The organism is Aureivirga sp. CE67 (assembly GCF_015767245.1).
Taxonomy (GTDB): domain Bacteria; phylum Bacteroidota; class Bacteroidia; order Flavobacteriales; family Flavobacteriaceae; genus Aureivirga.
This window is the reverse complement of sequence record NZ_JADOTV010000016.1, coordinates 31,219-88,889: the sequence shown is the minus strand read 5'-3', so window position 1 is coordinate 88,889 and position 57,671 is coordinate 31,219. Positions and strand designations below refer to the sequence as shown.

The window sequence follows — 57,671 nt, the reverse complement described above, 5'->3', positions numbered from 1 at the left end:
GAAAATATATCCTCCTTTTAAATTTAAATCTAAATAAGAATCTAACTCCACTGTTTCTAACTCATTTTTCGTGAAATTGAATTCTTGATCTTTTCTTGTTCCTACAAAGAATAATTTAGCTCCTGCAAACCAATGTTCACTTCTATACTCTGCTCCTAAAGAACCTTCTAAATTTGGTAAATTCCAAGCTTCTTTTTGATCTGTAGTATCGTAATTATAATACTTCACATCTGCTTTTACTTTCAAGAAATCTTTATAAGGAACTTCAATTCCTGCATGGAAGCTTAGTGTTTTTATTTCATCATAAATCACACTAAATGAATTTCCATATTTATAATTTTCAGTTTCTGTTGTTACATTATCCTGTAATAAAGAATTATAAATGAACAAAGGACTGTGCTTTGCATTTTTATATTCTCCTTTTAAGAAGTAACTAATATTAGAAGGTAATTTTCCTTTTGTTCCTAAATAAAATCTATACTTCGTATCTTCTGGAATTGTAAGTAAACTTGGTGCTAAAAATTTGTTGTCTTCTACAAAATCTTGATACGTTTGTTGCTCTAAATCTCCAGTAGCTCCGGCAAAAAGAACCATCACATCACTGATTAATTTATAAGAAGCCGTCACGTTTGGATAAGCATAAAACTTACTTACACTATTTTTTAAATCAAAAGTATAATAAACTTTAGCTCCTAAATTTACCGTTAATTCATCACGGAAAATTTCTAAACTTGGAGAAAATCCAAAATTAGCCCATTGATTTTTAAACTCTTCATCAGTCACATATCCTTTTTCAAAAGAATTATTTAAATATTCTAAATGAAACTTTGAAGTAATCAATTCTTCTGCAACTGGAAACTCGAAAGTAGGTTTTCCTACTACATGAATTTCACTAGTATTGTACGAATCTCCAAAATAATCAATTTTCAAACTCGCTTTCTTGAAGAAAGAGTCTTCCATATCTATATTCCCCCCAATACTTCCATTTGTATAGGTATGTGTTGGATCTATAGCACTTATTATTTCAGGAGCAAAAGTTACATTCTCTGGAAGTCCGTACCAATTATAAGTTTGTAATTGAAAACCACCATTTATTTCCCAATTCATATCTCTTGAAAACTCTTTATAATAGACTTTCATTTTTGTATCATAAAACTGATCATCTACTTTTACATCTTTAATTCCTCCTTGCGAAGAATGATGATTTAAAAATATTCCAAAATCGTTATATCTAGAAGAACTTGAATTCAAATAAACTTCAGCCAAAGGAGTAATATAATTTCCAAATCCTGCTGAAACATAACTCTTATAAAATCTTTCGATTTTTTCTTTCTTTAATTCTTTTGCTTTACCTGTAGCAGGCGTAAAAGTAGACGCCACAGGAAACGATTTAATAGAATAGTCTATTTCTTCCTTTTTAATATCATCACCTTCAATTTCAGGGCTCTTAATCAACTTAAAAGCATCTGATACTCTAGGTTTATAATTAACTTCAATAATTACAGTCTGAGTATCCAATGTATCTAAAACTTCTTCTGCCTCCTCTGCTTCTTTATTTGTATCCGTTGTCTTTTTTGTCTTTTGTCCAAAACTAACTTGAACCACAAACAACATCATTAAAATACCAACTAATTTCTTCATAATTTCTTTTAACTATTTTTATTGGTTTTCAAGTTTTACAGAATCATTTGTCTTTTTAGCCTCTGCTTTGATTTCGTTTAACATAACTCTAGCTTCTTCTAATACATCATTGTAGTCTTTAAAGTTTTGAATAACTTTTTCAAGAACGAAAGTAGCTTGGTATGTATCTTTTTTCTCATTAAAAATCTTAGCCATGATTAACAATGATTTTGCTCCCCAATATTTATGCGCTGAAAAATCAGATGCGATTTTCTGAATTGTTTTCATAGCACTATCATAATCTTTTGCTTTGTATTGGAAATACGCTTTATAATAAAGTGCTTCTGCTTTTAATTTACCTTTTGCAATTTTCTCTACTTCTTTATAAGACTCTTTTGCCTTGATATAATCTCCACTTTCAAAAGCTGCACGAGCAATAATGATTTTCGCATCAGAAATAATACGTTTTTCTACATTTTTCTGTTTTAAAATTTTATCTGCATAAGAAACTGCCTTTTTAAAATCAGAAGTTTCATAATAACCTTTCATTAAGTTTGTACTTGCAAAAATCTTATTTTGAGGAAGAGTTGCTAAATTCTCCAATCTACTTAAAACAGGAATTGCATTTGCCCAATCTTCTTTATTTACATAAATCTGAGATAATCTTGTTAGAGAAGGTTCTGTGAATTCGTTATTCTTTTCATTTAAAATTCTTTCAAAATATTGAATAGATTTATTCGTTTTCCCAACAGAATTTAAAGATTCTCCTAAATAGAAATTCGATTCTAACACATGCATCCCCTGTGGATATTTAGTTAAATATTTCTCAAATTCTGGTATTGCTTTTCCATATTCACTATTTAAATATTGATATTCAGCAGACTCATACTGTGCATGATCTAGCTCTGTCTTACTGATATTAATATGTCCAATCGTTTGTACCCATTCTCCATATTCATCTACTTTACTCAATGTAATATAAATCTGACGAGCATTTCTTACAGCCTCATTCGCTTCCGATGCTTTAGGGTAATCTGCTACAATTCTTTTATAAATATCAATTGCTTCTTCTTTTTTATTCTGATTATTATAAACAAGTGCTTTTCTAATCAAAATCTTAGGAACTAATGGACTATTAATATGTTTTTGTAAAAACTTATCATAAGTCTCAAGAGCTTTATTATCTTTTCTCTCGATCAAATAAGTATTTGCTAAATGGTAATAAGCATCATCATTATAAGTTGATTCAGGATATTTATTCACAAACTTCTCCAGCTCTTCAATTTTCACATCATTTTTATCCACATAACCATAACTTATAGATTTTTGGAAAAATGCATAATCCTCATCAATACTGTTCAAACGGATTGCTTGATTATAAGCAGTCATTGCTTCCCAATATTTTTTAGACATCGAATAACAATCTCCTAATCTCAAAAATGCATCATTTCTTTTTACAAGATCTGCTTTACTATTATTTTCAATATATTTTACGAAATGATCTGAAGCTTTCGGGTAATCTTTCAACTTCATATAAACATAAGCCAAATCATAATCTACTTCTTGTGCTTCAGGAATTCCTTCTCCTAAATAAAATTGAATAAAATCTTTAAAATCAATCAATGCTGCATTAAAAAGATTCACTTTATAATTTGCTTCTCCTCTCCAAAAAGTAGCTTTTGCGCTAATTTTCTGATTAATAGGATTGCTTAAAGAAGTAGTAAACATTTCAATTGATTTGTTATAATCTCCTTCATTGAAATATTGAACTCCTAAGAAGTAAGAAACTTTTTGGTATAAAGTTTTACTCTTTTTACTCTTTTGAGAATCTAAATAAACTAAAGCTCCCTCATAATCTTTTGAAGTTACATAAGCACTTACAATTAAATTCTCTAATTCTTTTTTGTATATAGATTTTGGATAATCATTTAAGAATTCTTGTAAAATTTGTGGTGTACTTTTATATGGGTTACCAATTTCATAACTCAATTTTGCGTAATTATACATCGCATCTTCTTTTAGTTTTGGTAAAAAACTCATCGAAGCTGCATGACCAAAAGCATTTAAAGCCTCTTGTTTTTTATCTAACTGTAAATAACATTCTGCAAGATGATAATAAGCATTTTGAGCAATTTCATTTTTACCATCAATAATTTTATTGAAATTATTAATCGCATTTTCATAATCTCCTTGCTTATAATAACAATAACCTAAAATATAGAAATCTGTATTATTCCATTTTCTTCTTTTTCCTTTATATTGCTTTAAATATGGAATAGCTTCTTCATATTGTCCTAAATTAAAATAACTTTCTCCAATAATTTTTGCAATTTCTGAAACCTCTGTCGGTCTAGCAGTTTCCATTAGCGGAAGCGCAATATCAATTGCCTTTTGAAAATTCCCTAATTTAAAATTCATATCTGCACGATAATAAGGAACATAATCATCAAAATTCGCATTCTTGTCTACTTCTTCAAAATACTTTTGAGCACTATCATAATCTTCTAATTTATAAGCAATATATGCGTAATAATATTTTGCATTTGCACCATATTTCGGAGAATCTAAAAGTTCTACAAATTGATCGTTTGCTTTTTCTAACTGATTTACTTTAAAATAAGAATATCCTAATTTAAAGGTAAAGTCCTCAGAACCTGAATGTATATTTTTCTTCGATGCTTTTTCATACCAAGATAATGCTTTCGCATATTTTCTTGTTTTAAAATAATAATCACCTGCATTCAGAAAAGCTTCATTTCTTTTAGCACTTGTTGGATATTTCTTCACAAAATCATCCATCAACTCATCCGCGTTACTTTCATTTAAGCGAATAGCACAACTTGAAATATAATAAGCACAATTCGCCTTATAATCTGTCGAATTATCAAACTTATCTTCAAGTTCTTCAAATAAATGTTTCGCTGCCGTGTACGCTTTATCGTTGTACAGTTCTAGAGCATGATCATATTTCTTTAAATCATTTTCATAAATAACCGATTTTTGTGAGAAAATCGGTTTACTAAATAGTAAAACTATTAAAATTATAAGGTTCCTTCTAAAGCTCATTTGATATCTTAATTTCTATTAGTATATAACGAATCAACTTTTCTAAATTGTATAAAATTTGATTTATCTTCTTTCTTTTCAATCATTATTTAATATCCAACAACTTCATTTTATTATTAATATTATCAATAATTATCTTTATTTATTTTTATAATTAAAATAAATATTAGAAATCTGCTTTCAATTTTTATACCAATAAACTAAAGTCTTGAATATTTTTAAAAATCATCCTATATAAAATCCTATAAATGTTAAAATTCTATATAAATTTTAGATTTTACAAAAATACCATTTCTTATTCTAAAAAAAACAAGAAATGGTATTAAAAAAAGGTAGAAAATATATTTTCTAAATTTTAAAAAAAGTGTAGGATTCTCACTTTTATTTTTCTGAAGTTAAATCATTTATTGTCAGATTAAATTCTTCGATAAATTTTGCGTAGTGTTCTCCAGTTGCAGGCCCAGAGAAACCTGTATGTATTTTGGCCACTTTTCCATTTTTATCGATAAAAATTGTAGTTGGAAAAGAAATAATTTTATTTAACATTGGTAATGTTTTCGAAGCTTCCTCTTTGTTTGCAGTTCCGGCAATCAGAAAATCATAAGGTACATTAAATGTTTCTTTCATTTTCTCCACTCTAGATTTTGCGTAATTAAAATCATCTTTAATCTCATATGCTAAACCTATAATTTCAACATCTTTATCCTTGTTTTCTTGATACCATTTTGTTAAAAACTGTGTTTCATCCATACAATTTGGACACCAAGTTCCAAAAATCTGTAAAATCACAACTTTGTCTTTATATTTTGGATCATCTAAACTTACTTTTTCTCCATTCAAATTTGGGAAAGAAAACGAAACAGTATCGTATCCTTCTTTTAAATAAGTCAATTTGTTAGCATCTGGCAATTTTGCATCTGGATTTTTCTTTCCAGTAAAAGTTTCAATCCAATTTAAACCAGATTTGAAAACTCCTTTTATTTCTCCGTTTTCTTTTAATTTCATGTTGAAAATAAAAGCATGATTTCCGTCAAAAGTTACCAGCTTCAAAAATCCATTTTCTTCAGTTCCTTCTAAATATCTATAATCTCCAGTTGGAGTCAAAAATGTTCCTTTTACCAAATTTCCTTTTTGTTCAAAAACTCCAATAGCAGGATTTTCATTTCCTTCATCATCTTTGAAAATAATATCCCATTTTCCATCAAATTTGTTTGTACTTACAGGATTTTCAAATCTTTTCGTTTCACCAAATTTCGCAGTAAAAGGTAACTCGTAGTTTGGAATATAGTTTTTTACATAAACTCCATTTAATGTATTTCCATTAATTTTTGCTTTTAATGAAATATCAAAAATATGCATCGAAATAAAAACTGAATCATTTTTAATTTCAATCTCATTTAAAGGAATTTTCTCTTCAGAATTAATTAAATACCCTGAGTATTTTCCGTCTTTTTCATCTATATCAAAAAGAAAAGGTAAAGTTTCATTTTGCATTAAAATTTCTCCTTTCCAGCTTCCTTTTTTAAGCTCAATTTTAGTTTTTTCTTCTGTTTTACATGCTACTAATAATGTAAACACGAACAGAAAATAGATCATTTTTCTCATTTCCTCGACTAATATTTATACATCTTCATTCAATCTTCGAAATAACAAATCTTATGTTAAAATAGTATCATTTTTAATGATAAAAATTCGTTAAACAAAAACAAAAAACTTTCAACCATCTAACTATAAAACTTATACGAAGTTTTTCAAGAAGCAAACTTAAACTATTTTAACATAAAACCCATTTTTTAAACAAAAATAACAATTGCTTAATTATTGAATTCTAAATCAAAATTTTAGTCGAAAAAAAATAAAATAATTACAAATTCTCTTCCAGCTGTTTTTCTACAATTTTTTGCTTTTTCTGAAATCTCAATTCACTTAAAACTCCACTTGCCATAAAAGACAAAGCAAAAACTTCTATTATATGGAACACACCATTATTATCAAAATCCCAAATCAACGTAATTTTTAAATCTTCAATAGTTTGTGCAATTGCAGCTAAAAATGAAAGTAGAATTCCGATTATCATTTTTGAAGTCCATTTCATTTTCGTTTTTTGATAAATTCTGTTGTAGTAAAAAAGTGCTAAAAGAAGAATAATGACTTCATAGCCTATAAAAAATAAAAAAGTATCGGGTCCGTATAAATTAAATAAGAAAAATAAAATACTCATCCCAGCTGCCAACCAATAAATTGCATCTGAAAGTCTTTTTTTGTAAAAGTCATACAAAGCTCCAACACCAACAAAGGAGATAAGAAATCCGGAACAAAGAAAAATAATATTCCAAAGAATTTTATAAGTCAGCTCTGAAATTTCCAATCCATGAGTTACTGCACCTAGCAGCGAGGAAATAGAAATACAAACAAATATTAATCCCCAAATTCCTGTTTTTCTTCTATCAATTTTCCAACCTGCTCTACGGATTGCTAAAAAAAAGATAAACGAAAGAAGGGCAATTATTAAATCTGTAAATGCTGCCGATTGATCATATGAATTTGCAACAATATCCATTTTTATTCTTTTTAATTATTGTCTTATTGCAGTCAAAATATTATGTGGTCTAAATTCTCTTTTTTCTCCATCAAACAAAGGTTCTTGGATATAATAAAAATCAAATTCTTGACCTTTTAAACTGTTATAATTAGAAATATCAACATTGGTATCGATGAAAGTGATCAAATGAAATTGCAATTTTGTTTTGGTCGGATCTTCTACTTCAATTATCAAAAATGGCTTTTCAATAATATTAACAACAGTTCCTTTAAACTGCATTCCTTCATCATCAACATCTTCTGAGTTTCCCTCATCTTTAAACAAAAGCATCAAATAACTTGGACAAACTTCTAACATTTTGACACCAACTACTCTTCCAAGTTTTTCTCCTTCTGCTTCGCTTGCATACCTTAAATCTATTTCAAACTCTTCTTTCAATTCTTTCATATATGGCGTAGAAGCTTTCATCATACACATTCCAAATTCTAGTGTAATTTGCTCCTCCGAAAGATCTTCTGAAAGATTACTTAAACACTCACAAGTACTATCTGTAATTTTGTCAATTACATCTTGCGAAAAAAGTGTAAAAGAGCTTAAAAAAAATAAAATCAATAAAGTATTTTTCATAAAAAAAGGAAACTTGATTTGACAAGCTTCCTTTAAATTACAAAATATTAAATCTTAACTTTTTAATAATCAATATTTTAACACCTTAAATCAATTATTTTAACAAAATTCCATCTATGTATGTTTTCTCTACTTTTGTTTCTGGAATTTTAGTTTCTTCTACAGTCATAATATCTTGATTTAAGATTATAAAATCTGCACTTTTTCCGATTTCAATACTTCCTTTTTCATTCTCTTCAAAATTGCTATAAGCTGCCCAAATTGTCATTCCTTTTAAAGTTTCTTCTCTTGTTAAAGCATTTTCTGTCTGAAAACCATTTTCTGGAAAATTCTCTAAATCTTTACGAGCGGTAGCAGCGTAAAAAGTCAAAAACGGACTCACTCTTTCAATCGGAAAATCTGTTCCAAGCGCAATTTTCCCATAAGCATCTAAAAGTTCTTTATAAGCATATGCTTCTTTCACTCTTTCTTCTCCCAAACGCTTTTCAGCCCAATACATATCCGAAGTTGCATGTGTTGGCTGCACAGAAGGAAAAATGTTTTTATAAAATTCTAAATCTACTTTTGAAACAACTTGAGCATGCTCCACTCGCCACCTTCTTTCTTTTGCTTTGTTTCCTAAAATATCTGTATATGTTTTTAAAACTACATAATTTGCAGAATCACCAATTGCGTGTGTATTCATTTGAAAATCTGAATTTGCAATACGTTTTGCAGTAGATTCAAAATCTTCCACAGAAGAAAGTAAAGTTCCAAAATGATTGTGTTTATCGGAATATGATTCTTTTAAAGCTGCACCTCTAGAACCTAAAGCTCCATCCGCATAATATTTAAAAGAACGAACATTTAGTTTAGGCGTTTTTACTTTTCCATTTTTTAAATAAAAATTTAAATTTTCTTTTGTCGCACTTGCCATTGCATAAACTTTCATATGTAAAGTTCCTGCTTTTTGCAAACTATCGATTAATTCAATTACTTCTTTATCCAAACCTGCATCATCTACAGTTGTTAAACCTAGATCTGTACAGATTTTTTCAGCATCTATCAAAGCTTGAATTTTCTCTCTTTTTGTTGGCTCTGGAACTTTAGCTAAAACCAAATCCATCGCATTATCAATCAAAACTCCAGTTGGTTTGCCATCTTTTAAGATCACTTCTCCTCCATCAACTTTTGTTTTTACTGTGATGTCTGCCAAATCCAAAGCTTTTTGGTTTGCTAAAACTGCATGACCATCAATTCTTCGAACAGCAACTGGTGTATTTGGAAACAAACTATCTAATTTTTCTTTTGTAGGAAATTCTTTCACTTCCCATTTTGTTTGATCCCAACCTCTTCCTGTGATAAAAGGAACATTTTTCTTCTTTTGAAAAGCAACAATTCTATCTAAAACTTCTTGAAAACTTTTTGTTCCAACTAAGTCAACTTTCTGCAATTGCAATCCTAAACCATAAAAATGACAATGTGCATCAATAAATCCAGGATAAACTGATTTTCCTTTCAAATCAACAACTTTTGTAGCTTTATAATTTGCAGAAATATCTCCTCCAACTGCAATAAATTTTCCATCTTTTACAGCAAAATCCTGAACCTTATCAAAATTATCATTTACTGTATAAACATTTCCATTTTTATAGATTACATCCACCTCTTCTTTCACGGTACAAGAAGCAAAAGCAGCTAAAATTCCAACTAAAAAACTTATTTTTCTCATTTTATTCTTGTCAAATTATGGTTTAATTTCTTCTTGTTTTGGTAAATATTTATCTACTAAATAAACCAAAGAAGTCATAGCAGCAGCACCAAGTTCTAATTCTCTTTTATTCACTTTATCAAAAGTATCTGTTTCTGCATGATGATAATCAAAATAACGTTGCGAATCTGGACGATAACCAGAAAGCACAATAGTTTCCGATTTTAATGGACTTACATCTGCTCCACTTCCTTCTGTTAAAAACTCATGAATCCCATATGGCTCTAAAAGATTTCTCCATTCTTTAATCCTATCTAAATTTGCTAAATTTCCATCAAAAGAAAAACCTCTTGGTGTATGCCCACCAGCATCTGACTCTAAAGCAAAAACATGTTTCTCCCCTTTTAATTTAGCTTCTTCAGCATACTTTTTTGCTCCACGTAATCCATTTTCTTCATTCATAAAAAACACGCAACGTAAAGTATGTCTTGGTTTCATTTTATTTTTTTGAAATAATTGTAAAACCTCCAAACTTTGAACCACTCCAGTTCCATCATCATGTGCTCCATCTCCTAAATCCCAAGAATCTAAATGCCCTCCAATTGTCATATATTCCTCAGGAAATTCAGAACCTTTTAATTCTCCTATTACATTATAAGAAAGTACATCTGGAAGGTTTTTACAATGTTGTTCAAAATAGAAAGTCAAATCTGATTTCTTTTTTAAATTTTCACTTAAAATATCCGCTGCTTTTGTGCTAATTGCAGCAGTAGGAACCCATTTATCTTCTGGTAATTCTCCATAGCTCATACTTCCTGTATGAGGATAATTATCATTTTTCAAACTCATCGAACGAACAATTACTCCAGCAGCTCCAAACTTCCCAGCAATTCTAGCTCCAGAATAACGTTGATTTACACAACCTCCATAAGCATGTCCTGTTTTGATTAAAGTTGGGTCCATCGGACGATTGTAAAACACTATTTTACCAGCTAATTTATCTCCAAGTTTTTCTGCTTCTTCCAAACTATTTACTTCGATAACTTCTGCTAAAATTCCATTTTTCGGTGTTGAAATAGAACCTCCTAAAGCAGTAATTGGAACTTCTATTTTTTCTCCATTAATTGTATAGTATGCTTTTTCTTTTGTTCCACGAACCCAATGTGGAACCATTACAGGTTGTAGCCAAACAGAATCTAATTGTAATTCTTTCATCAATTTTTCACTCCATTTCACAGCTTTTGCTGCTTCTTCAGAACCAGAAAGTCTTCCTCCATTTGAAGTTAATTCTCTTAGCCACTCATAGCAATCTGAATCTGTAAGTGCTGTATCAAAGATTTCTCGAATTGCTAAACTATCTTTTTGTATTTGTTCGGTGTTTATTTTTGGTTTTGTTTCTTTTTTCTCTTCTTTTTTCTCTGTTGTACAAGAGGCAAAAATCAGTGAAAAAAGGCTTACTGAGACTAGTAATTGTTTCATTAGTTATTGTAGATTTTATTTCATTTTAAATTTGAAAACGTAATTTAGAAATAAATGTTTAGACAGAAACTGTTTCTTTCATTAAAATGATTTTGTTTCGTAATTTTCTTTTTTGCGAAAGGGATTGTAGTGGAAAGCTTTTCTATTTTCAAAATTAGATTTTCTTAAGAACCGGAGGCGACCCTAGAAGCCCACGGATTCTTTAGAAAATCTTTTTTTGAAATGAAAAACTTGGAAAGAAAAGCCCGACTCTTTTTCTGAGTTTTGAAAACGAAGAGAAAGAGATTCGCCCAAATAAAAAAAGAACAAATCTGATAATTCAAATTTGTTCTTTTTTCGGTTTTGACTTCGACTACGCTAAGCCATCATCGACTTAACTCAGCCTATATTTATTCAATACTTAAGAATAAAGTATTCTAAATTTATCTTTTAAATATTTTCTGAAAAATATTCTTTTTCTTTTCAAGATGTGCTCCGTAACCATATCCGTAACCATATCCATAACCTTTTTCATGATCAACACCGTTTACGATTACAGCCATGTTAGGTAATTTTTTCTCCGTATATAGTTTTTGAGGAATTTCTAGAAGTTTTCTATCTAAAACTTCGGCACGTATCACATATAAGAACATGTCAGCGTATTTACTAATCGCAAGCGTATCTGTAACCAGACTTACCGGGGCTGTGTCTACAATTACATAATCGTATTCATTTTTCACAGACTCAAACATTTCTTTGATACGTGGACTCAGCAACATCTCTGCTGGATTTGGTGGAATAAATCCAGATGGTAATAAATAAAGATTCTCTTTCGTTGGTGCTTTAATGATATACTCGTCTAGACTTGAATTTTTATCTTTCACAAAACTAGTAACTCCCTTTTTATCATCAGATATCTCTAAATATTGCATGATTTTTGGAGCTCTTAAATCCATACCAATTAAAAGAACTTTTTTACCAGCATCTGATAATGTAGAAGCTAAATGAATTGCAGTAAATGATTTTCCTTCTTTACTAACTGTAGAAGTTGTAAAAATAATTTTTGCAGTTCCATCTTCTTTTTCTGGCAACATAAAATCTAAATTAGTTCTCAATATTCTATATGCCTCAGCAATACTTGAACGATCTCTTTTATCTAATAAATATTTATTTACTTTTTCAGATTTTGGAACATCTCCTAAAATTGGAGCTTTTACTTTTGCCTTTACATCACTAGTATCATGCACTTTAGTATCTAAAAGATCTAAAACATAAATAACTCCTATAGGAATAATTAAACCTAATAAAATTCCTGCAAGAAGAATAATTTTTTTCTTAGGCGCTATAGGTAATCCTCCTGAATATGCCCAATCAATTACTTTAGAATTTGGCTCTACAATTGCTAATTGTATAGCATTTTCTTCTCTTTTTTCTAAAAGATATAAATACAAACGTTCTTTGATTTCCTGTGTTCTTTTTATATCTCTAAACTGTCGTTCTTTAGAAGGGACAGTGGCTATTTTAGCATCAATTTTTCTACGTTCTGATTCGATAGCTTTTAACTGTAGCTCGAAAGTAACATATAAATTTTGCAAACTACTTTTTAAATTAATCTTCAGTTCATCCAATTGTCTTGTTAATTGAATTACTGTTGGATTTAATTCTGTTGCATTGTCTAGTTTTCTTGTTCTATGATTTACTAAAGTATTATAAGTAGCAATATTTTCGTTGATAGAAATATCTTCTAAACCAAGATTCGTAGGTATTAAAGAATATTTTTGACTAGCATTTTCTAATGCTTCTTGCATAAATTTTATAACCTGTAACTGTGTACTGATTTCAATATACTTTTGTTCATTTAATGCAACTTTATCTAGAAATAGTGTAGCTTCTGAAGCTAAATCTGTCAATTTATTATTCTTTTTAAAAGATTCCTCATCAGAATCTACAGTAAAAAGTTCTTTAGAAATTAATTTCAATCGAGAATCAATAAATTGAGCAGTATTTTTAATTACTTTAGATTTATCTTCAATTGCTCTTTTATTATAATTATCAATCAATGAATTTAAAATAGCATTATTTTTGGATTGGTTTTCACCTTTAATACTTAAAGATAATACACTAGAACGTTTACCTACTTTTGAAATAACTATTTTAGATTTTAATGAATTAACTGCATTTTTTATAGGAATAACTACTATTTTATAATTATTACCTACCTTCTTATGAATCTCTTCATTTGAAACTAATATAAAATCATTTTCACTTCCTATTCTCTGTCCAAAATTAAATTCACCAATTTTATTTTCTTCAACATCATATAAATCATAAGTGGATTCTGAAGTGATTTTTATATTAAAAATTTCCTTTTTATTATTTAAAAGTTTTGAATTCCCTAAATAAGTTAATTCTATAGGTTTAGCTTCAAAAATCTCTGATGATTTTAAACTCCCTTTACTTTTATAAATAAAGTTTAATTTTAATTCTTCAACCACAGAATTAATTAATGATCTAGATTTTAATATTTCAATCTCATTCTCCAAATTACTACTATTAGAAGAAGCTATTCCTAAATCTTCAAAAGCTTCTAATTGAGATGCTAATCCTCCTCCTTTACTATCTTTTAACAAAATTTTTGCAGAAGACTGATAAATTGCTGTTGCATATCTTAAATAGAAGGAAGTTATGGCAACAGTAACTATAACACATAGAAAAATCCATTTCCAATGTCTCAAAAATTTAAATATCTCTTTTTTAAAATCAAACCCATTACCTTCATTAAAAAGGTCATTATCAAAATCTTGCATAAAAATTATCTTGTTAAAATAGCAATTAATGAAACTAGTGTAGAAAGCAATGAAATAGTTACTGCTGTTGAAGGACCAAATGCAGAAGAATCTTTCTTTGTTTGATTTGGTTCTATATAAATAACATCATTTTGATTCAAATAGTATGCTTTTGAATTCACCAAATTCTCATTTGTTAAATCTACTCTAATAAACTCCTTTTTATTTTCCAATTCTCTTACAACAAGAACATTTTTTCTTTTACCAGAAATTAATAAATCTCCTGCTAAACCTAATGCTTCTAAAATCGTAACTCTTTCTCCTTCTAAAGCAAAAGTTCCTGGCCTTTTAACCTCTCCTAATACTGTAACTTTAAAATTTTTCAATCTAATATTAACTACAGGGTTTTTAACATAATCACTGATTTTTTCTTCTAATAGAATTGTAGCTTCATCATTTGTTAGACCTTCAATTTTAACTTCACCTATAATAGGAAAATTAATATTTCCATTAGAATTTATAAGATAAGTTGGAGTTTCTTTAATTTTTAATTCTTGGCCAGCTGAAACTCCACCACCATTAAATGCATTTACAGATTCTTGATCTAATGATGTGACTTCAATAGAAACAATGTCATCTTTTGTAAATTTGATTTTATAATTCACCAATGTATTTTCTACATTACTCCCACCTTGCAAATAAGTCATCTTCTTTTTGGAAACACAAGAAGTAAATAAAATAGAGACAATAAGTACTAAACTTAACTTCCCTGTCAGGGATTCTAATTTCATAATTTTAAAATTTTTGCGAATTTAGGAAAAATTAAATTTCTTTTAAACGTTAATTCCAAAATTCACTTCTGTTAGGGTTAATTTATTTGGTAAAGGGAAAGTTTCTTACTTATTTCTAAGCTTCTTGTAAATCTAGTTTTTCATATTTAGAATTATTTGATATATATTCTGGTACAATTTCTTTTACTTGTCTTACAATATTTTCCGTATTATTTGGTTGCAAATTTTCAGCTAAAAAGTTAACTCTTTCTATTTGTGAATAAATATTCATCTCTTGAACTTTTGCAATCATGATTTTTTCATGATAAGTAGGCTGTGTATTTTCTTCATTACTTAAAAGCTCTTCATATAATTTTTCTCCAGGACGAAGTCCTACAATTTCAATATCTATATCTTCTGGGTATCGAAGTCCTGATAAATGAATCATTTTTACTGCCATATCAAAAATCTTTACAGATTCTCCCATATCAAACACAAATATTTCTCCACCATTTCCCATAGCACCAGCTTCTAGAACCAATTGACAAGCTTCAGGAATTGTCATAAAATATCTTGTAATATCTTTATGTGTCAAAGTTAATGGACCTCCTTTTTCAATCTGTTTTTTGAATAATGGAATCACAGAACCATTTGACCCTAAAACATTACCAAATCTGGTTGTGATAAATTTAGTTTTTGAAGTATTACTTAAACATGTTGCATAAATTTCAGCGACTCGTTTAGTTGCTCCCATCACATTTGTAGGGTTTACAGCTTTGTCTGTAGAAACCATTACAAATTTTTCTACATCATAGTCAACTGATAAATCCATTACAACTTTAGACCCATAAACATTAACTAAAACACCTTCATAAGGATTTTCTTCTACAAAAGGTACATGTTTATAAGCTGCTGCATGAAATACAATATCTGGTCTGTGCTTTTCAAAAGTCTCTTTTAACCTTGTTTTGTTTCGAATATCTCCAACAATTGCTTCAAAATTCACAGCTCCTTCTTGTTTGAATTCTTGCTGTAAATCATAAAGAGCAGATTCTGCCTGATCTAAAATAATTAGATATTTATAATTATATTTTGTTAATTGTCTAGAAATCTCACTTCCAATAGAACCTGCAGCTCCAGTAATTAATAACACCTTCCCTTCAACTTCTTTGGAAATGTTAGGGTTATTAATTTCAATCGGATTTCTATTTAAAATATCCTCAATCTTAACTGTTTTAATTTGTTTTGCATTCAAATCACCATTGGTCCAACGATCTACTGGCGGAACAATCTTTACATTTACTCCTAATTGTGAAAATTCATCTACAAATTTTAAAAGTTTTGTCGATGGTATGGTTTGAATAGAAATAATGATTTCTGAAATTTTATTTTTAGAGATAAATTCTTTGGAAATCTTTTCTTTAGAATAAATTGGTACAGATTCAATTTGTCTACCAACTTTCTTTTTATTATCATCAATAAAAGCTACAACTTTTACAGAATGCTTTGTATCCTTCACCAATGCATGAAGCGTCAATAATCCAGAATTTCCTGCTCCATAAATCACTACATTTTTATATGATTTTGTATCTGAAATTACTTTCGCATATAACGTTTTAAAAACAAATCTACTTGTTATCAAAATCACAATATTAAGTAAATAATGGATAATGATTATCGAAATAGAAGAACTTACAAAATGTCCTGGCACAACTTCTTGTAGACCATTAGCAATCAAACATAAAGTTGCATACAAACTACCAGCCATAAAAACATTATTTGCGTCTTTTAGCCCAGTATGTCTTATTACTCCTTTATAAGAACCTACAATAATAAAACTAAGAACTCCTAGGCCAATAACGAAAGGAATTTCAGCTATAAAATCTAACTTATCAAAATGAAAAGTAAAATTGTATCGAATAACATATGCTAGAAAATAAGTCTGGAAAATTAATAAGGTGTCAATTCCGAGAACCATCCATCTAGAAGCGTACTTATGCGCATTTTTGGAAAGTATTCTTGTAATCATAAGGTGTAAGTAATAAGGTTTAGTAAAGGATTTTGTTTTTGTTTTTTCTTATAAGTTAGTATTTAAGGGTATTTTTAATTGTTTTTGTTATTAGTTCTAAATCAGCGATTTCTAAATTTGATCCGCTAGGCAAACATAAACCTTTTTCGAATAAGTTTTCAGAAACTCCGTTTAAATATTTGTCATAATTTATAAAAATTGGTTGCAAATGCATTGGTTTCCATAAAGGTCGAGATTCAATGTTATTCTCTTGTAATGCTAATCTAATCTTTTCTCTAGTATCAAAAGAGTCTGTCAATATACAAGACAACCAACGATTCGAAAACCCTCCTTCTAATTCCTCTAAAAATTGAATATTTTTATAATTGGAAAGTTCTTTTTTATAAAAATCATGATTTCTTCTTCTTAAAGAAATATGTTTATCCAATATTTCCATCTGACCTCTTCCAATTCCAGCAGTAATATTACTCATTCTGTAATTATATCCAATTCTAGAATGCTGGTAATGCGGAGCAGCATCTCTTGCTTGAGTCGCTAAAAAAAGAGAATCTTGACAATATTCTTCGTTATTTGAAACAATAGCTCCTCCTCCAGAAGTTGTAATTATTTTATTTCCATTAAATGAAAAAATCCCAATATCACCAATAGTTCCCATGGCTTTTCTATTCAATGTAGAACCTAATGCTTCTGCAGCATCTTCCAATACAGGAATATCATATTTTCTGGAAATTTCCATGATTTCATCCATCTTAGATGGCATTCCATATAAGTGTACAACGATAATTGCCTTAGGTTTCTTGCCCTTCTTCTCAATTCTATCTTTAATTGCAATTTCTAATTGCTCTGGACACATATTCCAAGTCTCTTCTTCACTATCTACAAAAACAGGGATTGCTCCTTGATAGATAATAGGATTTACAGTAGCAACAAATGTAAAAGTACTACAAAGAACTTCATCTTCTTTTCCTACTCCAAGCTGAATTAAACCTAAATGAATTGCGGCAGTACCAGAAGTTAATGCTGTACATGCTGTTGCTCCTGTATACTCTTTTAAATCATTTTCAAAACCATTTACATTTGGTCCTAATGGTGCAATCCAGTTTTCTTCAAAAGCTTTATTTATATAATTTTGTTCTGTTCCTCCCATATGTGGAGATGACAACCATATTTTCTTATTCATTTTCTTCTCCTTTTATTTATCTGCTTAATAAAGGTCAAAAGTGTGTACTATTTATTATATTTTATTATTTTCCCAGGGTTACCTACTATAACAGCATTATCTGGTACATTTTTTATCACAACAGCTCCAGCACCAATAGTTACATTTTTTCCTATAGTAGTTATTCCTGTCATTAATGTGGCTCCTATTCCTACAAAAGACATTTCTTTTAAAACAATATTGGCTCCAAAATTAACTCCTGTTGAAATGAAAGATCCTTTTTTTAGAATACAATGATGAGCTATTTTACTTCCCATACTTATCATTACAAAATCTTCTAAAACAGTATGTGGCATGATAATACTATTGGGTAAAATATATACTCCTTTACCTATTTGAATATCATTTGTCAATTGAACTGATGAATGAATAAAATTAGGTGTAGAATAACCTAATTCTATAGCTTTCTCTAACATTTTCACTCTAATTCGATTATTACCTATCGAACAGAAAATATTTGTTATTTTAGATTTAATTTCTTCATTATTTAATGTATCAGAATCTCCTAAAACTAAAATTCCGTTTATTTCTTTATTATGAGTAGTTGGATTATCATCAACAAATCCAATAATATCAAAACCTTCTTCTTTTAAATAAGTGGCATAAACTTCTCCATAAGTTCCAGCACCTATAATTATTGCTTTTTTATTAATTCTTTCCATTAAAAGCTTCCATTGTTACTTTTTCAGACACATTGATATCACTTCTTTTTATTACTTTCAAAAAAGTTTTAAAAATTATTTTCAAATCTAAAATTAAACTAGCATTATCAACATAATAAACATCAAACTCAAATTTTTGAGTCCATGTTATTGTATTTCTTCCATTAACTTGAGCTAGACCTGTAATACCAGGCTTTACATTATGTCTTCTTTTCTGATTTTCATTGTATAAGCTTAAATACTTTGGTAATAATGGTCTAGGGCCTATTAAACTCATATCACCTTTTAAAATATTTATTAGCTGTGGTATTTCATCTAATGAACTTTTTCTAATAAAGCTTCCAACTTTAGTAATTCTTTCATGATTAGGAAGAAGGTTACCAAATTGATCTTTTTTATCGTTCATTGTTTTAAACTTAATTATTCTAAAAATTCTCTCTCCCTTACCTGGTCTACTTTGATAAAAAAATGGTTTACCATTATTTACTATTGCCAATAAAATAGTTATTGTAATAAAAATAGGAAAAAGTATAATCAAACTTATTAAAGCAACACTGTAATCAATTAAGTTTTTAAATAATTTCGTATACATTACTTTTTTAAATTTAAAATATAGTTTAAATATTTTTCAGCTAACATTGTTCTATCAAAATTTAGTTTTGCATAATCATATCCATTCTTCCCTTCCATAGCTAACCTTTCTTCTTGAGCTAAATACATTCTAATTTTTTTAGCGAAATCTTCTGGATTTTCAGGTTCTACAAAAACCCCTGCTTTTGCTTCTTCAACTAAATCTTTAGAAACTCCATCAATTGCCATTAAAATTGGTTTTTTACAAGACATATAATCAAATGTTTTATTTGAATAAATAGTCTTAAATGTATCTACTTTCTTTAAAACAGAGGCACCCATTTCTGATGCTAATACATATTTAAACACATCTTTTTTAGGAACTGGATCAATAAATCGAACGTTTTTAACATTTTTCTCCTTTGCTTTTTCAATTAATCGATTCTTTTCCATTCCACCACCTATTAAAAGAAATTCTACGTTAGTATCTTCTAGTAATTTTCCAGTATCTATTACTTGATCTAAATGATTTGCAACCCCATGTGCTCCAACGTAAGTGATGATAAACTTCCCATCTAAATCGTTCTCTTTTCTAAATTTCTCTCGATCAAAATTATCTAATAATTCTTCAGATAAAGAAAAATCAGCTGCATTAGGTATAAAAATAACTTTGTCTTCAGGAACATTCTTCTTTTCTATCAAAGTTTTTCTAAATGCTGGAGTTAAAACATTAATCATTTTAGATTTTTTATATAAAAATTTCTCTAATGCATAAGCCATTTTAATGATTAATTTATTTTTTACTACTCCTGTATCTATTGCTGATTCAGGCCACAAATCACGTATTTCAAATACTAAAGGTATTCTCTTAAACAAAGAAATAAAATACCCACTCAACCCAATAAAAAGAGGTGGTGATGTTACTATTACAACATCGTATTTTCCTTTTGTTTTAAACAATCCAGCCCAAAGACTTGAAAAAACAAATGAAAAATATCCCCATAATCTTCCTCTAAAATTCTTGTTGTAATTTAAAGAAACAAAACATCTAATAACTTCAACTTTTCCTTGAAATTTTCTTACAAATTTTTCATTCTTGTAATCATTTTTATTTGATACACTTCTTTCTGGCATCATACCTCCTAGAACGGTAACTTCATAACCTTTTTCAGTCCAAACTTTTGCTATTTCATTCCATCTAGATCCTCCAAAGCCATCATCTTCTAAAAAATATTGATGTAATAATAATATTTTCATAAATTATATGTAAAATGTTGTTTTTATTTTTTTAGAGAATGAAATTTGTTTGCATTTCCCTACATTTTTGATACCATAATACTCTGAATTAAAAGATTTTTTATCCTCTACTTCTAATTCATTTTCTAATTTCCAGTTCCAATTAAAATCATCATAATGCCAAAGCTGTTTTTTAGAATAATTATCAGCATTAAAAATTGAATCTTCTACAATCCATTTATCTTTAGATTTAGAAATAAAAACTTTACGATTATGTCTTATTTTTTTATTTAAATATCTATATGCACTTATTTCACCTGAAAAGATAAAATAATCATTATTTTCTGACCATTTAGCATCTATTCTTTGAGTCCAATAAAACCACATAAACCTACTTCCTCTGAGCATTTGTGGTTTTTCATCAATCATTACAGTATTATGCCCTAAAGTATCTTTAAAAAAAGATTGTGTCAAGTCATCAGTATTATATTTATAAGTACCTGAATCTCTCATTATATTTTCACCATCTTTCCAAATATCTATATGAAGATTATCTGCTTGTACGGGCTTATTTTTATGATTTCCACATCTAATAAATGTAAAATTCTCAGAATTTCGACAAATATAATACCCTCCAACGTCAAATGATTGCGAACCGAACACTTTTGTCAAATTATTCATTTTTTTAGAATCTAATTCAAAATCTAAAAAATCTTCTATTAAATAATTCTCTTTATATATATAATTTCCAGTAATAATTTTATGCAAACTATTTAATTGTGGACGATAATCCCTATAATCCCTATCTGAAAGAGGAAAAAACAACGCTCCATCATTCGCTCCGTAGTTTGGTAAATAACCATTTTCTTCCTGAAGACATTGGTATAAGAAGTTTAAAGACTTATATGCTTTTTTATAAACGTTATCTGAAAATGGTTTTTTGTATTTTTCAGAAATAGTTATTCCTAAAGATAATAACTGAATAACCACTCGATGATAATTCATACTAAATTGAAGAAATGTTCCATCATCATAAATTTGATAGTCAATTTCCTCTTCAAAATATTTTCTTCCAACTTTAGCCCATTTTTTTGTCTCTGGAATAAAAGGGAATAATAATTCACTTAAAGTCAAAAATAAAGTTTCTGTAATTGCATGATTATTTCTTACTGCAATCCTAGAAAAATCAATATGATGATATACATGGTGTAAAGACCAATAAATAGTATTTTGAATCTTATCCCATCTTTGTTTTGTTAAAGCTTTATCATTTTTATAAAAATCTAAAGCAAAACACCAATTAAAAATTCGTAATGAAATCTCTTGACTACAACGCCAATTTGGTCCTTGATTTACTGGATTCATATCTATCCAATTTTCTATTTGAGAAAAAATAAATTCCGCATTATTTTTTCCAAAATGAAAATCATAACGTAAAATAGTTTGTAAAAAACTAAATCTTGATTTCTCCCAAACAAATTTTATATCTCCAGCTTCTTTGGCTAAATCTGGAATCTCTGACCAATGTTTTGAAATATCATATTCAAAACCTGTAACAGGATTCGTAATCCAATTATAATCTAAACCAATATTTTTCCATTCTGAACTAAAAAAAAGAATTTCTCCTGACAATATTCTTGAAGCTTTTTCTTCTAATACTTGTGTAGGATTTTTCGTTTCACTTCTTAAATTAAGAAATGAAAAATTTGATTTTCTCCATCCATCAAAAGAAATAAAGTTTTGAGAAAAAACATGCATTGGATGCTTCTTCTTTAACCTTCCTGATTTTTGTTCAAAAACATTAAAAACACGGTAACTTGTGTAACGTAGCCCCATGTTTTTCACTAATTGTGTGGCTAATTTAAAATTCATTAAAAAAATTGTTTATTCTTGATTTCAGAAACTACAAATCTCAATTTATTTGATTTAGTACGTTCAATCTTATCTAAATACTCAATTTTGAAATTTATTTCATTCTTAAACCATAAATCTAATTTTTTAATTAATTTTTTTTCTTCATTATGATTATCATAACTTTTAGATTTTACAATTCTAATCACAACATTATTAAAGTCTGGCTGATAAATTTGAGCTTCTTTTATATGAATTAAACCCTTAAAAATATGATCTAACCTTCCTAATTTTGTTCCATTTTTAAGAATAACATAATCTTCTTTTCGACCATCAATTGATATAATTTGACCACCAATAATCTCAACAATATCATTTGTATTATATCTTATTAACGGAAAGTTTGGATTAGATAAATTTGTTCCAACAATCCAATATTTATTCTTTATGTCAGTTGGTATAAATTCTGTGTATGAAAAATATCTATCCAAATATAATTCTTCATTACTATGTTGACTTATATTTGAAACACATTCTGTCATACAATAATGTTCAGATAAAACAGCATTTTCAAAAACCTTTCTAATTAATATTTTCTGATTTTCTAATAAATTTTCAGAGCCAAAAGTTATATTCTTAACAAATGAAAAATCGTAATTTTTATCTTTAACTAATGCTGCAAATAATGATATTTGTGAAGGATAACCATGTAGCCATTCTAATTTTTGTTTTAAAATTTTATTTGCATAATCATCAACTGTATTTTCATTCAAATGCTGTGCACTAAACATTACTCTCTTTTCAGGATAATTAATTCTCCAAAAAGGCGGCTTTTTAACATTTGAGTTTATTATTTTCATTCCACCAAACCAGCCATACCATTGATCTAATTTAATACCTTGTTTTATCCTATAATTCCAACATACTGCCCATCTTTCATTTTCTGCCTCTCTAGTTTCGTATAAAATTAAACCTGCTCCAGTTGTTCCACTTGTTCTCTTAGAAATTAAAGGCTCCTTGTTAATTTTTATTAAATCTATATTTTTCCTAACATCATCTTTTGTGAGAATTGGTAGCTTCTTTAATTCTTTTTTAATATCAATTGCATCTATATTTATATTATATTTTAAAAACCTGCTATTCCAATACTCACTATTTTTAGCATTCTTAAGAAACTTTCTTAAACGTTCTTCTTCTAGTACTATTTTTTCATGAAGTGATTTATTGTCTAAACTTTGATAAAAATCTAATTCTTTATAAAAATTTGAAGAAAAACGGTTCTTTTTAATCTGATATCCTTTAATAGAAATTATTAAATTCTGAATCCAAATTGGTGAATTAAAATATATGTTTAATAATTTTTCTTTCATAATTTTATTTATTTTAGAAATGATTTATAAAGTTTAAAAATCTCTAAAGAATTATCTACTACTATCTTTGTTTCAAGATTATTTGATTTGTATTTTTTATCAAACTCCTGAAAATCCGAAAATGTATTAACTTCACTTGGTCTATCTACAACATCTGTTGCAAAAACTGGCTTTTGATAAAACAAAGCTTCTTTTACAGATAACGAATCACCATCTTTTGTTGTTGCTCTTATCAACCCATCAGTTTGCTTTATAACATTTACAAAGTCATGCTTTTCATTTATGAAATAAATATTATCAGAAACTACGGTAAATTTTTCCTTTAAAAAGCGAAAATATCTATCATTTGGGCTAGAAAAAACCAATGCTATATCCTTTTTATTTTTAAAATATTCTACAATTTGAGTTCCCATATAAATTTCTTCTCCATTTTCATCATATACTAATGAACTTGCGTTAGTAGAAAAAACCATTTCATATTTCTTTTTTAAAAGCTCTATTTTATGAGAATATTCTTCTTTTAAAGGAATTATATTTTCTTCTACAGGAGGGATGAAAGCTCCTATTTTATAGGTGTTTTTTTGTTTTATTTTTTGAGCATTCTTAAATGAAAAATCATTCAATAATATAGAAGCTGAACTCCATTTTAAGCTATATTTATCAAAAGTATTTTTAAAATCATATTTTCCATGAAAAGTAATAATTACTTTTTTAAAAAATAATTTAAATAGAATTGTAAAGATTAGTCTTAGCTTTTTATTACTTAAATGAATATGAATAATTCTTGCAGAAAAAACTTTTCTCAAAATCGAAAACATATTTTTTTCTTTAGAATAATCTAAAACATCAATTTTATATTCTTTGTTTGCTCTATGAATTAATCTACTGACATGTATTGTAACTCCTCCAATAGGTGGTGGTAGTTTAGAAAATTGTAATATCATAAATTAACTTTTATTATTAACTAAATTATTTTCATAATTTTGCTTTATTATTTTACCAGGATTCCCCATCACTAATGAGTTACTCGGGACATCAAAATTCACAAAACTTCCAGGGCTTATCACTGCATTATCTCCTATTTTCACATTCCCTACAATTATTACATTTGCCCCAATCCAAACAGAACTTCCTATTTTTGGTGCTCCTGCTTTTTTTCCATTTGCTACTCGTCCAATAGTTACCCCTTGAGATATATTAACATTATCTCCAAATTCAACTGCTCCATTAATTACAATACCACCAAAATGTCCTACATAAAAACCTTTTCCTATTTTAATTGTATCATACGTATCGATGCCGTATTTATAAGACATTTGTCTCAAATAAAGTTTTAAAAAAGGATATAACACGTTATTTTTTCTATAATGCTGTGTTAATCTTAAATAAAAAACATATCTAAAACCTGGTATTTTTAAGAAGGCTTTTTGAAATTTATTTTCATACCCATACCTTTTTAAATCTGTATTTACTTTCGTCATCAATTTATTTTTCATAACAAATACTAATTTTTAATTAAGTTTAACCATTTTTGGATTGTAACTTCTTTACTCATCTGTTTTTTTATTAATTGATAACTTCTTTCTCCCATTTCTTTTATCTCATTTTCCTCTTTTTGGAAAAACTCATGTATCTTTTCGGCTATATCTATTGGATTTTTTTGATCCAATAAAAAACCATTTTCATTAGAAACTAAAATTGGATGGTCACAAACATTACTCAGTAATACTGGTTTTTTTAAAAACATTGCTTCACAAACACTATTAGGACAACCTTCAAAATCAGACAAATGAATTAAAGCATCAGCCATATTAATTTTAGAATAAATTTCATTTGTCACTCCCTTAAATGTCAAAACCTTTTCTAAGCCTTTTTCTTCTAATAAACTTAGTCCTTTTTCCATAACGAGCTTATCTTTTTCATTAGAAGAGATTCGACCAAACCAGTCTATTTTAAATTTGGGTTCACCATATTTTTGAGAATACGCCAAAACTGCTTCACATAATTTTAAAGGATTTTTATAATAATGTGTGTTACTTACAACAATAAATTTGACCTTTTTATCTTTAGTTGAAGAAATCGGTATTTTTGGAATATTATAAATATTTGGAGTATAAACTATTTTTTCAGATAAAAAAGGAAAACATTCTTTCATCCTTTCTGCTTGCGAAATAGAATTTGTAGATATAACATCTGCAAATGTGTGAAAATACTCTAAAACTTTCTTTTTAAAAGTCAAAGTTTTTTTAAAATATGCACTCCTTTGGCTAATAATTATTTTAGGAACTACTCCCGCTATTTTCAATATTTCATTATAAAAATTTGGAGTATCCAAATAAGAAATAGAAATATCATAATTTCTATTTTTAACCTCTTTAATCAGTTTTCCAATAAATTTAATCTCAAATCTAGATTTTTTTAAAATCTTGTAAATTGGAATTTTTAATTCTTTTACTTCTTCTTCTAAATGAGAAGTATGAGGATGAAATACTATTACTTCTACCTCATGATATTTATTTAACTCTTTAGTTAAAGCTACAAACTGCCTTTGTGCTCCACCTACATTAAAACTATCGGTTAATAGTAGTATTTTCATATAGTTAACTTCATTTTTTTAGTATATTCGTGAAAAAACAGAACAGCAAAACTCATTGCAAAAATTAGATTATTAATCTTGAATTCATAAACACCTAGTTTCGTAATTCCATTTATCATTATTGTTAAAACAACAAATAAAAAGAAGGTATTTTTAGTAGAAATAACATATTTATGTAACTCAAAAATAAACTTACTAAGAAATAAAATAAATAATAGTAATGCTAAAATACCTGCATTTCCCCATACAGCTAAATATGCATTATGTACTCCCCCAACTCCTTCAATTCTTTGCATATTCCCCATTCCAATACCAGTTAAAGGATATTCATTTATATAATCCATAGCATGTCCATATAGCTCTAATCTACCTCCAGAATTTTCATCAGAAACTCCACCATCAAATATTGTCAAAGTTCGATCCATTCTTCTTTGTAAACTTCTATTGGAATCTTCATAAATTTTAGGTAATGCAATTCCTAATATCACAACTCCTATAAAAGCTATAAACACAGCTTTAAAAGTCAAGCCTTTATAAACTGTTAATTGTAGAAAAAGAAGAATGAAAAAAGAAATAAAAATAGCTCTCGAAAAAGCCATAAACATAGTGTAAAAACAAATTAATAGTAGAATTCCTAAAAATATTTTATAAATCTTTTTAGTATAGGATTTAAATAAATATTGTATGGCTAAAATTGAAAATAATGCTTGAGAAGCAAGTTCATTTGGATTTGCAAAAAAACCTGACATTCGAGTATCTGTCCTATATCGTGCTTGAATTGCTGCAATTTTCAGATAATCCAAACCACAACTTAGTACTACAGAAATTATAATAACCCAAAAAGTAAATCGGATAATTTTATATCCATTACGTTTTAACTCCTCTCTATACCCTAAAAATAAGGCATAAATAATTAACATTGTTTTTAACAAATCCAAAATTGTATTATCTGTTTCTCTTCCTACTTGTAAATAAAGAAGCAATGCTATAAGCCCTAAAACTAAATATATTATAAGATACCCAAAGTAAAATCGTAATAATTTCGAAATACTTCTGTGTTTTGCATAGATAATTAAATAAATACTAAAAAGTAAAATTAATGGAGATATTAACCCTGTAAAACCTGTCAATAAGTATACTAATCCATTTATATTTAAAAGAATTATACTTATTAAAATTTTAAATACAAGACTATATATTTTTGTTTTTTTAAACATTTTCTTTAATTTCAGATACTAATTTTTCAAATTGTCTCTTTCTAGAATACTCTTCAACGGTTCTCATTTCTTTAGAAAACTTAAAAGCATTTATTTCCTCAAATAAAGATTCTCCAGTATCAATCTGGATTACTTTTTTATCTTTGAAATTTATTTTTTTACTTAAAAAAACTAATTCATTATCTACATATTCATTCCAAAGAATAACAGGAATATTAGAACCTAAATATTCATACACCTTCCCAGGAATCACCCCCTTTGTATTAATTTTATTACTCTTCCAATTAAATAATAATAAGTAATCTGCATTTTTCTGAATTTCTAAAGCTAATAAATATGGAACTAGATTTATTATAATAAAATTATCCTTAGGAGCATTTAATTCTCTTAATTTTTCATTTACATATTTTGCTTGCCCACCTACATAAATAAAATCAAAATTTTCTAGCATTTTTTCATTCTTCACAAAAACTTCTAGAAACGTATCAATACCTTGGTTTTTTGGAAAAATAGAACCTGTATATACAATTTTTTTTCGCTTAGAGGCTTTTACTCTATCTAAGATTTCATTTTCTGTAACGGAAACATCACTATCTTTTAGAACATAACCATTTCTAATTACAATTCCTTTTACTCTATATAATTTTTCAAAACTCTCCTTCCAAATATTAGAAACCGTAACTATTCTTGTAGCTTTCTTCAAAACTTTTTTAGAATACTTTTTCTCTAATAAATTCATAAAAAATCCATCATTTTTTTTCACATGATTATCTACCCAAGGATCTCGTAATTCTGCAAACCATTTTATTTTATACTTTACAGATAAATATCGTGCTACTAAATGTGAACTATATGGGTAAGAAGACGAATAAATAATATCTGGTTGAAATTTCTGTACCACTTCTTTTCCCTTTTTTTTAGCTCCTTTAACCCAGTGTATATAAGAATCTGGATATAATAATAACAATGCTATTCTTTTTATAAAAGAAAATAACATTCCTTTTTTCCCTTGTTTTTTAGGTAAAGAAATTTTTGTTGTTTTCTTTTCTATATACTTATTTTTAGAAATTTTTCGGAAAGACCTAAAATCAAACCAAGAAACATAATGTACATTTTCATCTACAATAAAATCCTTCTGATGATGATTCCCTACATAAGCAGTGATAATTTTATATTCTATATTATTTTCTCTGAAAAACTCTGCCAAAGCATTAATCCTATTCGCTCCTATAGAATTGAAAGGTGCAAATCTGAAACTAACTATTAATACTTTCATATATATATTTTTTAGCTAAAATAGAAGATTTCCCATATATATTACTTTTCAGAGCTTCATTATAGTAAGATATTTCTGGAGTATTAAAATTAAATGTTTTATAATTGAAATTTCCTACTAATTCAATTAACTCTGAGGCATTCTTAACTTCATCAACAAATTTATTCTTGACAAAGCCATAATAATCATATTTACTATTATTATCATGAAATTGATAATAAACAGATCTACATTTTACACTATTAGCTTCAACATGAATAGATGAATCTGAAGCAACTAAAAAATCAGAATGTGAAATAAAATCAAAAACACTCATATTATTTCCATTTTCAATTTTAAAATTTGATTTTATCTTTCGTACATCAGCAGGATGTTTTCTAAGAATTACCTTGAAATTATTTTTGATTAATGAGCTTATAATATTCTCTACTTTATTTAAATCATCATTTTGATTAATTGCAATACCTATTTTTTTTATTTGATTTCTCTGTCTTATCTTAGAAATCTCAGAATCTAATTTTGGCATTCCAATCAATTTAATTTCAGTATCAATATTCTTACTTTTTTTATACGAAGCTTCAGAATATTTACTTTCTAATAAAGCCAAATCAAATTCTAAAGGAGGAAAATATGTACTAACAGAACCATGTTGAATATAAGCTGTTTTTATTCCCATTTTTTGACAAGCTAAAATATAACTTCTTGTTTCTGGAATATGGTCATTTGCAAAAACAACCAACTTAGGTTTCTGTTTTTGAACTAATTTAGTAAATAAGCTATTTAAACCATAAGCTCTATATAATAAATATAAATCTCTTCTATTTTGTTTATTTATTATTATAAAAGGCAAAGAAACGAAAAATAATATGCTGAAAAAAAATTTACTCTTAAATCTGTGAGTAATAACATTCTCCATAGAATTACCCAAAACAGTAGCTTTCAAAAAAACAACATCTGAATCTCTTAAAAACTTTAGAGCTTCATAATTATTTTTTGAATTTACAATACAAACTATTTTATCTTCAATATCTATTTGTAAATTTTGATGAAATAGTAATAATTTAAATTCTTTAAAAAAACTAAACAAAATAGTTTTTAATCTTGATAAAAAGGAATTTCCTATTATTGTATTTCTTCTTTCCTTATTTAAAGTCTCAATGTATCCATTTCGATATAAATAAAGTGCGTTTATTGCATTTTTATAATTACTCATTTCAATTAAACATTCATTTTTTATAAAATAGACAATACTTTCTTTTTCTTATAAATAATTATAATACTTAGTAATATAATTAGCAGAGTACTAACATACTTGATGATAATATTATCTTGAAAATAATTAGTAAATAAAAACAGTAGAACTGTAACAAGAGCGAAACCTAAATATTTATAGCTTGATTTATCATAATTATTAAAATATCTAATAAAAATACCTGAGTAACCTAAATATAGGTAACTGATAAAAGTACTTATTGCTGCTCCTTTGATTCCAAAATATGGAATCATAAATAAATTCAATACTATATTTAGTATTCCTGCTGCAAATGAAATTTTTAACAAATAAAGTGTTTTCTCTTTATATTGAAAATAGGTATTTACATAATAATAAAAAGGATAATATGTAAATGAAAAAACTACTATCATAGCTAATGGATAAGAATCTTGTAAAGATTCATTACGAACTAAAATTTTAAATATTTCTCTCATCCAAAGTGCAGTGATAAATGCTCCTCCAATAAATACCAAAGAAAGAACTTTTGTTATATTTTGAATTTGATTTTGTTGTTTATTTTTAATCATTTGCATTAAAATTGGACCATATGCCATTCCTAATGCTGTCCCTGCCAAACTAAAATAACCACCTACTTGATATGCCAAAGAATATTCACCAATTTTTTCAACAGACACTCCAAATAAATCCATCATGATTCTATCTGAATTAGTTAATAAAAAGACTGAATAAAAATGAGGTATTACAGGTAATGCTATTTTAAATTTTCGTCGTAACCATTTATAATTAAACTTAAAACATGGAAATAATTTCTCTTTTAAAAATATCTCATACCCTATTAAAATTGCACCTATTGTCGAAATTGTAAAAGAAGAAATCAACCAACCTAGATATCCTAAATCATAAACAGCTACTGCTAAGTATAATGCTAAATATCCTATTATAGATTTAATAGCGGTTATAGTACCAAATGATATTGCTTTTTGTTTATATTGTAATAATTTATTCCCTATAAAAACTATGGTATCAAAAAATAAAGTTGGTAAAACATAAAGTAAAATAATTAAACCTAAATTATTTGATGCACTTTCAGGTACTATCAGTGGTATTAATAGCATATATAAAATTGAAAGTATTACATTCCAAGAAAGCAAGAATCCAAATACTCTAGACCAAATAAACTTATAATGTAGAGGGTTTTTATAAAAACTATTTGATAAAATTACTGAAAAACCTAATTGTTTAAATACAGTAGTACTTCCAATGTAAGCAACTAATATTCCATATACTCCATAATCCTCATCTGTTAAAAAAGGGGTAATAATTGGAATTAGAACTAAAGAAATTAGCTTAGGAACATGTTGTCCTAAGCCATATATTATACTATTAGAAAATATTTTTTTTAACAAAATGAATTAATACAAATTATCGTTAATAAACTTAGCAGGCACACCTCCATAAATAGTATTTGAAGACAAATCCTTTGTTACAACTGAATTTGCTCCTACAATAACATTATCACCTATATTAACTCCAGGATTTATAAATACATTTGCACCAATCCAAACACCATTTCCTATAGTAACATTTGCTTTTTTCTTTTTTTTAGGTCTTGAAGTATCAAAGTTTTGATTAGACAAATTAGAAACAGTATAGATATAAACATTATGACTTATGGAACAATTATTCCCAATTTTCACTATTTGATTCTCTCCAATTTGAATATTTGAATTTCTTCCTATGTAAGAATTTTCACCGATAACTAATTTCCCTTTTCCATAAAAATGGATATTTTCACCATTAAATCTAAAGTCCAAAGGAATTTGATATTTTTTACGAATAGTTTCGTACTCTACATACTGTTCTATCGATTTTAAATATTTAAATATTCGTGCTATTACTTTTAGTAGAAACCACTTCATGAAATTATTGATTGAATTTTTTCAAACTCTGATAATATTTTTCTAATATTACTTCTGGCTCGAAATGTTTAAATAGGATATGCTCAACAAATTCTCTGAATGCTCCATCTCCTCCTTTTGTTACAGTAACAAAATCAACTTTATCTTTAACATAAAATGGTGCATTAGAAGGAGAGCATGAAAAACCAACTTTTTCTAATAGTTTTATATCATTGATATCATCTCCTATATAAGCAATATCTTCTAGAGATATTCCTAATTCTTCACATAATTGATTCGCAATAGCAACCTTATCTTTAATTCCCATAAAAAGATGCTTAACTTTCAATTTATCTGCTCTTCGTTGTACTATCTCTGTATTTTCTCCTGTAATAATCCCAAAAGGAATACCTATTAATCTTAAAAATAAAACACCAGCACTATCGCTAGTGTTAAATTTTTTTAATTCGTTTCCTTGTTGGTCATAAAACATTCCTCCATCTGTCCAAACTCCATCAATATCAGTAAGGACAAGTTTTGGTAGTTTTTCCATACTATTGAACGTTTGATGGGTAAATTATCTCATCTTTTGAGATAGCCTCAACAACTTTTTTACCTATAATTTGATCTTTTTGAGACCATTTTAATCCATCTCCAGGACTTAACATATGAATATCTTCTTCAGTAATAATTCCTCCAGCAATTATATCTTTATTAGTTGCAATAGATCTTTCTAATTTTTCTTTTGCTACAGCTACAGAATCTTCAATGAAAATATCTTCAACTCCCATCGATAAATCTAGATTACGAATATCACGCATCATTCTATAAATTCCATCAATTGCTAAAGATCCTTGCTGATCTGTTCCTTTCATACCACGATCAAGCGTAATATGTTTTTCAATAATTTTTGCTCCCATTGCTATAGCAGCTAAAGGTGTAGCAATTCCAATTGTATGATCTGAATATCCAATTGTAAAATCTGGATAATTTTTCTGAAGATATGATATTGTCTTTAAATTTACATTCTCATATTTTGTTGGATACTCTGACACACAATGTAAAATTGATAAATCATTATGGTATTTTGTAATGATATCCACAGCGTCATCAATTTCCTTTTTCCCACCCATTCCTGTTGAAATGATAATAGGAATTTTAGTTTCAGCTAAAGCTTCTAATAAAGGTAAATTTGTTAAATCTCTAGATGCAACTTTTAATTTATCTGGAGTAAATAATTTTAACATACTTAAACATCCTGTTGCACATAAAGTCTCAACAAAATCTAATCCTTTTTCTTTAGCATATTTATAAACTTCAAAATGCTCTTCATCAGATAACTCTAAAAATTCTCTGTGCTCTCCATAAGTTTTTCCAAATGAATTTTTATTATCATAAATTCGACTCATTTGTGATGCAGATAACTCTTGTTTTAAATCTCTTTTAGTTAATTTAACAGCATCCATTACAGGAAGTTCATTATTAAATAACTTATCATGAATTGGCCTTGATACAACATCTACTAATAATTTTGCTATATCTACAGATCCGTTATGGTTTTGACCAATTTCTCCTATTACATATGTTTTCATTACTTACTATTTCTTTTTATTTGAGTTAACATTTGAGTTAACCATAATTTATTTTGAGAGATCCAATCTAGTAAATTCAATATGCTATAATCCTTATCAAAATTAAATTTTGAATAAATTTCTTTTAATAAATTGAAATCTTCATGTGTATCCAGCGTCAATCTAATATTAGAATATTCTTCTATTTTTGGATCAATTTGTTTTAACTTAACATCAAAAAAATTTGATCTTTCGTAGATAAAATTAGTAACATGTTCTTTATAAAAGCTTTCTTCTGTTTGGTTTTTAATCTCTTTTAGAGCTGACAGTTTAACTCCTTCGGCCCAAAAACCATAATGAGTTCTTATAACTGGAGTTCCATCTTTTAAAGAATACGAATAATAATCAACATCTAATTCGTTAAATTCATTTATTAAATTAGACAAATCATTAATATTCAAAAAAGGATTATCTGCACACACTCTAATTAATTTATCTAGATTGTATTTATTACCAACATCAATAAACCTTTGCAATACATTATCTTCACTTCCTCTATAACATTCTATTTCTAAATTTTCACATAATTTAAAAATCGCTTCATCTAATGGATTAGATGTTGTAGCTACAATAATAGGTATATCATTAAATCTACTTTTTATTTTTTTTAGTAAGATTTCTAGTACACTCTTTTGATTATAAAATGGTAATACCATTTTCTTTGGTAATCTTGTTGAACCTAATCTAGCTTGTAATACAATACCTAGCATAATATTACTTTATTTTAAAATTCCACAAAAATCAAGAATAGATTTTTCTGAAGAAATTTCTAGTTCTTTAAATTCATCATGCGCAACTAAAAATGCAATGATATCAGCCTTTTCAGTTGCCTCTTTATAATCTGTAAGTTTAAATACATTATGTTCCTCAATATTTGGCTCTACAATGAAATATTCACCATTATGGTCATTTTGAAGTACTTTTTGTGTAATGTATTTTGCTGGTGATTCTCTTAGATCATCAATATTCGGTTTAAATGCAAGTCCCATAAGGGCTACACTTGGCTTTCTACCATGCTTTAATTCAAATTTCAATTTCTCATTTTGAATTTTCTCAGCACACCAGAAAGATTTATAATTATTGATTTCTCTTGCTGTACCAATAATTTTTGATTCCATCGGATATTCAGAAACAATAAAATACGGGTCTACTGCAATACAATGACCTCCTACTCCACAACCTGGTTGTAAAATATTTACACGAGGGTGTTTGTTTGCTAATTCTATCAATTCCCAAACATTAATTCCTGCTTTATCACAAATAAGAGATAACTCATTTGCAAAGGCAATTTGAACATCACGAGAAGAATTTTCTACAAGCTTACACATCTCTGCTGTTCTAGCATTTGTAGCATGTAATTCTCCTTTTACATATTGTGAATAAAAAGAAATTGCTTTTTCTGTAGATTTCTGATCAATTCCACCAATTACACGATCATTATATACTAATTCATGCATTACATTTCCTGGTAAAACTCTCTCAGGACAGTAAGCAATATGTAATTCATCTTTTAATTCTGGTCTTTCTTCATAAATTAAATCCATCATCTTTTCTGTTGTTCCAACAGGTGAAGTCGATTCAATAATATATAAATCTCCTTTTTTTAATAATGGAATTATTCCTCTTGTTGCAGCTTCTACAAACGAAATATCTGGTTCATTCTTTCCTTTAAACGGAGTTGGAACCACAATTAAATAAGTATCCGCTTCTACAGCTTTTAAATCTGCCTTTAGATATCCTTTTTCTACGGCAGATGCTACAGCTTCATCCAAAGAAGGTTCTACAATATGAATCTTTCCTTCATTGACTGTATTTACAACATTTTCATTAATGTCCACACCATGAACATAAGATTCTCCTTGTGCAATAAGAGCTGCTGTTGGTAGGCCAATATAACCTAAACCAATCATTACTACATCTACTTTATTCATTTCCTTTTTCTTCTATAAAACTTACAATTCTTTGACAAGCTTCTCCATCTCCATAAGGATTGTGAAGTGCACTCATCTTTGCATATAACTCTTTATCTTCTAATAATTTTGTTGCTTCTGAAACTATTTTTTCTGTTTCTGTCCCAACTAAAATTACTGTTCCTGCTTCCACTGCTTCTGGTCTTTCTGTTGTATCTCTCATTACTAAAACAGGTTTCCCAAGACTTGGAGCCTCTTCCTGAACTCCACCACTATCTGTAATAATTAAATGAGATTTATTCATCAACCAAACAAAAGCTGGATATGATAAAGGATTAATTAATTTAATATTTTTAACTGCATCCAATAATTCATAAACTGGTTTTTGAACATTTGGATTTAAATGTACTGGATATACAATTTGAATTTCAGGATTCTGAACTGCAATTTCCTTTAAAGCTGTACAAATATTGATAAAACCTTGTCCATGGTTCTCCCTTCTATGCCCAGTTACTAAAATTACTTTTCTAGATAAATCTAAATTTTCTTTTAAGAAGTCAATTTCCTTATCTTGAATATTTTCAACTCTTTGCACACTATCTTTCAAAGCATCAATTACAGTATTTCCAGTAACTAAAATTTGAGATTCAGAAACTCCTTCTCTCAATAAATTAGCTTTAGAAGTTACAGTTGGAGCAAAATGATAATCCGTAATTCTACCTGTAACCTGACGATTAATTTCTTCAGGGAAAGGAGACCTTTTATTATTTGTTCTCAATCCAGCTTCTACATGACAAACTTCTGCATTTGAATAAAAAGCAGCAATACTTGATGCCATGGTAGTTGTTGTATCTCCATGAACATATACATAATCCGGTTGATATTCATCTAAGATTGGTTTCAATCCTGTAATAATATCTGCTGTTAGCGTATGTAAATTTTGATTTGGCTTCATTAAATTCAAATCGAAATCTGGTGTGATTTCAAAAAAATCTAACACTTGATCCAACATTTCTCTATGCTGAGCAGTCACACAAACTTTTGTCTCTAAATTTGAATTCTTCTGAAACTCTTTTACCAAAGGAGCCATTTTGATTGCTTCTGGTCGAGTTCCAAAAATAATAAGGTTTTTTTTCAAAATTATATTTTTAATTATTCAATACTCTTACAGGATTGCATTAACATCTTCAGAATTCAATACATTCTTCACATCATAAACAACACCACCTTCTTTCTTCAAAGAATTCAATTCCAATTCTCTATAAGAATCATGTGCAACGGTTAGAACTATTGCTTCATATTTTTTATTTGGAATTTCTTTAAAACTTTCTAATTTATATTCGTGCATTACCTCTTCTGGATTTGCCCAAGGATCATAAATATCCACTTTTGCTCCATATGTCTTTAATTCATTTACAACATCTACAGCTTTTGTATTTCTAACATCTGGACAATTTTCTTTAAAAGTAATTCCCAAAACTAAAATATTACTTCCTTTTACTTTTAAATCATGGTGCAACATTAATTTCACAACTTCTGAAGCTACATGTTGACCCATACTATCATTCATTCTTCTACCTGCAAGAATAATTTCTGGATGATATCCAACCTCCTGTGCTTTTTGAGCTAAATAATACGGATCCACCCCAATACAATGTCCACCAACTAAACCTGGTTTAAAAGGTAAAAAATTCCATTTTGTTCCAGCCGCTTCTAAAACATCATGTGTATTAATTTCTAATAAATTAAAAATCTTAGCTAGTTCATTTACAAAAGCAATATTAATATCTCTTTGAGAGTTTTCAATAACTTTTGCTGCCTCTGCTACTTTAATTGTTGGTGCTAAATGAGTTCCTGCAGTAATGACAGATTTGTATAAATCATCTACAATTTTTCCTATTTCAGGAGTAGAACCAGAAGTTACTTTTAAGATTTTCTCTACGGTATGTTTTTTATCTCCTGGATTAATTCTTTCTGGAGAATATCCTGCATAAAAATCTTCATTAAATTTCATACCTGAAACTTTTTCTAAGATTGGTACACATTCATCTTCTGTAACTCCAGGATAAACCGTAGATTCATAAACAACAATATCTCCTTCATTTAAATACTTAGCAACAGATTCACTTGCTTTATATAACGGTGTTAAAATAGGCCTATTATTCTTATCTACAGGTGTAGGAACTGTGACAATATAAAAATTACAATCTTTTAATGATTCTGTATCATTTGTACAAAATAACCCACTTGTTTCAGAATCTTCTAATTTTAAAACTTCTTGAAGTAAACTATCCTCCACTTCTAATGTAGAATCTACTCCTTGATTAAGTTCTGACACTCTTTCTTTGTTAATATCAAAACCAACAACAGCATATTTTGTAGCAAATAATCTTGCTAATGGCAAACCAACATAACCAAGTCCAATAATTGCGATTTTTATATTTTTATTTTTCATTTAAATTCCTTATCTTCTAGTGTTTTAATATCCGCTAAAGTAATATTAATTTTGAATCCTTTTTATGTTTTTTTTAAGTTTTTAATTTATCTAAAAAAAAATCCCTGTTTTCAGTTATTTTCAAACTAAAAACAGAGATTCATCTTTTTTTCGACAATTAATTAACGTTCAATTAATTACATTTTATCATTATATTTTTTACCAATTTGGTAATATTCAAAGCCTTTTTCCTCAACATGAAGCGCATTGTATTGATTTCTTCCATCAAATATAACGGCTTCTGACAATTGCATTTTTATCTCCATAAAATCCGGTGATCTAAATTCTTTCCATTCTGTAAGAAGAATTAAAGCATCAGCTCCTTTTAAAACATCATATTTAGAATCGAAATAAGAAACTTCTTTCATATTTTTCAAGTAGTGTTCTTTCGCTTCTGTAACAGCCTTAGGGTCATAAGCTTGTATTTTCGCTCCTCTTTTCACTAATTCATTCACTACATATATAGATGGAGCTTCTCTCATATCATCGGTTCCTGGCTTAAATGCTAACCCCCAAAGTGCAAAAGTTTTTCCTGATAAGTCTTCTCCAAAACGTTTTATAACTTTATCTGCTATAACAAATTTCTGTCTATTATTTACCTCTTCTACAGCTCCAATTAGTTTAGTTTCATAACCATATTCAGCTGCTGTTCTCTTTAAAGCTTTTACATCTTTAGGAAAACAAGACCCTCCATAACCAGCTCCTGGATAAATAAAACTATAACCAATTCTTTTATCAGAGCCAATTCCAACTCTAACTTTATTCACATCTGCACCTAATAGCTCACAAATATTTGCGATTTCATTCATAAATGAAATTTTAGTTGCAAGCATTGCATTTGCAGCATATTTTGTCATCTCTGCAGAACGAATATCCATAGTAATAAAACGATCCGAATTATGAATAAATGGAGCATATAACTCTTTCATTTTCTGAATAGCATAATCTGAATCTGCTCCAATCACTACACGATCAGGCTTCATAAAATCTTGTAATGCAGCACCTTCTTTTAAAAATTCTGGATTTGAAACTATATGAAACGGTATTTCTACTCCTCTATTATCTAATTCTTTCTGAATTGTATTTCTAACTTTATCACCTGTTCCTACAGGAACTGTTGACTTATCAACTACAATTAGTTCTTTTGTCATTAATTTACCTATTTGTTCAGCAACTGCTAAAACATATTGTAAATCTGCAGAACCATCTTCTCCCATTGGAGTACCTACGGCAATAAATACAATCTCAGAATTATTCAAACTTTCTGCTAAAGAAGTTGAAAATTTTAATGTATCAATTTCTACACTATTTTTGATTAAAGTTTCTAAACCTGGTTCAAAAATTGGAATGATTCCATTCTTAAGTTTTTGAATTTTTTCTTCATTTACATCAATACAAGTAACTTTATTTCCCATTTCTGAAAAACATGCTCCTGTAACTAAACCTACATACCCTGAACCTACAACCGTTATATTCATCTTAATCTTTTTATCATTTTAAATTTTCCCAATACCAGTGAACTGCTTCTTTCAATCCATCTTGTAATGAAAATTGAGGATCATAACCCAATAATTCTTTTGCTTTATCAATACTTGCCAAAGAATGTGGAATATCCCCTACTCTATTTGGTCCATGAATCACTTCAATATTTGCAATTTCAGAATTCTTTTCTGCCAAATTATTCTTTAAACTAATAACTAATTCATTCAAAGTAGCTCTTTGACCAAAAGCAACATTATAAACTTGATTTAATGCCGCTTCATTTTCCGTACTTAAAGCACGTAAATTCATCTGCACAACATTATCAATATAAGTAAAATCTCTAGAGTACTCTCCATCTCCATTGATTGTTGGTGACTCTAGATTCATAAATTGAGAAACAAACTTTGGTATTACTGCTGCATAAGCTCCATTAGGATCTTGTCTTCTTCCAAAAACATTGAAATAACGTAATCCAATAGTAGGCAACCCATAAGTTTTCCCAAAAACATCTGCGTATAATTCGTTTACATATTTTGTAACTGCATAAGGAGATAAAGGTTTTCCGATTTTATCTTCTACTTTTGGTAAAGATTTAGAATCCCCATAAGTTGAAGAACTTGCAGCATAGACAAATCTTTTTACTCCAGCATCTCTACTTGCAACTAACATATTCAAAAATCCAGAAACATTCACATCATTACTTGTAATAGGATCTTTAATAGATCTTGGCACAGATCCTAAAGCTGCTTGATGTAAAACAAAATCTACACCTTCTACTGCTCTTTGACAATCCTCTAAATTTCGGATATCTCCTTCAATTAAAGTAAATTTTTGGTTTTCTTTTAAGTGTTCTAAATTTTCTCTTTTTCCTGTTGCAAAATTATCCAAACAAACTACTTCATTCTCCAAAGCTAACAAAGCATCACATAAGTTTGAACCAATAAACCCTGCTCCTCCAGTAACTAATATTTTTTTATTCTTAACGAAATTACTTGACATTTGAGTTATTTTATTTCAAAATTTATTATACGTGCCGAAATTACTTAATTTATTAGACTTATGATTTTATTTTTAAATAAAACTTTATATAAACTCGATTTTATGAAGTGAAAGTCCTGAATTTGGTGCAATATAACGTAATGATTTTCTATCATTTGTTTCTTTTAATGATTCTTCGATCTCTTCTAAAGTCACATTTCCTCTACCTAACTCTATTAAAGTTCCCATGATCAAACGAACTTGATATCTCAAAAAACCTTTACTTTTTATTCGAAACACAAAGCTTTCTTTTGGAAAAAAATTTGCTTCATAAATCGTGTTTCCCTCAATTGTACTAAGAAGTATTTCACGTTTAAACACGGTTTGCGGACTTGGCTTTGTACAATATTTATGAAAAAAATGTTCTCCTTGAAATAATTTTGCTCCTTCTTTCATCAAATCTATATCAAGTTCTTCCACAAAAGAAGTAATAAAAGGAGCAGAAAACGGATGCGCTTTTTCATTATGAGAAAACAAATAAATATATTCTTTCACTTTCGCATTTTGAATCACATTAAACGTTTTATCAACTTCCTTTAATCCTAACAACTTTAAATCTGTCGGTAAATTTTTATTGATAAGTTCTATAAACCAAGTTTTATCCAATTCTTCTTTCAAAAATAATTCTACTGCAAAGTGATTTGCAGAAACCATCGCATCTGTACGTCCAGAACCTAAAACCTTAAATTCATCATGTTTTAAAACAAAACAAATAGTTTTTTCCAGCATCAACTGCACTGTTTTCAATTTCGGTTGTGGTTGCCATCCATGAAAACGAAAACCTAAAAACTGAAGATCTAATAAATAATAATGTGTATACATTTTTACTTTTTAATATTTTCAATCAATATTTCACGATACGAATCCAATTCATTCCAAACTTTCTTCCCTTTATTTGGAGAAACTAAAGCCAACACAATAATATCAGAATCTTTCTCAAAAACATCAAATTCCATTTGTAATGTTATCTTTCGTCCATCTGTAAATGTATCCAAAAACTCTACTTCGTAAAAATATCGATTATCCTTCTTTTTCATGAAATGAACTTCAATTTCATTTACATCTATTTTCTTTCCACTACCGTCCGCAACAGCTTTAGACAAACCTCTATAATATTTTAATAAAAAATCTGTCAATTCTTTTTCTTCAAACTTAGAAGTATTCTTTAATACTAAACTAAAAATATAGGTAAAATACTTTTCTTTCTCTGTTTTAAACATTTCAGGCGAAAAACGTAATTCTTCAAATCCTTCGTATGATATATTCTTAGCAAAGTCTAATGGAAATTCTATTTTTTCATAAGTCCAACCTTTTGGTATTTCTAAAATACTCTCCTCTTTCTTTTGTGAAAAACCTAAAACTGTTACAAATAAGAATAATATTGTATAAATATATTTTTTATTCATTTCTCTAAAATTAATTTCAACAAATATAGATAGGAATTATAATTCAAACATCGATTATTTTCCTTTTAACATCCAACAAAACCTAGAAAACAAAACTTTCTTTAAGAATCTTCAAAAAAAGTACACTTTCTATTTCACTGTAAATAAAATAATTGCAAAATACTTTTCTAAAAAAATAGAAATATCTAAAAAAATAACTTGCTCACTAATATTTTTGTCTTATATTTGCATCCGCTAAGGGCGATTAGCTCAGTTGGTTCAGAGCACCTCGTTTACACCGAGGGGGTCGGGGGTTCGAATCCCTCATCGCCCACTAAACTGTTTCCTTTTTGACAGTATAAATATAAAAAGGGCGATTAGCTCAGTTGGTTCAGAGCACCTCGTTTACACCGAGGGGGTCGGGGGTTCGAATCCCTCATCGCCCACAAACTGTTTCCTTTTTGACAGTATAAATATAAAAAAGGGCGATTAGCTCAGTTGGTTCAGAGCACCTCGTTTACACCGAGGGGGTCGGGGGTTCGAATCCCTCATCGCCCACAAACTGTTTCCTTTTTAACAGTATAAATATAAAGAAGGGCGATTAGCTCAGTTGGTTCAGAGCACCTCGTTTACACCGAGGGGGTCGGGGGTTCGAATCCCTCATCGCCCACAAACAAAAAAGCCTATCTAAATTAGATAGGCTTTTTTTATTTCTATTAACTTACGTTTCTGTATTGTGTAGGACTCATTCCTGTTTTAGATTTAAACATTTTACTAAAGTGTTGCGGATATTCAAATCCTAAATCATAAGCAATTTCACTTACAGATAAATTACTATTTAAAAGAATGATTTTCGCTTTTTCAATTAAATGAAGATTAATATGTTCTTTTGCACTTTTTCCAGTTTCATTTTTTAATAAATCACTTAAATAACCTGGAGAAAGGTTAACATTTTCTGCCAAATAAGAAACTGTAGGTAATCCTTTAAGCCTTATATCTTTAGAATAATATTGTTTTAAAAGAAATTCTACTTTCGAGAGAATATCTTTATTTTCTGAAGCTCTAGTATGAAATTGTCTTTCATAAAAACGAATACAATAATTAAAAAACAATTCTAAACTCGAAACAATCACACTATTGCTGTGTCGATCAATTCTTTCTTGAATTTCTGAATCAATCATTTTAATACAATTTGTAACAGTTTCTTGTTCTTGTTCTGAAAGATGTAATGCTTCATGTGTATTATAAGAGAAAAAATTCAGCTGATTCATTTTCATTCCTAAAGCAGTATTTCGAATCAATTCTGGATGAAAATTCAACATCCAACCATTTATTTTTTGATAAGGTTTTGTTTTAATTCTAAAAACTTGTTCTGGAGCAATAAAACTCATCACTCCTTCTTGAAAATCATAAGTATTTCTTCCATATTCCATCCCACAACTTTCATCTTTTAAAGTAATTGTATAGAGAGAACTCGAATACTTTATATCTATCCAAGTATCTTTTACTTTAAATTTTGACATATCAATTACACTAATCAATGGATTTTTTGGTTTTTCTAAATCTAGTGCATTATGAATTTGACTCAATAATTCTATATGAAATCGCATCTTTCTTTCTTTTTAAATTAACAAAATTCCCTTTACTCAAATTTTTCAACTCAAGCAAAAGGAATTTTCATCAAATAATATTACAAATTACTGTCCTTGCGGCCCGTTTAATAGAAGATTATCGTAAGCCTTATCTCCATGTTGCTTTCTAAAATTGATCAATCTTTCTGCCAAAAATCCTTTTACGTATCTTGTTTCTGGATTTTTTGTAGCAACAATTTGATTAATTAATTCGGCTATAACTTCTGGCTCTGTCATTGTTGTTGGAGTCGCTTCTGCCATTCTTTTATACATGTGCTGATAATTCGAATTTGGCTGGTATTTTTTAATGTATTTCATCATTGCATTCATGAAATTTGTATTAATCATTCCAGGCTCAACAATTACCACATCAATCCCAAACTGTTTTACTTCCACACGTAGACAATCGCTCCAACCTTCAACAGCATGTTTCGTTGCATGATACCAAGCTCCAAGTCCTGTATAAATCTTACCTCCCATTGAAGAAATATTGATAATTTCTCCAGATTTTTGTTTTCTCATATGAGGAAGAACTGCTTTTGTCACTCGTGCCATTCCGAACAAATTTACATCAAATTGTGCAAAAGCATCTTCCATTGTAACTTCTTCTACAGCTCCATATAATCCGTAACCTGCATTGTTAATCAAAACATCAATTTCCCCATGATCTTTGATAATTTTTGCAACACCAGCCTTTACCTCATCATCTTTTGTCACATCCATTTTTAGAGAATGACCTCCAATAGAATTTAAATATTCATTCTTTTTATATTGAATATCTCCTCCATAAACAATATGACCTTCTTTGATCAATTTTTCAGCAAAAGCTTTTCCCATTCCGGATGCCGTTCCTGTAATCAAAATTACCTTTGAATCTTTCGTTTTTTGTGCAAGAATATTTTGAACATTAAACAAAAGACAAATAACTAAACTAACTACTAATTGTTTCATATTTTATTTTTATAATGGATTTTCATCAAAACGATACAAACGAAGCGTCAATACATTATTGATATTATCCGAAGTTCCTACTCCTATGATGTATTTTTCATTTAAATATTCAAAACCTTCGTAATAACTTGTGTAAGAAGCCAACTCAAAAAAGTTTCCAACTCCAGGAGTTTCTGATGGAATTAATAATCCATCTACTTTTAAAGCTACCTTTTCTCCTTCTTCTGTTTCAATAATTCCGTGAACATCTACGATTAAATTTCCATTTGGTAAAACCACCACATAATCTGTTCCTGATAAATTTCCACTTAACTCTCCTGTAGTTGTTCCTGCAAAATCTACATTCATACGAATTCCTTCTACTGGAATAGCAACCTGACCTCCAAAAACCTCCGCAGGATTTGCTCCAAACCCTTCTATATTTGTTGACTGTGCTTGAGCTTCATAAACTAATGTTGCGTTTGGATTTTCTTGAATATTATCCCAGTTATAAGGATAGTTTTCAAAATCTGGTAATTCTTGATGTGGATATGGATTTTCTCCATCAAAAGGATCTTCTTCAAAACCATAAATACTAATCATTAAAGTATTTGTTGTATTATCTGAAGTTCCTACTCCTACAATAAACATATCATTTAAATGAGCATAATCTGGATGGTTTGAAATCAAAGTTCCTGTTTCTGTCAAATCTGAGATTGTTTGACTATTCGGAACCGTTTCTCCTTTATATCTTACAGCGATTTTTGCTCCATCATTCGTTTCAATAGTTGCATGAACATCTACAATTACATTTCCATTTGGCAACATCGTTCCGTAATCCGTTCCTTTTAAAGTTCCATTGATTTCTCCATTTACTGGACCTTCAAAAAGAAAGTTCACTCTTCTTCCTTCTTCTGGAAGTGGATCCGTAAATGCAGCTCCGAAAGTTTCAGCTCCTGTTACTTGTGCAGTTGTTTGGTATAATAAAACTGCATCTGGATTATCTGCTAAATTTTCAAAGACAGAATCAACTTCTTCCTCTTCCTCCTCAACTACTTCTTCGTTTGGGTTTTCTACCACATTATTATCATCATCTTCACTACAAGAAACAAATCCGATAAGCGAGAAAACTACGATACTAAATTTTATAAATTGTCTTTTCATTCTTTCTTAATTAAATCTTCTTTCTACTTCTTCTTTCAATTCTTTATTAAATGTTTGATAACCTTCTAAAACTGCATTTGCCAATCCGAAAGCTGGAATATTTTCATTATTACCAGTAAACTCATCTGTTTGTACAAAAAGAACTTCACTTCCACAGTTTTCGATTGTATAAAAATGGTTATCTACAATTCCTGGAATCGTAATAATTTCATCTGACCAACCATAACTTACTCCTTCATCATAAATCAAAGCATGAGGAAAACCAATAACTTGTCCTTGTGTTAAAAACAAAGCATTAATTTGACCTCCGTCTCTTACATCTCCTTCTAAACCTTTGAAAGTAGAACTCCAATTTGGCATCTTCTCAAAATCTGTAAGAACTTCCCAAACTTGATTTGGTGTAGCATTTATTACAATTGAAGTATAAACATCTGATTTTTCTTCACTCACTTGGGTAACATATCCCGATTCAGCTTCAGCAGCACAAGCAACGAAATCATCACTATCATCATCACTACAAGATATTATCAAAGAGCTTAATAAAATTGCAAAACCGAATTGTTTTAATTTTTTAATCATGTTAAATGTTTTTAATTGAAAAATGTTTTAAGCAAAACTCTAAAGAAATCAGTGCTTTGACTTACACAAATCAAGGATTATTGTATACAAATCACTGATGTATTTTTATTTAAAACCTATAAATAGCCATTAGAGTTCCTGCAATTTGATTTTCATTTCCTAATTCTACAATTGGACTATCTACTGCATCCCCTAAAAGTCTTGTATAATTAATAGATCCGACAAGCATCCATTTTCTACTCATTACATAAGTAGTTCGGATTCCAGCTCCAACATCTTTGATTCCAGCCTCAGGATAGTAATAATCCATTGTGCTGGTTCCAATATTTTCACCATTTAAACCAAAATAAGTTTCCATATAATTTTTTGTAGCGAAAGAAGTAGAAGCAGAAAGTCTAGTTATCCATTTACCTTTTCTACATGTATAACCCAAGTCCAATCTTCCTACTCCTCCTTCGTGAACACCAGAAATATCTTGTGTATATTCAATTTTAGCATCCATTTTCTTAAATCTATACCTTGTAAAAAGTCCTAGAGAAGTTGCCAAATCAATATCTTCTAACTCATTGATAAATTCATTATCTACCCAATCTTCATTTCTTGGAGTTCGAAAAGTTAATCTTGGACCAAAAGACCATTTTTTACTTGGAAGAAGGTTTGCTTCAATTCCAGCTACAGACATCCTGATGTACTGACCCTTGTTCCAGTCAGCCGAAAAATATACCGAAGGGAGTATTAAATTTTCATCAGAGCCTTCATATGTTGGAAAAGAAGCTAAACCAAATCCTGCAGAAAACTGAATTTTCTTTGGGGTAGTTTCTGCATTTTGCGCATTTATTTTTGAAATACTAAAAAGAGAAATTATAAAACATAACAAGTAAACCTTAATATCTTTTTTCATTTTTACACATTATTTAAATTTATGAAGCAAAAATGAAAGTATTCCTCCACTAGGACGTATACAAAACACGGAAGGATGTATATATTTCAAGGTTAATAAAAAAAACCGACTTAAATCCGTAGACTTAAATCGGCTCAAACAATCAATAATATCACTAAAAAATGTTATTCTTATAAATATCCTACTACTTTAAAAGCTTTTCCTTCTGGTTTTGTAACTACTTTATACAATTTTCCGTTGTACTCATAATAGTTTTTACCATCAATAGTCACTTGCTCTGCTTCTTCTGGCAATTCATAAACTACCACATCTTCTGGAGCTTCTACTACTTTATACTCTTTATTCTTTTTCACATAATACGTTCCTTGATAATAATAGTAAGGTTTTCCGAGAACTACTACTGTCTTATAACCAACTGGAAGTGTTTTCACTCGAATTCCATATGGAGCAGAAACTACCACGTATTTACCATTAATATGTCTGTAATAAACTCCCGAATGATAATGATATCTATGTCCATTTTTCTTAATCACAACAGTAGAGTTTGGTAATGTTCTTACAACTCTCACTTTTGGAGTAGGTTTTCTATAAACAACTTTTCCTCTATTAGTATGAACCACCGTTTTATTAGGAGTTTTTACTACAACTCTTTTCTTTCTTCTTTGCGCAAAAGAATCTTGTGCTACAAATAGAAAAACCACCAACAAAAACGAAGTAAGTATTTTAGAATTTCTCATAATTCAGTCATTTAAAGTTTTCGTAGATAATTTAGACTCTAAAAAGTTTTAAAAGTTTAATTCATTTTAGAAATAAAAATCATTTTTAACCTTTAAAAAAATAAATATTTATAAATCAAACAGATAATTCCGTATATTTCTCTAAACATTTATAAAAAAATTATACTATGACAAATTTCAAAACACAAAAAATGTTTCCGAATGCAATAGTCTTTTTCGGATATCTGATTTTAATACTTTCTATTTTTGTATTTATAGACTTCCGATTTTTAGTAGGGATTATGCTTGTTTTCTTTGGAGGTTTATTTGCTTTTTCTTTTACAGGAGTTATGTTCGATATAGAAAAACAACGCTTCAAAGAATATTCTAGTTATTTTGGAATAAAAGTAGGAAAATGGAAAAAATTAGAAGAGTTTCCGTATATCGGAATTTTAACTAAAAACCTTGTACAATCTACATCAAGTTTAAGTCAAAACAAATCTAAAACTAGAAGTCAAGCTTTTGATATTTGCTTAATGAGCGAAAACCATAGAATCAAAATTCCTGTAAAACGGTTTTTTGATAAAGAGAAAGCTACTTTTGCAGCAGAAAAAATGGAAGTGGATTTACCTGTAAAACTTGCAGTTTATAGTCCTAGGTAATGGTATTATTTACTAAAAAATAATTTAATTCTTACAACCTCAATTAAAAAGCCATTATACGAATCAAAGTATAATGGCTTTTCATTTTATTTTTCTTTTTTCTCAAAATGTTCATTCATTCTATCATATGCTTTACGAGTGATAATCACTAAGCTTCTTTCCTTAATATCGAAAAAAGAAACAAATTTTTCCGATACAACTATGTGTTGCTTCCAACCAGCATAAGGTTCATATAACATTAATGTACAAACATCAACAGGAGAAATCATATACCCTGAAGATTTTAAATGAGAATGCATTGTTACAGCACCTTTATTTATTTCTTGATCCGAAGTATCAAAAGTCAAAATATTTTTGTGAAGACTTTTTATTTTTTTCAGTTTATTCTTTTTATTAAAAGTCATTAAATAATCATTACCTAAAACAACAACTCCACCAACATTAAGTCCTGTTATAGCATAAACTTTTTTCTCTTTCTTAGAGATAATCGGAACTAAGTTCAAATTTGAATTTTCATAATGCTTAAATATAGAATCAGTTCTTACTTTATTATGAGCAATTTTTTTTATCGTAATAAGATTCAATTCTTTCTCAGAAACCTTTCGTTTGTCATCATCAATTTTCACTTTTGACAGATCAAAATCATCATCAAAGGAAAATCTTACCAAAACATTTGGAGTTTCTTGTTTGTCATAAAAAATACAGTGGTGTTTTCCGTCTTTTGAGTACGACACATAACCTCCAGCAACAGACTTTAAATCTGAATATTTTGCCATAAAAATATCTGTTCCATGCCATGATGCTTTTTCAGAGTTATAAAGCAACATTGCCTCTTCCATTATCTTTTCTTCTTTTGTTTGCGCAAATGATGTTGTTATGGAAAGAAATAACAACATTACAATTTTTATTGTTTTCATATATTAAATTAAATAAGTTTCGGTTTTCTTTAGTAATTAGTTTTTTTATCTAGAGTAATATTCTCCTATGTCTGCTGATTTACCATATTTAAAAGAAAGCTCATTAATATTGAACTTCAAAACCTCTTTTTTAGAAGCGTCATCGTGTGTTTCTATAGAAAAACTATAATTTGAATCAAATTTTAAGCTCCAAATATTCATTTCATCTGTTTCATCAAATTTTTTGTGGAAAATTTTCACAGATTGATCTTCTTGAATACTTCTTAAATCAAAAATCCAAAAATCTTTTCCTCGCATTCCAAATTGAACTAAAATATCTTTTTTAGGACTTTCTGAAAATCCTCCACTAGATAGCGTAAAAAATATTTCATTTAAACTTAAATCATACATCCTAAAGTTTGCACAATTTGTACCACAACCCCATCTATGAATTATCTTATTATTCATTGTCCATTCAAAGCTTCCACCAAAGCCAGGAATTATTTCAACAATTTTTTTCTGAGTTTGAAAATCATATAATGTCAACTTATAAGCTTTTCCTTTATCTTCTTTATGTCTAAAAAAGAAATATCTTTTATCGGGAGACACTTTCAAGTCTAAAACTCGTTCCCAAGGTTTGAAATTTGTCAAATTAACATCCCCTATAAAAACATCATAGTATACATTATCATGAAATTCTATTGAAATATTTTTTTGCGCGAATGTTTTAAATGTAATTAATAGCAATACAATTAAAGTTCTTTTCATTTTCATTTTTTTGGTCTGAAAATCTACAATTTTTTTTGAAAATTCATATAAGTCTTTTGATAAAATAATTAATAATTTTTGAAAGTATTCAGAATTCAAAACAGAAAAGTGTATAAAAAAGAAAAAGCCTCACTAAAATTAGTAAGGCTTTTGTCGGGGTGGCAGGATTCGAACCTGCGACCTCCTCGTCCCAAACGAGGCGCGATGACCGGGCTACGCTACACCCCGAATTGCTTCGGTTTTGCGGTTGCAATAATACGAGCTTTTTTTAGAACTGCAAGCGTTTTTTGTGTTAAAAAATGAACTTTTTTTCTATCCGTTTTATAAGTAGCAGATTATGAGAATTTAAGTGATCATCTTTTTTAATTATTTTTTTGGCGAAATGTTTTTTTCTTGCGAAAGGGATTGGAATGAAAAGCTTTTCTTTTGAAAAAAATTAGAAATTCTTTGCAAACGGAGGCGACCAACGGAAGCCCACGGATTGTTTAGAAGTTCTTTTTTTGAAAAAGAAAACTTGAAATGTAAAGCCCGACCTTTTTCTGAGTTTCTGAAAACGAAGAAAAATGGTTTCGCCCAAAATATCAAGATATAAAGTGTTATTTATCAATTTTTGATGAATCGCTGGTACGAGTTTGTAAACGTGACCACACAAATGCTAGAAACAATAGACACACTTTACAAAAGTGCGCTAGGTTTTCAATTAATAAAATAAGAGAACCTGACAGCCCTGCTCTCAAGAGAGGAACTTATTCTTCTATATTTTTTAATAAAGATGATTCGAATAATTTTGATTAAATCTAAAAGGAAAGTATTACAAATGAAAAAGCCTTACTAAAACTAGTAAGGCTTTGTCGGGGTGGCAGGATTCGAACCTGCGACCTCCTCGTCCCAAACGAGGCGCGATGACCGGGCTACGCTACACCCCGAATTGCTTCGTTATTGCGGTTGCAAATATACGAGCTTTTTTTATTCCTGCAAGCCTTTTTTAAAAAAATCAGTAAAAAATATTGTAAATTCTTTCGATTGCATTTTCTAGCTCAAACAGCCCGAAATGCCTTGATTTTCTAACATATTCTTTTCCAGAAAAATAAACTAAAACTGTTGGCTCTGAAAAGGCATTATAGGTTGCTGTAATTTTTGGAGAAAAATTTATGTTTACATAAAAAAATTTAATTTTTGGAAACTTCTCCTCGATTAATCCGTATACTTTTTCTTCCATAGACTCGGAAACACCACAAGATTGTGTACCAAAATATATAAGTACACTGTCATTATTCTCTATAACCTCTTTGTATTCTTCTTCCGTCTGAATTATTTTCGGTGTCATGTTTCGTTTTTATTTACGTCAAATGTAAAGCAAAATTAGGGATGAATTGTATTTCATTATACTAAAATCATAAAAAGTTATCAAGATAAAGTTTTCTATGTTTAGAAATCTGTTATTTTTGTTTTCAAGAAAAAAAGAAAAAAATCATGTCAGAAACTAATGAAAGAATAAAGTGCCTTATCATTGGATCAGGGCCAGCAGGATATACAGCAGCAATATACGCAGCAAGAGCAGATATGAAACCTGTTATGTATACAGGTATGCAAATGGGTGGACAATTAACAACAACTACTGAAGTAGATAACTTTCCAGGATATCCTTCAGGAACGGATGGAAATGCTTTAATGGAAGATTTAAAGAACCAAGCAGAAAGATTTGGTACTGAAGTTCGTTTTGGAGTTATTACAGAGGTAGAATTCAGTAAAGAAAAAGGTGGAATCCACAAAGCAACTATTGATGGAAACAAAGTTGTAGAGGCGGACACTGTAATTATTTCTACTGGAGCATCTGCTAAGTATTTAGGTTTAGAAAGTGAAGAAAAATTAAAAGGTGGTGGAGTTTCTGCTTGTGCTACTTGTGATGGTTTCTTCTACAAAGGACAAGATGTTGTAGTTGTTGGAGCTGGAGATACAGCTGCAGAGGAAGCAACTTACTTATCAAACATTTGTAATAAAGTTACAATGTTAGTACGTAAAGACTACATGAGAGCTTCTAAAGCAATGCAACACAGAGTTGAAAAAACAGAAAATATTGAAGTAAAATTCAATACAGAAATCGATGAGGTATTAGGTGAGAATGTTGTAGAAGGTGTAAGAGCTTTCAATAATATTTCTGGAGACAAAGAAGAGATTTCTGCTACTGGAGTATTCATCGCAATTGGACACAAACCAAACACAGATATCTTCAAAGGTCAGTTAGAAATGGACGAGGTTGGATATTTAATCACGCAACCAAAATCTACTAAGACAAACTTACCAGGAGTATTTGCAGCAGGAGATGTTCAGGATAAAGATTATAGACAAGCAATTACTGCAGCAGGATCAGGATGTATGGCTGCTTTAGATGCAGAAAGATATTTAGGTTCTTTAATCTAATTTTATAACACATATTTCAAATAAAAAACCTTTTCTAAAATTAGAAAAGGTTTTTTATTACTTGATATTTTCAAAATTGCTTAAATATGATGTTTCGTTTTAAAACTTACACACCCCTAGCCCCTCTCAAGAGGGGAATTTAATATCAATTTATATTCTATTAAACACTGATTACAGTTCCAGTGCTTGCTTTGTTTTTATCTGCATCAAAGTAGAAATCAATTCTTCCTACATTGATTCCGTAACACCCTACTTGGTTTACTAAAACATCTTCTCCTACACTATTTTTCACTACTGTTGGTTTTGGTAAGAAAGTATGCGTATGTCCTCCAATAATTAAATCGATATCTTTTGTTTGTGCTGCTACTTTAAGATCACAAACTTTGTCTTTATGGATTTCATAATCATAACCCAAGTGAGAAAGACAAATAACTAAATCACATTTTTGCTCCTCTTTTAAAACTCTACTCATGTCTTGAGCAACTCCAATCGGATCTAAATATTTAGTTTCTTTATAATTCTTAGGGTCTACTAATCCTTTCAATTGAACTCCTAAACCGAAAATTCCGATTTTGATTCCATCTTTTACAAAAATCTTATATGGCTCTGTGTGCGTATCCATCACAGTATTTGTAAAATCGTAGTTTGAAATTACAAATGGGAATTTTGCATGTGGTAATTGTTTGTATAATCCATCAATTCCGTTATCAAAATCATGATTACCTAAAGTAGAAGCATCATATTTCAACATACTCATTAATTTAAACTCCAATTCTCCACCAAAATAGTTAAAGAAAGGTGTTCCTTGGAAAATATCTCCAGCATCTAAAAGTAAAGTATTCGGGTTTTCTTTTCTAATACTTTCTACTAAAGTGGCTCTTCTTGCAACTCCTCCTTTATCTGCATATTTTGAATGTCCAGCTTCAAATGGTTCAATATGACTGTGTGTGTCATTTGTGTGTAAAATTGTAATCTTCGTAGAATAATCTTTTCCAAAAGATTGCAATGATAATCCTCCTAAAGTTAAAAAAGTGGATGCTGCTGCTGTATTTTTTAAAAAATCTCTTCTTTTCATCATTAATCTACTGTTTGAAATCTACCATCTAAAGTTACACGTAAAGTATCTTGTTTTAAGAAATAATCGATAATTGCTCCTCTTAATTTATAATCCAATTTGTATAAATTCACCGGATCTTTGAAGAAAACCATATTATCTCCTCCATTTTGAAGATAATCTGAAGTAAGAACATAATAGTTTCTATTTACATCAAAATCTTCTCCGTTTACCATCATTTTGTGTGGTTGATCGTTTTTGATCGTAATTCTAAAATGCTTTGAAATCGGATGTGCTCTTTGTGCTTTGTGTAAATAATCGATCATCATCTTCATTTTTTCACCAGTAATTTCTGCTACAACCAAAGTATTTTCGAAAGGCATTAATTGAAAAGCATTCCTATACGTTACTGGCCCAGTAGGAATATTGGCACGAATTCCTCCATAATTAAAAACTGAAAAATCTACATTTTTTCCTGTCATTTTATGAAAAATAGGATTTCCTTGTTCGTAAGCCAAGTCAGCTAATAGATTACCCAGTGAACTCTCTAATTTTCCGTCATAACGGTTTAGATCTTTTTTTGTAAAAGTCAATACTTTATTGATTTCTACTTCAATTGTGTCTTTATAAGGTGCGATAAGTTTCGTTATTTCTTCATCTGCAGAAATCTTACCATCCACAACCACCTGCTTTCCTTCAATCTTATAAAGAAATTGCTTTTCGTCTTTACATCCTATTAATACTAGGAAAGAAAAAAGCAAAAGAATGTATTTTTTCATGGTTTAAATACTAATGATTTTAATTAAATTTGCTATTCAACTTATTTTTAAATGAACTTAAAACATTTTAAAAACAAAAGTATTCAAAAATATTATCAAAAAGAAATACTTTCACAAAGCAATAACAGACAATTTAGCTCTTCTAAAATAAGGAAAGTTGGGTTTGTTATTGAAAGCAACCAAGAAAAAGACCAAATTGTTAAACTCTTAAAAAAGGAACTAGACTTAAATGACACACAACTACAATTTTTAATCTTTGCAGAATATAACAAAGGAGAAGTTTTAGAAGATTATTTTTTTACAGAAAATAACTTTGGTTGGAATGCAGAAATCAAATCCAATTATCTAAAAGATTTCGTACAAAAAGACTTTGATTTATTAGTGAATTTTAGTGATATAGATAACTTATTTATCAATCTTGTTGTATTGGAATCAAAAGCCAAATTTAAAGTAGGATTTCCTGGTATAGAAGACAATCTTTATCAGTTAATGATAGCTTGTGATACATCACAAATACCTACCTTTGTGAAAGAATTAAAAAAATACTTACATATTTTAAAGAAGTTATAATGAATAAGTTTTTAGGAACTGGTGTTGCATTGGTTACACCTTTTAAAGAGGACAAATCTATAGATTTTGACGCATTAGAGAGATTGGTAAATTATCAAATCGATAATGGAATCAATTATTTAGTAGTTTTAGGTACAACAGGAGAACCTGCAACTCTAACGAAGGAAGAAAAAGAGGCTGTAAAACAAAAAATCATTGAGGTAAATAATGGACGTTTACCAATGGTTTTAGGAATTGGAGGGAATAATACAATGGCAGTAGTAGAAGAAATCAAAAATACAGATCTTTCTGCTTTTGATGGAATTTTATCTGTTTCTCCTTATTATAACAAACCAACGCAAGAAGGAATGTACCAACATTTCAAAGCAGTTGCAGAAGCTAGTCCAATTCCTGTGATTTTATACAATGTACCAGGAAGAACGGCAAAAAACATGGAACCTGAAACGATTATTCGTTTGGCAAATGATTTCGAAAATGTAGTTGCTGTAAAAGAAGCTGCAGGAGATATGGTTCAAGCACTTCGTTTGATTCAAAACAAACCTGAAGATTTCTTAATCATTTCTGGAGACGACATGATTGCTCTACCAATGACTTTAGCTGGAGGTGCTGGAGTTATTTCTGTAATCGGAGAAGGATTACCAAAAGAATTTTCTCATATGATTCAATTAGGATTAGAAGGAAAAACAAAAGAAGCATACGAACTTCATTACAAAGTAATGGATAGTATCGATTATATTTTCGAAGAAGGAAATCCAGCAGGAATCAAATCTATGTTGAATGAATTAAATATCACATCAAAAGAAGTTCGTTTACCATTAGTTCCTGTTTCAGATGCTTTGGAGAAAAAAATTCAAGATTTTTTAAAAGAACTTTAATTACATAAAATATGTTATCACAAAAAGTAGTAGACGCACTAAATCAGCAAATTCGATTTGAAGCAGAATCTTCTCAAATCTATTTAGCAATGGCTTCATGGGCAGAGCACCAAGGTTTAGAAGGAGTTTCAACATTTATGTACGCACAATCTGATGAAGAAAGAATGCATATGCTGAAATTAATCAAATATGTGAATGAAAGAGGTGGACATGCAAGAGTTTCTGAATTGAATGCCCCTCCTGTAGAGTTTGGATCGTTTAAAGATATGTTCGAACAATTATTAGAGCATGAATTATTTGTTTCAAAATCAATCAACGAATTAGTTCACATCACTTTAGAAGAAAGAGATTATGCTACGCACAATTTCTTACAGTGGTATGTTGCTGAGCAAATAGAAGAAGAAGCAACTGCAAGAACAATTCTTGATAAAATCAACTTAATTGGTGATGATAAAGGAGGTTTATACTTATTTGATAATGATGTAAAACTTTTAACTGTAAACAGTTCTGTGACTCCTCCACAGGTTTAAAAATAAAAAAGGCTGCAAATTTGCAGCCTTTCTTTTTTATATATTATTCTTGATATCCAAATCTTCTTAACTGATTCTTATCGCTTCTCCAGTTTTTGTTGATTTTCACATAAAGATCTAAATAAACTTTTTTGTCAAAAAACTTCTCTAAATCTTTTCTTGCTTCCGAACCAACTCTTTTTAAAGCAGAACCTTTGTGTCCAATAATAATTCCTTTCTGAGAATCTCTTTCAACCATAATTACAGAACGGATTCTAATAATATCATCTGATTCTGTAAACTCCTCTGTTTCTACTTCAACAGCATAAGGAATTTCTTTTTTATAGTTTAAAAGAATTTTCTCACGAATCTTTTCATTCACGAAAAATCTTTCAGGCTTATCTGTCAATTGATCTTTAGGAAAATATGGCGGACTTGGAGGTAATAAAGAAACAATTCTCTCAAAAACAGGCTCCACATTGAAATTTTCTAAGGCCGAAATTACATACACCTCTGCATTCGGGACTTTTTCTTTCCAATAATTAACTTTCTTCTCTACCTCTTCTTGGTTCGAATTATCAATCTTATTAATCAATAATAGAACAGGAATCTTCGATCTTTTAATTTTATTAAAAAAGGCTTCATCTTTCAATTCTGACTCCCCTACTTCTACCATATATACTAAAATATCAGCATCATCAAAAGCTGACTTTACAAAATCCATCATAGATTCTTGTAATTCATATGCTGGTTTGATAATTCCAGGAGTATCAGAAAAAATAATTTGAAAATCATCTCCATTTACAAGTCCAAGTATACGATGACGAGTTGTCTGCGCCTTTGAAGTGATGATTGATAATTTTTCACCTACAAAAGCATTCATCAATGTTGATTTTCCTACATTTGGATTTCCAATAATATTTACAAAACCTGCTCTGTGCTTCATTTAGAGTATCTTTTTATTAAATTCTTTGCAAAGGTACGTCTTTTTATTCTATAAATTTCAAATACAAAAAATATTTAAAAAGCACATTACCTTATAGTTAAAAAATATTTATGAAATTTTTACTTATTTCACTTTCATTTCAAGTATTTTGTTATATATTTGCATCACAAATCGCGGGATAGAGCAGTAGGCAGCTCGTCGGGCTCATAACCCGAAGGTCACAGGTTCGAGTCCTGTTCCCGCTACTAGTAAAGCCATAATCTTTATGATTATGGCTTTTTTTATTTAATATAAAAATAAACTTGCATAGTAAATATATTGTTGTATATTTGCACCTCAAATCGCGGGATAGAGCAGTAGGCAGCTCGTCGGGCTCATAACCCGAAGGTCACAGGTTCGAGTCCTGTTCCCGCTACTAGTAAAGCCATAATCATAAAGATTGTGGCTTTTTTATTTAATATAAAAATAAACTTGCATAGTAAATATATTATTGTATATTTGCACCTCAAATCGCGGGATAGAGCAGTAGGCAGCTCGTCGGGCTCATAACCCGAAGGTCACAGGTTCGAGTCCTGTTCCCGCTACTAGTAAAGCCATAATCATAAAGATTGTG

The 57,671-nt window shown here is 29.0% G+C and carries 51 protein-coding genes and 9 tRNA genes (1 of these 60 running past the window's edge); 12 read left to right on the top strand and 48 right to left on the bottom strand.

Annotated elements, in window-relative coordinates:
- From I0K12_RS16435 to I0K12_RS16270, 34 genes are all read right to left on the bottom strand, one after another.
- Positions 1-1,641 carry the 5' portion of a TonB-dependent receptor gene (locus tag I0K12_RS16435; RefSeq protein WP_196889226.1) on the bottom strand. 138 nt of this gene lie to the left of the window's left edge, so 1,641 of the gene's 1,779 nt are visible here — the first part of the coding sequence; the start codon lies at positions 1,639-1,641; its stop codon lies beyond the left edge, outside the window.
- 18 nt (positions 1,642-1,659) lie between these two features.
- Positions 1,660-4,686 (bottom strand): tetratricopeptide repeat protein, encoded by a 3,027-nt coding sequence (locus tag I0K12_RS16430; protein ID WP_196889225.1) that lies wholly within the window; start codon positions 4,684-4,686, stop codon positions 1,660-1,662.
- Positions 4,687-5,067: 381 nt separating this feature from the next.
- On the bottom strand, positions 5,068-6,291 hold the full coding sequence (locus I0K12_RS16425) for a peroxiredoxin family protein (RefSeq protein ID WP_196889224.1): 1,224 nt from the start codon (positions 6,289-6,291) through the stop codon (positions 5,068-5,070).
- A gap of 259 nt (positions 6,292-6,550) precedes the next feature.
- Positions 6,551-7,246, bottom strand: coding sequence for a DUF6962 family protein (locus I0K12_RS16420; protein WP_196889223.1), 696 nt, complete (start codon positions 7,244-7,246; stop codon positions 6,551-6,553).
- Positions 7,247-7,261: 15 nt separating this feature from the next.
- Entirely contained in the window at positions 7,262-7,855 is a 594-nt protein-coding gene (locus I0K12_RS16415) for a hypothetical protein (protein ID WP_196889222.1), read from the bottom strand.
- Between the two features lie 94 nt (positions 7,856-7,949).
- Positions 7,950-9,566, bottom strand: a complete 1,617-nt coding sequence (locus I0K12_RS16410; RefSeq protein ID WP_196889221.1) for an amidohydrolase — start codon at positions 9,564-9,566, stop codon at positions 7,950-7,952.
- A 15-nt stretch (positions 9,567-9,581) separates the two neighbouring features.
- Positions 9,582-11,024: a M20/M25/M40 family metallo-hydrolase gene (locus I0K12_RS16405; protein WP_196889220.1), complete on the bottom strand. Its 1,443-nt coding sequence runs from the start codon at positions 11,022-11,024 to the stop codon at positions 9,582-9,584.
- Positions 11,025-11,446: 422 nt separating this feature from the next.
- Complete coding sequence (locus I0K12_RS16400) at positions 11,447-13,810, bottom strand: GumC family protein (RefSeq protein WP_196889219.1); 2,364 nt, start codon at positions 13,808-13,810, stop codon at positions 11,447-11,449.
- A 5-nt stretch (positions 13,811-13,815) separates the two neighbouring features.
- Complete coding sequence (locus tag I0K12_RS16395) at positions 13,816-14,580, bottom strand: polysaccharide biosynthesis/export family protein (RefSeq protein ID WP_196889218.1); 765 nt, start codon at positions 14,578-14,580, stop codon at positions 13,816-13,818.
- 115 nt (positions 14,581-14,695) lie between these two features.
- Positions 14,696-16,588, bottom strand: a complete 1,893-nt coding sequence (locus tag I0K12_RS16390) for a polysaccharide biosynthesis protein (RefSeq protein ID WP_196889217.1) — start codon at positions 16,586-16,588, stop codon at positions 14,696-14,698.
- Positions 16,589-16,643: 55 nt separating this feature from the next.
- Complete coding sequence (locus tag I0K12_RS16385) at positions 16,644-17,768, bottom strand: DegT/DnrJ/EryC1/StrS family aminotransferase (protein ID WP_196889216.1); 1,125 nt, start codon at positions 17,766-17,768, stop codon at positions 16,644-16,646.
- Positions 17,769-17,815: 47 nt separating this feature from the next.
- Positions 17,816-18,469: a NeuD/PglB/VioB family sugar acetyltransferase gene (locus I0K12_RS16380; protein ID WP_196889215.1), complete on the bottom strand. Its 654-nt coding sequence runs from the start codon at positions 18,467-18,469 to the stop codon at positions 17,816-17,818.
- Positions 18,456-19,061, bottom strand: coding sequence for a sugar transferase (locus I0K12_RS16375; RefSeq protein ID WP_196889214.1), 606 nt, complete (start codon positions 19,059-19,061; stop codon positions 18,456-18,458). The genes I0K12_RS16380 and I0K12_RS16375 overlap by 14 nt, the downstream gene beginning before the upstream one ends.
- Positions 19,061-20,296 carry a glycosyltransferase family 4 protein gene (locus tag I0K12_RS16370; protein WP_196889213.1) on the bottom strand — a complete coding sequence of 412 codons (1,236 nt, stop codon included), beginning with the start codon at positions 20,294-20,296 and terminating at the stop codon, positions 19,061-19,063. The genes I0K12_RS16375 and I0K12_RS16370 overlap by 1 nt, the downstream gene beginning before the upstream one ends.
- Positions 20,297-20,299: 3 nt before the next feature.
- Complete coding sequence (locus I0K12_RS16365; protein ID WP_231372788.1) at positions 20,300-22,147, bottom strand: heparinase II/III-family protein; 1,848 nt, start codon at positions 22,145-22,147, stop codon at positions 20,300-20,302.
- Positions 22,147-23,496, bottom strand: coding sequence for a hypothetical protein (locus tag I0K12_RS16360; protein WP_196889212.1), 1,350 nt, complete (start codon positions 23,494-23,496; stop codon positions 22,147-22,149). The genes I0K12_RS16365 and I0K12_RS16360 overlap by 1 nt, the downstream gene beginning before the upstream one ends.
- An 8-nt stretch (positions 23,497-23,504) precedes the next feature.
- Entirely contained in the window at positions 23,505-24,440 is a 936-nt protein-coding gene (locus I0K12_RS16355) for a hypothetical protein (protein WP_196889211.1), read from the bottom strand.
- Positions 24,441-24,443: 3 nt separating this feature from the next.
- Positions 24,444-24,992, bottom strand: a complete 549-nt coding sequence (locus I0K12_RS16350) for a serine O-acetyltransferase (RefSeq protein ID WP_196889210.1) — start codon at positions 24,990-24,992, stop codon at positions 24,444-24,446.
- Between the two features lie 8 nt (positions 24,993-25,000).
- Positions 25,001-26,092 (bottom strand): glycosyltransferase family 4 protein, encoded by a 1,092-nt coding sequence (locus I0K12_RS16345; RefSeq protein ID WP_196889209.1) that lies wholly within the window; start codon positions 26,090-26,092, stop codon positions 25,001-25,003.
- A complete protein-coding gene (locus I0K12_RS16340; protein ID WP_196889208.1) occupies positions 26,089-27,309 on the bottom strand; it encodes an O-antigen ligase family protein in 1,221 nt (406 codons plus the stop codon). Before I0K12_RS16340 ends, I0K12_RS16345 begins: the two co-directional genes overlap by 4 nt.
- A complete protein-coding gene (locus I0K12_RS16335) occupies positions 27,302-28,585 on the bottom strand; it encodes a glycosyltransferase (RefSeq protein WP_196889207.1) in 1,284 nt (427 codons plus the stop codon). Before I0K12_RS16335 ends, I0K12_RS16340 begins: the two co-directional genes overlap by 8 nt.
- A complete protein-coding gene (locus I0K12_RS16330) occupies positions 28,566-29,798 on the bottom strand; it encodes a hypothetical protein (protein ID WP_196889206.1) in 1,233 nt (410 codons plus the stop codon). The genes I0K12_RS16335 and I0K12_RS16330 overlap by 20 nt, the downstream gene beginning before the upstream one ends.
- Before the next feature lie 20 nt (positions 29,799-29,818).
- Positions 29,819-31,225, bottom strand: coding sequence for a lipopolysaccharide biosynthesis protein (locus I0K12_RS16325; protein ID WP_196889205.1), 1,407 nt, complete (start codon positions 31,223-31,225; stop codon positions 29,819-29,821).
- A gap of 6 nt (positions 31,226-31,231) precedes the next feature.
- A complete protein-coding gene (locus I0K12_RS16320) occupies positions 31,232-31,738 on the bottom strand; it encodes an acyltransferase (RefSeq protein WP_196889204.1) in 507 nt (168 codons plus the stop codon).
- Positions 31,739-31,742: 4 nt separating this feature from the next.
- Positions 31,743-32,270, bottom strand: a complete 528-nt coding sequence (locus I0K12_RS16315; protein ID WP_196889203.1) for a KdsC family phosphatase — start codon at positions 32,268-32,270, stop codon at positions 31,743-31,745.
- 1 nt (position 32,271) lies between these two features.
- The gene (locus tag I0K12_RS16310) at positions 32,272-33,309 is read right to left on the bottom strand and encodes an N-acetylneuraminate synthase family protein (RefSeq protein WP_196889202.1); all 1,038 of its coding nucleotides are present in this window, start codon (positions 33,307-33,309) and stop codon (positions 32,272-32,274) included.
- Positions 33,309-34,058: a cytidylyltransferase domain-containing protein gene (locus tag I0K12_RS16305; protein WP_196889201.1), complete on the bottom strand. Its 750-nt coding sequence runs from the start codon at positions 34,056-34,058 to the stop codon at positions 33,309-33,311. The genes I0K12_RS16310 and I0K12_RS16305 overlap by 1 nt, the downstream gene beginning before the upstream one ends.
- Positions 34,059-34,067: 9 nt before the next feature.
- Entirely contained in the window at positions 34,068-35,279 is a 1,212-nt protein-coding gene (gene wecC, locus I0K12_RS16300; protein WP_196889200.1) for a UDP-N-acetyl-D-mannosamine dehydrogenase, read from the bottom strand.
- Entirely contained in the window at positions 35,272-36,396 is a 1,125-nt protein-coding gene (gene wecB / locus I0K12_RS16295; RefSeq protein WP_196889199.1) for a non-hydrolyzing UDP-N-acetylglucosamine 2-epimerase, read from the bottom strand. The genes wecC and wecB overlap by 8 nt, the downstream gene beginning before the upstream one ends.
- Before the next feature lie 27 nt (positions 36,397-36,423).
- Positions 36,424-37,713, bottom strand: a complete 1,290-nt coding sequence (locus I0K12_RS16290; protein ID WP_196889198.1) for a nucleotide sugar dehydrogenase — start codon at positions 37,711-37,713, stop codon at positions 36,424-36,426.
- A gap of 176 nt (positions 37,714-37,889) precedes the next feature.
- Positions 37,890-39,230 (bottom strand): UDP-glucose dehydrogenase family protein, encoded by a 1,341-nt coding sequence (locus I0K12_RS16285; protein WP_196889197.1) that lies wholly within the window; start codon positions 39,228-39,230, stop codon positions 37,890-37,892.
- Positions 39,231-39,243: 13 nt separating this feature from the next.
- Positions 39,244-40,233 (bottom strand): SDR family oxidoreductase, encoded by a 990-nt coding sequence (locus I0K12_RS16280; protein ID WP_196889196.1) that lies wholly within the window; start codon positions 40,231-40,233, stop codon positions 39,244-39,246.
- Positions 40,234-40,317: 84 nt separating this feature from the next.
- On the bottom strand, positions 40,318-41,094 hold the full coding sequence (locus tag I0K12_RS16275) for a tRNA pseudouridine synthase A (protein WP_196889195.1): 777 nt from the start codon (positions 41,092-41,094) through the stop codon (positions 40,318-40,320).
- A 2-nt stretch (positions 41,095-41,096) separates the two neighbouring features.
- On the bottom strand, positions 41,097-41,678 hold the full coding sequence (locus tag I0K12_RS16270) for a hypothetical protein (RefSeq protein WP_196889194.1): 582 nt from the start codon (positions 41,676-41,678) through the stop codon (positions 41,097-41,099).
- A gap of 238 nt (positions 41,679-41,916) precedes the next feature.
- On the opposite strand from I0K12_RS16270, the gene I0K12_RS16265 reads away from it, so the two are divergent.
- The 4 genes from I0K12_RS16265 to I0K12_RS16250 all read left to right on the top strand — a co-directional run bounded on the left by I0K12_RS16265 (position 41,917) and on the right by I0K12_RS16250 (position 42,327).
- A tRNA-Val gene (locus I0K12_RS16265) sits at positions 41,917-41,991 on the top strand.
- A 37-nt stretch (positions 41,992-42,028) separates the two neighbouring features.
- Positions 42,029-42,103 (top strand) — tRNA-Val (locus I0K12_RS16260).
- A 37-nt stretch (positions 42,104-42,140) separates the two neighbouring features.
- Positions 42,141-42,215, top strand: a tRNA-Val gene (locus I0K12_RS16255).
- Between the two features lie 37 nt (positions 42,216-42,252).
- Positions 42,253-42,327: transfer RNA gene (locus tag I0K12_RS16250), tRNA-Val, on the top strand.
- A gap of 46 nt (positions 42,328-42,373) precedes the next feature.
- Here I0K12_RS16250 and I0K12_RS16245 read toward each other — a convergent pair.
- From I0K12_RS16245 to I0K12_RS16220, 6 genes are all read right to left on the bottom strand, one after another.
- Positions 42,374-43,267 (bottom strand): helix-turn-helix domain-containing protein, encoded by an 894-nt coding sequence (locus I0K12_RS16245; protein ID WP_196889193.1) that lies wholly within the window; start codon positions 43,265-43,267, stop codon positions 42,374-42,376.
- An 87-nt stretch (positions 43,268-43,354) separates the two neighbouring features.
- Positions 43,355-44,239 (bottom strand): oxidoreductase, encoded by an 885-nt coding sequence (locus I0K12_RS16240; RefSeq protein ID WP_196889192.1) that lies wholly within the window; start codon positions 44,237-44,239, stop codon positions 43,355-43,357.
- A gap of 9 nt (positions 44,240-44,248) precedes the next feature.
- A complete protein-coding gene (locus tag I0K12_RS16235) occupies positions 44,249-45,382 on the bottom strand; it encodes a DUF3237 family protein (protein WP_196889191.1) in 1,134 nt (377 codons plus the stop codon).
- Positions 45,383-45,388: 6 nt separating this feature from the next.
- Positions 45,389-45,961, bottom strand: a complete 573-nt coding sequence (locus tag I0K12_RS16230; protein ID WP_196889190.1) for an SRPBCC family protein — start codon at positions 45,959-45,961, stop codon at positions 45,389-45,391.
- Between the two features lie 109 nt (positions 45,962-46,070).
- Positions 46,071-46,862, bottom strand: a complete 792-nt coding sequence (locus tag I0K12_RS16225) for a MipA/OmpV family protein (protein WP_196889189.1) — start codon at positions 46,860-46,862, stop codon at positions 46,071-46,073.
- A gap of 170 nt (positions 46,863-47,032) precedes the next feature.
- Positions 47,033-47,599 (bottom strand): DUF6515 family protein, encoded by a 567-nt coding sequence (locus tag I0K12_RS16220; RefSeq protein ID WP_196889188.1) that lies wholly within the window; start codon positions 47,597-47,599, stop codon positions 47,033-47,035.
- A gap of 167 nt (positions 47,600-47,766) precedes the next feature.
- Between I0K12_RS16220 and I0K12_RS16215 the strand changes: the two genes are divergently transcribed.
- Positions 47,767-48,240: a hypothetical protein gene (locus I0K12_RS16215; RefSeq protein ID WP_196889187.1), complete on the top strand. Its 474-nt coding sequence runs from the start codon at positions 47,767-47,769 to the stop codon at positions 48,238-48,240.
- An 86-nt stretch (positions 48,241-48,326) separates the two neighbouring features.
- Here the strand turns inward: I0K12_RS16215 and I0K12_RS16210 are convergent, their stop codons facing one another.
- The 5 genes from I0K12_RS16210 to I0K12_RS16190 form a co-directional block, all read right to left on the bottom strand.
- Complete coding sequence (locus tag I0K12_RS16210) at positions 48,327-49,157, bottom strand: hypothetical protein (protein ID WP_196889186.1); 831 nt, start codon at positions 49,155-49,157, stop codon at positions 48,327-48,329.
- Between the two features lie 45 nt (positions 49,158-49,202).
- Positions 49,203-49,904: a hypothetical protein gene (locus I0K12_RS16205; protein ID WP_196889185.1), complete on the bottom strand. Its 702-nt coding sequence runs from the start codon at positions 49,902-49,904 to the stop codon at positions 49,203-49,205.
- A 153-nt stretch (positions 49,905-50,057) separates the two neighbouring features.
- Positions 50,058-50,132, bottom strand: a tRNA-Pro gene (locus I0K12_RS16200).
- Positions 50,133-50,755: 623 nt separating this feature from the next.
- Positions 50,756-50,830 (bottom strand) — tRNA-Pro (locus tag I0K12_RS16195).
- A 68-nt stretch (positions 50,831-50,898) separates the two neighbouring features.
- Positions 50,899-51,231: a thioredoxin family protein gene (locus I0K12_RS16190; RefSeq protein WP_196889184.1), complete on the bottom strand. Its 333-nt coding sequence runs from the start codon at positions 51,229-51,231 to the stop codon at positions 50,899-50,901.
- 146 nt (positions 51,232-51,377) lie between these two features.
- Here I0K12_RS16190 and trxB point away from each other — a divergent pair, with 146 nt between their 5' ends.
- Positions 51,378-52,325 carry a thioredoxin-disulfide reductase gene (gene trxB, locus I0K12_RS16185; protein WP_196889183.1) on the top strand — a complete coding sequence of 316 codons (948 nt, stop codon included), beginning with the start codon at positions 51,378-51,380 and terminating at the stop codon, positions 52,323-52,325.
- 160 nt (positions 52,326-52,485) lie between these two features.
- Here trxB and I0K12_RS16180 read toward each other — a convergent pair whose 3' ends face one another.
- Both I0K12_RS16180 and I0K12_RS16175 read right to left on the bottom strand, forming a co-directional pair.
- The gene (locus I0K12_RS16180) at positions 52,486-53,400 is read right to left on the bottom strand and encodes a bifunctional metallophosphatase/5'-nucleotidase (protein ID WP_196889230.1); all 915 of its coding nucleotides are present in this window, start codon (positions 53,398-53,400) and stop codon (positions 52,486-52,488) included.
- A gap of 2 nt (positions 53,401-53,402) precedes the next feature.
- Positions 53,403-54,158 carry a 5'-nucleotidase C-terminal domain-containing protein gene (locus I0K12_RS16175; protein ID WP_196889182.1) on the bottom strand — a complete coding sequence of 252 codons (756 nt, stop codon included), beginning with the start codon at positions 54,156-54,158 and terminating at the stop codon, positions 53,403-53,405.
- 51 nt (positions 54,159-54,209) lie between these two features.
- Here I0K12_RS16175 and I0K12_RS16170 point away from each other — a divergent pair, with 51 nt between their 5' ends.
- From I0K12_RS16170 to I0K12_RS16160, 3 genes are read left to right on the top strand one after another with little or no spacing between them, the layout of a single operon-like run.
- On the top strand, positions 54,210-54,728 hold the full coding sequence (locus I0K12_RS16170; protein ID WP_196889181.1) for a DUF6913 domain-containing protein: 519 nt from the start codon (positions 54,210-54,212) through the stop codon (positions 54,726-54,728).
- Positions 54,728-55,603 carry a 4-hydroxy-tetrahydrodipicolinate synthase gene (gene dapA / locus I0K12_RS16165; protein ID WP_196889180.1) on the top strand — a complete coding sequence of 292 codons (876 nt, stop codon included), beginning with the start codon at positions 54,728-54,730 and terminating at the stop codon, positions 55,601-55,603. Before I0K12_RS16170 ends, dapA begins: the two co-directional genes overlap by 1 nt.
- An 11-nt stretch (positions 55,604-55,614) precedes the next feature.
- The gene (locus I0K12_RS16160; protein ID WP_196889179.1) at positions 55,615-56,133 is read left to right on the top strand and encodes a ferritin; all 519 of its coding nucleotides are present in this window, start codon (positions 55,615-55,617) and stop codon (positions 56,131-56,133) included.
- 43 nt (positions 56,134-56,176) lie between these two features.
- Here the strand turns inward: I0K12_RS16160 and era are convergent, their stop codons facing one another.
- On the bottom strand, positions 56,177-57,058 hold the full coding sequence (gene era, locus I0K12_RS16155; protein WP_196889178.1) for a GTPase Era: 882 nt from the start codon (positions 57,056-57,058) through the stop codon (positions 56,177-56,179).
- Between the two features lie 172 nt (positions 57,059-57,230).
- Here era and I0K12_RS16150 point away from each other — a divergent pair.
- The 3 genes from I0K12_RS16150 to I0K12_RS16140 all read left to right on the top strand — a co-directional run bounded on the left by I0K12_RS16150 (position 57,231) and on the right by I0K12_RS16140 (position 57,642).
- A tRNA-Met gene (locus tag I0K12_RS16150) sits at positions 57,231-57,303 on the top strand.
- Positions 57,304-57,400: 97 nt separating this feature from the next.
- Positions 57,401-57,473 (top strand) — tRNA-Met (locus I0K12_RS16145).
- Between the two features lie 96 nt (positions 57,474-57,569).
- Positions 57,570-57,642: transfer RNA gene (locus tag I0K12_RS16140), tRNA-Met, on the top strand.
- Positions 57,643-57,671: the final 29 nt, after the last annotated feature.

Bases quoted from the DNA above. Each gene is read 5' to 3' on its own strand.
- I0K12_RS16355 (WP_196889211.1), bottom strand. From the start codon at position 24,440: ATGATATTACAATTTTCTAAACTACCACCACCTATTGGAGGAGTTACA.
- wecC (WP_196889200.1), bottom strand. From the start codon at position 35,279: ATGAATAAAGTAGATGTAGTAATGATTGGTTTAGGTTATATTGGCCTA.
- I0K12_RS16180 (WP_196889230.1), bottom strand. From the start codon at position 53,400: ATGAAAAGAAGAGATTTTTTAAAAAATACAGCAGCAGCATCCACTTTT.
- I0K12_RS16245 (WP_196889193.1), bottom strand. From the start codon at position 43,267: ATGCGATTTCATATAGAATTATTGAGTCAAATTCATAATGCACTAGAT.
- I0K12_RS16290 (WP_196889198.1), bottom strand. From the start codon at position 37,713: ATGAAAAATAAAAATATAAAAATCGCAATTATTGGACTTGGTTATGTT.
- I0K12_RS16190 (WP_196889184.1), bottom strand. From the start codon at position 51,231: ATGACACCGAAAATAATTCAGACGGAAGAAGAATACAAAGAGGTTATA.
- I0K12_RS16400 (WP_196889219.1), bottom strand. From the start codon at position 13,810: ATGCAAGATTTTGATAATGACCTTTTTAATGAAGGTAATGGGTTTGAT.
- I0K12_RS16275 (WP_196889195.1), bottom strand. From the start codon at position 41,094: ATGTATACACATTATTATTTATTAGATCTTCAGTTTTTAGGTTTTCGT.
- I0K12_RS16235 (WP_196889191.1), bottom strand. From the start codon at position 45,382: ATGAAAAGACAATTTATAAAATTTAGTATCGTAGTTTTCTCGCTTATC.
- I0K12_RS16330 (WP_196889206.1), bottom strand. From the start codon at position 29,798: ATGAGTAATTATAAAAATGCAATAAACGCACTTTATTTATATCGAAAT.
- dapA (WP_196889180.1), top strand. From the start codon at position 54,728: ATGAATAAGTTTTTAGGAACTGGTGTTGCATTGGTTACACCTTTTAAA.
- I0K12_RS16375 (WP_196889214.1), bottom strand. From the start codon at position 19,061: ATGTATACGAAATTATTTAAAAACTTAATTGATTACAGTGTTGCTTTA.
- I0K12_RS16360 (WP_196889212.1), bottom strand. From the start codon at position 23,496: ATGAAAGAAAAATTATTAAACATATATTTTAATTCACCAATTTGGATT.
- I0K12_RS16335 (WP_196889207.1), bottom strand. From the start codon at position 28,585: ATGAAAGTATTAATAGTTAGTTTCAGATTTGCACCTTTCAATTCTATA.
- I0K12_RS16410 (WP_196889221.1), bottom strand. From the start codon at position 9,566: ATGAGAAAAATAAGTTTTTTAGTTGGAATTTTAGCTGCTTTTGCTTCT.
- I0K12_RS16270 (WP_196889194.1), bottom strand. From the start codon at position 41,678: ATGAATAAAAAATATATTTATACAATATTATTCTTATTTGTAACAGTT.
- I0K12_RS16315 (WP_196889203.1), bottom strand. From the start codon at position 32,270: ATGGAAAAACTACCAAAACTTGTCCTTACTGATATTGATGGAGTTTGG.
- I0K12_RS16320 (WP_196889204.1), bottom strand. From the start codon at position 31,738: ATGAAGTGGTTTCTACTAAAAGTAATAGCACGAATATTTAAATATTTA.
- I0K12_RS16345 (WP_196889209.1), bottom strand. From the start codon at position 26,092: ATGAAAATACTACTATTAACCGATAGTTTTAATGTAGGTGGAGCACAA.
- I0K12_RS16210 (WP_196889186.1), bottom strand. From the start codon at position 49,157: ATGAAAACAATAAAAATTGTAATGTTGTTATTTCTTTCCATAACAACA.
- I0K12_RS16280 (WP_196889196.1), bottom strand. From the start codon at position 40,233: ATGTCAAGTAATTTCGTTAAGAATAAAAAAATATTAGTTACTGGAGGA.
- I0K12_RS16420 (WP_196889223.1), bottom strand. From the start codon at position 7,246: ATGGATATTGTTGCAAATTCATATGATCAATCGGCAGCATTTACAGAT.
- trxB (WP_196889183.1), top strand. From the start codon at position 51,378: ATGTCAGAAACTAATGAAAGAATAAAGTGCCTTATCATTGGATCAGGG.
- I0K12_RS16220 (WP_196889188.1), bottom strand. From the start codon at position 47,599: ATGAGAAATTCTAAAATACTTACTTCGTTTTTGTTGGTGGTTTTTCTA.
- I0K12_RS16310 (WP_196889202.1), bottom strand. From the start codon at position 33,309: ATGAAAACATATGTAATAGGAGAAATTGGTCAAAACCATAACGGATCT.
- I0K12_RS16285 (WP_196889197.1), bottom strand. From the start codon at position 39,230: ATGAATATAACGGTTGTAGGTTCAGGGTATGTAGGTTTAGTTACAGGA.
- era (WP_196889178.1), bottom strand. From the start codon at position 57,058: ATGAAGCACAGAGCAGGTTTTGTAAATATTATTGGAAATCCAAATGTA.
- I0K12_RS16305 (WP_196889201.1), bottom strand. From the start codon at position 34,058: ATGCTAGGTATTGTATTACAAGCTAGATTAGGTTCAACAAGATTACCA.
- I0K12_RS16405 (WP_196889220.1), bottom strand. From the start codon at position 11,024: ATGAAACAATTACTAGTCTCAGTAAGCCTTTTTTCACTGATTTTTGCC.
- I0K12_RS16415 (WP_196889222.1), bottom strand. From the start codon at position 7,855: ATGAAAAATACTTTATTGATTTTATTTTTTTTAAGCTCTTTTACACTT.
- I0K12_RS16380 (WP_196889215.1), bottom strand. From the start codon at position 18,469: ATGGAAAGAATTAATAAAAAAGCAATAATTATAGGTGCTGGAACTTAT.
- I0K12_RS16350 (WP_196889210.1), bottom strand. From the start codon at position 24,992: ATGAAAAATAAATTGATGACGAAAGTAAATACAGATTTAAAAAGGTAT.
- I0K12_RS16240 (WP_196889192.1), bottom strand. From the start codon at position 44,239: ATGAAACAATTAGTAGTTAGTTTAGTTATTTGTCTTTTGTTTAATGTT.
- I0K12_RS16425 (WP_196889224.1), bottom strand. From the start codon at position 6,291: ATGAGAAAAATGATCTATTTTCTGTTCGTGTTTACATTATTAGTAGCA.
- I0K12_RS16390 (WP_196889217.1), bottom strand. From the start codon at position 16,588: ATGATTACAAGAATACTTTCCAAAAATGCGCATAAGTACGCTTCTAGA.
- I0K12_RS16205 (WP_196889185.1), bottom strand. From the start codon at position 49,904: ATGAAAAGAACTTTAATTGTATTGCTATTAATTACATTTAAAACATTC.
- I0K12_RS16170 (WP_196889181.1), top strand. From the start codon at position 54,210: ATGAACTTAAAACATTTTAAAAACAAAAGTATTCAAAAATATTATCAA.
- I0K12_RS16385 (WP_196889216.1), bottom strand. From the start codon at position 17,768: ATGAATAAGAAAATATGGTTGTCATCTCCACATATGGGAGGAACAGAA.
- I0K12_RS16340 (WP_196889208.1), bottom strand. From the start codon at position 27,309: ATGTTTAAAAAAACAAAAATATATAGTCTTGTATTTAAAATTTTAATA.
- I0K12_RS16225 (WP_196889189.1), bottom strand. From the start codon at position 46,862: ATGAAAAAAGATATTAAGGTTTACTTGTTATGTTTTATAATTTCTCTT.
- I0K12_RS16365 (WP_231372788.1), bottom strand. From the start codon at position 22,147: ATGAATTTTAAATTAGCCACACAATTAGTGAAAAACATGGGGCTACGT.
- I0K12_RS16175 (WP_196889182.1), bottom strand. From the start codon at position 54,158: ATGAAAAAATACATTCTTTTGCTTTTTTCTTTCCTAGTATTAATAGGA.
- I0K12_RS16230 (WP_196889190.1), bottom strand. From the start codon at position 45,961: ATGATTAAAAAATTAAAACAATTCGGTTTTGCAATTTTATTAAGCTCT.
- I0K12_RS16395 (WP_196889218.1), bottom strand. From the start codon at position 14,580: ATGAAATTAGAATCCCTGACAGGGAAGTTAAGTTTAGTACTTATTGTC.
- I0K12_RS16215 (WP_196889187.1), top strand. From the start codon at position 47,767: ATGACAAATTTCAAAACACAAAAAATGTTTCCGAATGCAATAGTCTTT.
- I0K12_RS16370 (WP_196889213.1), bottom strand. From the start codon at position 20,296: ATGAAAATATTATTATTACATCAATATTTTTTAGAAGATGATGGCTTT.
- I0K12_RS16430 (WP_196889225.1), bottom strand. From the start codon at position 4,686: ATGAGCTTTAGAAGGAACCTTATAATTTTAATAGTTTTACTATTTAGT.
- I0K12_RS16160 (WP_196889179.1), top strand. From the start codon at position 55,615: ATGTTATCACAAAAAGTAGTAGACGCACTAAATCAGCAAATTCGATTT.